The sequence below is a fragment of the Kitasatospora sp. NPDC041988 genome, from assembly GCF_055588525.1.
The window spans coordinates 120,406-164,307 of the sequence record NZ_JBVJCO010000018.1 but is presented as its reverse complement, the minus strand read 5'-3'; the positions used below and the strand labels follow the sequence as shown (position 1 = coordinate 164,307).

The window sequence follows — 43,902 nt, the reverse complement described above, 5'->3', positions numbered from 1 at the left end:
GGGAAGTGATGTTTCTAGGGATTGGCCGCCCCGGGACCGTCCGCGCTGATGCGTGTCCGGTGCTCCCTGCCGAGCGACTAGAGAACACTACGCCCACTCGGCCTCTCAGGCAAAGCCCGGCCCGGACAAGAACCCGAGCAGGTCGAACGCCCCCGGTGAGGGCAGCGCCCTGCGGTGGAGGTCGGCGAGCATGCCGGCCACCGCGGTGGTGACGGGCGCGGTGCGGGTGCGCTGCTCGGCCCAGCGCCAGTCGCCGTCGGGATTGACCTCCAGGAAGACCGGCACGCCGGCGCTGATCAGGAAGTCGAACGCGCCGTAGCGGAGCGACATCGCGGCGGCCAGGGCCTTGGTGGCGGCGACCACCGCCGGCGGCGGCTCCACGGGGTGGATCTCGACCCGGTCGGGTGCGAGCCAGGGGTCGGCGGGTGAGTCCTTGCCGACCTGGAACGTGTGGAGCTGCCCGGCCACGTAGTACACGCGCAGCTCGGCCTCGTGCTCGACGTACTCCTGAACGATCACCGGCGGGCCGGGACGCGGCCCGGCGGACAGGGACAGGCTGTCCCGCTCGACGATCGCGGGGAAGACGCCGTTCAGCCGGCCCGGCGCGGACTCGACGAAGTGGTGGTGGGCTGCCTTGATGACCAGCCGTGGGCAGTCGAACTCGTCGCGGGCGCGGTGCGGGTCGGTGGCCAGCATCGTGCGCGGCACGGCGACCCCGTGACGCCGGGCGAGCCGGAGCTGGGAGAGCAGCCCGGGCCGGCCCGGGTGGATGGCCGTCCCGGAGATCGTCGCGAGCTGACCGGCCGCGGCCTGCCAGGACTCCCGTAGGAACAGGGCGTGCGCCGCGGCCTGCGTGCTCTCGATCGCGGATACGGAGAAGTGCCTGATCCAGGTCACGGTTGGGGTCAGCCAGCGGCCGTTCAGACAGGCGGCCCGTCCGTCCGGGGCGACGACCAGGTCGGCGGCGACGAGTTCGTCGGCGTTCAACCGCTCCGATCGGACTCCCTCGCCGCCGAGCAGGTTCTGCACCGCGTCCAGGTCGCTGTCGCACGTGCGGCTGAGCAGCAGCACGGACGGCACGGGCCGGGGCCGGACGTCGACGACCCGGGCGGGTTGCGAGAGCTGCGCGAGAAAGGCCTCGTGACCGTCAGCCATCGCCGTCAGCCACCCCCGTCAACCGGCGCTTCGGCCATCCCCGTCAACCGGGGTCCGTCAGCCATGGCCGTCAGCCATCGCTGCCGGCCGGCCCGTCGGCCGGCAGCTCGCCGGCCAGAAGCTCGTCTGCCATCACCAGGAGCTTGGTCACCGTCGCGCCCACTTGCTCGGAGGCCAGGGGCAGCCGCTCCGCCACCCGTTCCAGCAGGGGCAGGTCGAGCTGCGGGCCCCGGTCCTTCGCGGTGCGGGTGCCGAGGTCGGCGTCGCGGGAGCGGAGCCGGAGGAGCAGCTCCAGCACCGTCGCCATCTCCGTCGCGAGCAGCCCGAGGGAGGCCATGTCGCCGAGATCGCAGCGCTGCCGGCTGTCCCGGTCCAGTACTTCGAGCACACCGACGCAATCGCCCTCGCAGATCAGCGGGGCGGCCATGATGCTGCGCGGCACGTACCCGGTGGACTCCGCCGCTCCTCGGGCGAAGCGGGGGCTGTCCGACACGTCGTCGATCACCAGGGGCTGGCCGGAGACCATCGCCCAGCCGGCGATCCCGGTACCGCTCGGGAACCTGGTCCCCAGCAGATGGTGCTCGCCCTCGCCCGCGACCGCCTCGAAGACCAGATCGCCGTTCGCCCGGTCCACCAGGAGTACGGAGGCGGCGGCCGCGCCGAAGACGCTGCGGGCGACCTCCACGATCGACTGGAGCAGTCTGCGCTGCGGGAGGTCGGCACTTTCCAGCGGGTCAGTCGACACGCGCACCTCCATCGGGTACGGCTACGTTCTCGGCGGCCAGGTAGAGGACGGACTTGAGCTGGAACGGGGTGAGCGAGCGGTGCTTGCCGAGGATGAGCGCGCAGATGCCCGTGATGTGCGGGGTCGCGAAGCTGTTGCCGGTGCTGAGCAGCTGCCGGCCGCCCGGCCCGGCCACCGGCACGCGGACGCCCCGGGCATAGAACTCGACCGGCGGTGACGGGTTGTAGTAGTAGGTCATCGGGTTGGGGCTGTCGTGGCTGGCCACCGAGATGACCGAGGCGAACGGCCACGGGTAGCTGTGCACCGGCATGTTGTGGGCCGAGGCGACGATGACGCAGCGCCGGAAGTAGGCGGAGTCCGACAGGTCGCGCAGGGCGTCGCGGAAGTCGGGCTTCGTCGTCGAGAGGCTCATGTTGATGACGTCGAAGCCCTCCTCGATGGCCCAGGTCAGTCCGGTGAGCAGGGCGGCGCCGCTGCCGTGCCGGCCGCTGGAGAGAACTCGCACCGAGGTGAGTGATGCCGCGGGGGCGATGGACCGGATGACGCTGGCGCAGGCCGTGCCGTGCCCCGCGTCGTCGCCGGGTTCGGTGGGCGTGACGGTGAGGTCGCCGTCTTCGCCCCTGGTCACGTCCATGGCGCGGTCGATCCCGCCGACCAGCGGGTGGTCGGCGTCCACGCCGCTGTCGAGCACGCAGACCCGGACCCCGGAGCCGTCGGCACCGCCCCAGGCCCACTCCGGGGTGACGGGGCCGAGCGGGCTGACGTCGAAGGGCTCCTGCGGCACCACGGAGACGGGCATGCTCCAGGCGGGCACGCCGGGGAAGTGGTCGCGCGGCGGCCTGCGCCAGGGCGGGACGTCAGTCACGGGGAGCACCCGACCCCACACCGGCGCCCGTCGCGCCGGTGCCACCAGTGCCACCTGAGCCGCCGGCAGCACCCGCGGGACCGGCATCACCGGAATCACCGGCCGGACCGGAATCACCGGCGCCGAGCCACGCGCGGACCCGCCCGGCCGGCAGCGTGGCGCCCTTGGCCTCGAACCTCCGCAACGCCTCGGCCCCTTCCGCCATCGCCCGTCCGGTCAGCCCGGCCGCTCTGAGCACGATCGCCAGGTCGAAGAGCGTCTCCCCGGTGAGGCACAGGTCGTCGGACCCGGCGACCAGGGACCGCGCCGCCATGGCTTCGGCGACCGCCTCCTCGTGGCGCCCCCGGGCGGACGCGATCCGGCCGCGCAGGGCGGCCGAGCCCAGCCGGGCCCGCAGGCTCGCTGCGTCGCCCTCCCGGTCGATCCGGTCCAGCGCCGACGCGGCGGCGGCCGCCCGGCCCTGGGCGAAGAGCTCCCTGGCGATCGCGACCTCGGTGCTGCGGGAGTCCGGGGCGTGCTCCGTGGTGCGCAGCACGCCCAGGCTCTGGCGGTACCGGGCCTCGGCCACGTCGTGGGCGCCGGCCAGCGACTCCACGAAGCCGGAGGCGTCCAGCACCACCGCGTCGGCCAGGTCGAGGTGCACGTCGCGGGAGTACGTCAGCGCGTCGGCGAGGGTGTGTCGCGCACCGTCGAGGTCGCCGCCGAGCGCCTCCAGGTGCGCCCGGGTCACCAGCACCGGGATGAGCAGGGTCCGGCTGGCGGCGAACCGGTGCGAGAGCATGGCGCACAGCTCCAGTCCGGTGGCCACGCTGGTCGGCGCCCACTGCGCCAACTCGCAGACGGCGCAGAGCAGTCGGTCCTCCTCGTAGCGGTCGTTCATGGCCCGCGCCCGCGCCAGTGCGAGCCGGAACGAGGCTTCTGCGGACGCCGCGCGTTCCATGGCGAGCTCCAGGTGGGCCTGGAGCTCGTGCAGCCGGCACCGGCTGAGGTCGTCCTCGGGGTCGCGCTCCAGCTCCTCCGCGATCGCCGCCGCGTCCCCCGCCACGGATTCCGGCGGGGCAAGGCCGAGCCGGAGCGTGACGATCGCGCGCTGGATCGCGCAGGTGGCGGCGTTGCGGCGGTCGCCCGGCAGCGCGGCCTCGGCGGCGGCGAGCGCGCCGCGGCACCGCTGCTCGTCCTGGAGCCAGAGCCCGGCATCGCAGACGTGCAGCGCGAGCGCGGTGTGGCGGGGGTCCCCGGAGGGCAGCAACTCCCGGCCGCGCTCCAGCAGTTGGACGGCCGCGGGAAGGTCCTTGCGGGCCAGGGCGTTCATGCCCTCCGTGATCAGGGTGTCCGCCGCCGGACCGGACAACGAGGGCAGTTGCCGGTCCCCCGGCCGCAGCTGCCTGCGCAGCCGGCAGGTGGCCTCGACGTGGTAGACCACGGCCATCGTGTCCTGCGGCTGCTCGCGGGAGAACCGTTCGGCCAGGAAGTCGTGCCAGCGCTCGCGGCGCGTCTTCGGGGTGAACTCGTAGGCCGTGTCGCGCAGCAGGGCCTGGGCGAAGCGGACGGTGCCGGCCGGGCCCCGCTCTAGGACGCGCCTGCGGGCCAGCCTGGCCATCGCGTCGTCGGCCGCGGCGGAGCCGATGCCGTCCGCCTCGGCCATCACGCGTAACAGGTCCCGGGTGAACTCGCGCCCGATCACCGCGGCGAGCTCCAGCAGGCTGCGTTCGGTTCCGGGGAGCTGGTCCAGGCGGGCGCCCAGCATCGCCTGGATCGTGGGCGGGATCTGGATGCCGGGGGCGGTCTCGGCGAAGACGTCCATGAGCTGCTCGGCGAAGAGCGGATTGCCGTCGCACAGCGTGGCGACCCGGCTGTTCACGTCCTGGTAGTCCTGCGGGTACACGTCGCCCTGCAGCGCCAACTGGCCGACCAGCGCCAGGGTCTGATCGTCCGTCATCGGGACGAGTTCCAGTGTCGTCGCGCACGGCTTCCCGCCGCCCCAGGCGCTGCGGATGTCCAGCAGTTCGGGTCGGGCGACGCAGAGCAGCAGCACGGGGACGTCCTGCAGCCAGGTCGCGACCTCGTCGATGAGGTCCAGCAGGGTCTCCTCCGACCAGTGCAGGTCGTCCCAGACCATGACCACGGATCGCGACCGGCCGAGGACCTCCAGGAGGTGCCGCACGGCCCACGCGATGTCCTCGACCCCGGCCTGACCGGCGCCCCCGTCCTGGTCCACGACCGTGGCGAGGGTGTGCACCACGAGGACGGCCCCTGCCTGGTCCGAGCCTGTCTGACCGGGACCCGCCGGATCGGCGCCCGTCGGACCGGCACCCGTCGGACCGGCGCCGTCCGCCAGGAGCCGGGTGAGCGCCGGCCAGCCGCCGGGGAACGAGCCCAGCATCTCGGCCAGCGGCCGGTAGGTGATCCCCCGGCCGTACGCCGAGCAGCGTCCGGAGAGTACGGTCACCTCGCCGGCCGGCAGGGTGGCCAGGAACTCCCGCACCAGACGCGACTTGCCGATGCCGGGCACGCCGACCACCGTGGCCAGGCACACCTGCCGCCGCTGACGGGCCCGTCGGAAGCTTCGCTCCAGCTCCTCCAGCTCGTCGACCCGGCCGATGAAGGGGGTGACCGGCCCGGGGTTCTCGGTGACCAGTACCGGTTCGGTGACCCGCCAGGCCGGCACGGGGCGGGCCTTGCCCTTCAGCCGCAGCGGTGCGACCGGCTCGATGCCCACCTGCCACCGCACCACGGCGGCGGTGTCCGCGCAGAGCAGCACCTCGCCCGGCTGGGCGGCCGTCTGCAGTCTGGCCGCCGTGTTGACCGCGTCCCCGACGACCCGGAAGTCGTCCCCCGGCCTGGTGATCACCACGACGTCACCCGTGCAGATGCCGGCCCGCGCCTCCAGCTCCACCTGGTACTCGGCGCTGAGCTCGGCGGTGAGGCCGGCCAGCGCCGCGAGCGCCCCGGTGGCGGCGCGCACCGCCCGTACCGCGTCGTCCTCGTGGGCCACGGTGGCGCCGAAGACGGCGAGGATGGCGTCGCCGATGAACTTCTCCACCACCCCGCCGTGTTCGGCGATGCAGGCTCCGCAGCTCGCGAAGTACCGGTCCATGACCTGCCGCAGCGGCTCCGGGTCCAGGCGTTCCGCGAGCGCGGTCGAGCCGACGATGTCCAGGAACAGCATGGACACCTTCTTGCGCGTCTCGCGCGGTGCGGCGCCGGCCGCCAGCGGGGCGCCGCAGCCGGCGCAGAACCTGTCCGGTTCGGCTGCCTGCCGTCCGCACGCGGAGCAGTTCACTGGGTGCCCTCCAGGGTGGGTTCGGCCGGCTCCGCCTCGGGCTCGGCAGCCGGCGCGGCGTCCGTGTCGGGGAGGGCGATCCGGGCGTAGACGCCGGCCAGCACGACGACGACTCCGGACGCCGCGAAGATCGTGTCGATCGGCCCGAACCGCAGACCGGCCACCGAACCCGAGAAGTCCCGCAGGCCGCTGCCGGCGAGCCAGCCGGACAGCACCGCGGCCAGCATCGACGCCAGCCGGGTCACCGGGTAGAACACCGCGACCACCCGGCCCCGGAACTCCTGGGGGGTCGCGCCGATCAGCAGCGGGGACATCGCGGTGTTCAGCATGGTGAGCGGGACGGCGAAGACGAAGAGCAGCGCCACGGCGGCGGGGAAGGCCGCCTGCCGGGAGTAGAGGACCAGCAGGGCGCCGCTCACCAGCAGGCCGATCCAGGTGGTCCGCCGGGCGCCGATCCACTGCACCACCCGGCCCGAGGCCAGCGCGCCGGCGATACCGCCGATCCCCATCGCCATCCCCAGGTAGCCGTACAGCTCGGCGGACGCGTGCAGGTTCCTGGTGGCGAAGAAGACGTTCAGGGTACTGAGCGCGCCGATGCCGAACTGGCCGATCACCGCGAGCAGCAGCAGCGCCACCAGGAACCTGTTGCGGCCGAAGAACCGCAGGCCCGCGGTGAAGTCCTTGACCAGGCTGGGGCGTTCGGCAGCCGGCCGGTCCCCGTCGGCGGCCGGTGCCGGACGCACGTCCACCGAGCGGATGGCGATGTACGACACCAGGTAGGAGACCGCGTTGAACAGCAGCGCCCACTGCAGGCCGACCGCGAACAGCAGCGGCGCGGCGAGCGGCGGCCCGATGATCCACGCGGTCTGGCCGGTCGCCTGGGCGATGCCGGCCGCCCGCGCCCGGTCGGCCTCCCCCGTGACGAGCTCGGCGATGACCGAGAACCGGGCCGGCGTGAAGAACTGGCTGGCCGCGTTGAGCACCAGCACCGTCACATAGACCAGGCCGAGCCACACCCCGACCGGGAGGTCGCGGGTCGGCAGGAAGGAGACGGCGGTCAGCACGGCCACCAGCCCGCCGCGGAGCACTTCGGTGAAGAGCATCGTGGCGCGCTTGTCCCAGCGGTCGACGAACACTCCCGCGATCGGGCCGATGAACAGCACGGCAGCGCCGGTCGCCAGCACGACGCCACTGACCGCCTGCGGCGCCCACGGCTCACCCTTGGCCAGCACGGTGGCCACCCAGAGGACCAGGGTGGTGCTGAAGACGGCGTCGCCGACGGACGAGACGGCCTGCCCGAACCAGAGGCGGGTGTAGCTGGGGTTGATGAGGGTCAGCCGCGGTGTCATGAGGCGCGCGCCGAGGAGACGAGGAGCGACATGAGGGCGGTCACCAGGGTCGTGTGGTAGGCCTTCTCGAAGTACCCGCCGTCCGGTTCCGCTGCGGTGGCCGGCGTTGCCGGCGTTCCCACGGGTGCTGCCGGTGCTGCCGGTGCCGCGGTTGCCGCCGTCCCCGCCGCCGTCGCGGGTGCTGTAGCGGGTGCCGCCGTCGCCGCGGACCGTCCGGGGATCGCGCCGTCGGACCGCTGGGCCCGGGCCAGACAGTCGACGGCGGCAAGGCCCGCGGGCGTGCTCAGCGGGTCCAGCCCCAGGCAGACCTGGGTCATGAGGAGTTCCGCGGCCAGATCCCACCAGTCGTGCCGGACGCAGTGCTCCAGCAGCCGGCGGACCAGCTCCGCCGCAGCCGCCGACGCCTCGTCGGACAGCACCGGGCGGCTCCGGCCGAAGTCGCTGAGGTAGAAGGCGGAGTGCGTGACGGCGTACGCCTCCGGGACGGTGACCGGTGCCTCGGTATGCGGCACCTCCGTGTCCGGCGCATCGGTGACCGGCGACGAGCGCTCCCGCGCCGCGCTGTCCCGTACGGCGCGGTCCCGTACGGCACCCGGCAGCGTGACGAGAACGTTCTGCCGGGCCAGCTCCTCGTACGGTTCGAGCGCGTGCCGCACACCCGCCTTGTCCGCGTAGTAGCGGAGTTCCAGTCGCTGGTACGCCGACTTGCCGCGTGGTGAGAGGTCGTCCTCGGTCAGCCGGGCGAGCGCGGCCCGGCACGGCGTCCGGTCGATCCCGTCGGGTGCCAGCGCCGCGTAGACCAGCCTGTACTGGGCGGCGTACCGGGGTTCGGCGGTGAGGAGCTGAGGGAAGTCCGGATGCTGCCAGAGCGTGCGGACCAGGGCCGTCGCCTTGCCCAGCCGGACGTCGTCCCCGGTGCCCAGCCGTGCCCAGCAGTGGCAGAGCAGCGCCAGTTCCAGCGCGGCCTTCGCCTTCCCGTGCGCCGAGGACCGGGCGCGCACGGAGTACGGATCGAAGTGGTCCAGGTTCTGCCCCAGCCAGGCGAGCGTGCCGGCGGAGAGCCGTTCGAGCGCCGACGTTCCGTGGTCCGACGTTTCAGGCTCCGGCGAGCCGAGCGCCGCTGAGTCGAGCTCCGACGTGCCGAGATCCGATGACATGTCTACAGGCGCCCCGTCTCGTCCAGGTAGTCGAGCAGGGCCGCGTCCACGGTGTCGTGGAATTCCGCGCGCATCCGCGCGTCCTCTCCGTGCCGGTAGAGGTCCTCGCACCCGACCCACCGCTCCCGGGTCACCGTGCCGGGCAGGTACCCGCCGGTGACGGTGCCGACCTCCCAGTCGGCCTTGCCCGCGGTCTCCCAGCAGCTCGCCAGCGTCCCGTCCGCGCTCACCACCGCGCCGTAGCGGCCGTCGCCGTAGCCGCAGGTGGAACACGGCCGGTGGGCCTGCGGGCGGGTCACGGTGAAGCCGAGGTCGAGCGCCCGGCGCTGCCACCCGCTGAAGCGGGCCGACAGTTCGCCGGTGTGCAGCAGGTCGTTGCCGTAGCCGACGCCCACGTCGCCCACCTGGGCGAAGTACAGGGTGCACCGGGCGGGGTCGAGCACCGCGGCGAGCCGGCCGATCAGCGCGTCGACCCCCAGATAGGTCTCCTGGGAGACGTTCACCCGCAGGATCCACCGGATCGGGGAGGCCTCGGAGGCCCGGACGATGTTGCGGACGATCGTGTCGAAAGTCCCGCTCCCCTCCGACCGCCGGACCCTGATCCGGTCGTGGTCGGGGCGGTCGCCGTCGAAGGTGACCTGGACGGAGCCGAGCCCGAGGTCGGCCAGCCGGCCGGCCAGCTTCGGGGTGAGCAGCGTGGCGTTGGAGATCATCCAGGCGGACGCCAACCCGTGCTCCGCCGCCCGTTCCAGCAGTTCCAGGCAGCCTCGCGGGTTGAGCAGGGGTTCTCCGCCGAACAGCAGGATCCTGAGCTTCTCCAGGCCGGCGGCGGTCATCTGCCGCCCGGTGAAGTCGAGGATCGAGGTGATGGTCCGGGAGGACAGGCGCGTTCTGGTGATCCGCGGCGGTCGGCTGCCGCCGTCCGGGTCCTGGCTGGTGTTCTGGAAGCAGTAGCCGCAGCCCAGGTTGCAGTGGGTGCTGGTCAGGACCGTCAGCGCATAGGTGCGCGGCGGCGCGGTGGTGAGCATTCCGATCTCGTGGAGCCGGCGTTCGGTGCCCGGCCGTAGCGCTCCGTCGGCGGTCAGCTGCCCGGCGCGCAGGCGGGCCACTCCGCCGCCCGGGCCGAGGAACCACCAGTTCCGCTCGCCCCGCAAGATGCGCACGCCGCTGACGCGGCCGGCCTGTGCGGGGTCGGCCTCTGCCCGGGGCCGGTCGGCCAGTGCCTGTACCTGTGCCTGAGCCTGCTCGGCATGTGTCGGGGGCCGGTCGGCCTGTGCCTGGGTCATCGCGCCCCCCGCATCGCCGGCGAGCGGTCCTCGGCAGTTGCCCCGCTGGCTGACGTTCGGTCAGTTCGCTTGTGAAGGACGATCAGTGAGGTCAACGCCGTCACCAGGGTCGCCTGGTAGGCCTTCCGGAAGAACTCCACCGTGGTCGCGGCCGTGTCGGCCCGCTGGTCGGCGGACCGCCCGGGGATCGCGCCGCCCGGCGACTGGACCTCGGCGAGCATCCGCAGGCCGGCCGCCCCCGAGGGCGTGTGGAGCGGATCGATGCCGAGGCAGTACTGCGCGAGCACGAGCTTTGCGGTGAGGTCCCAGTCCCCGCGCTGCACACAGTGGTCGGCGAGCCGGCACACCGTGCGGCGGGCCCGCTCCAGGGCGCCGCCGGTCAGGCCGGGGTCACGGAAGCCGAAGTCGCTGAGGTAGAAGACGGTGTGGGTCACGTTGCACACGTCCAGGTCGGCCACCGACCGGCCGTCGCCGTGCCGGGCCAGCAGACTGGCCTCGTACAGCTCGCGATAGGAGTGCAACTGGTGCCCGACGCCCGCGAGATCGGCGTAGTACCTGGTCTCCAGGTGGAGGTACGGCGACTTCCCGCGCGGCGTCAGGAAGCCGTCGGCCGCCACCTGGGCGAGCCCGGCCCGCCACGGGCCGTCGGCGCGCCCGGCGGGGGCCAGCGCGCCGTACATCAGCTGGAACGGCCGGGCATAGCGCGGGTCGACGGTGAGCAGGTGCGGATAGTCCCGGCGCTGCCAGGCGCGGTCGACGGTCGCGGCCACCTCGCCGAGGCCGGGGTCGGCCGGCGCGACCTTCGCCCAGTAGCGGCGAAGCAGGGCGAGTTGCAGCAGGGCCTTCACCCGCGGGGTCACCGGCAGCTCGTCGCGACCTGACGGAGAGTCAAGATAATCCGAATGAAGCCTTATCCACTGCAGCGCGCCCGCCGACAGTCTCTCCACTCCCGCCGCGTCCGGGCCGGCTGATCGAGTACCCATGGCTCTCCCTAGAGGTTGCGGACCGCTGAGCCGCCCGCTCGATGACATCGGCCGCGCGGGCCGCGCTGTCCACCGCGGCGAGCCGGCCGCCGAGTTCGCGGGCGCGATCCTGCAACTTGTCGTCCTGCCATGCCGATTCGAGCAGCGCGGACGGGTCCGGCAGCGCTGCTCTCGGGATGTGCACGGCCACGCCGGCCCGCAGGCAGGCTCCGGAGAGCAGTGGCTGCTCGGAGCCGTTTGGCGAGACCCCGAGGGGTCGGCCGCGCAGCAGCGCGGCGAGCACCGGGGCGGAGGTGCCGCTGGTCAGCACCAGTCCGGCCCGGTCGATGAGCGGGCCCAGCCACGGCTTGCGCACGAGCAGGATGTCGGCGCCGGGATCGGGCTGCGGCTCCGTCGACCGCCCCTGCTCGACCACGGCCTGGAACGGGCCGTCGGTGAAGGTGGCGTTGAGGCGGGGCCACGGGGTGCCGCCGCCGAAGAAGCGGCCCAGATGCACGTAGACGACGGGCTTGCCGGACCGGTCCAGGTGGGCCCCGACCGCCGCGAGCTCGCCCTGGTCGGCCGCGGGCTCCCAGGCCAGCGGCCCGACCTGGTGCACCCGCTCGGGCAGTACCGCGCCCGGGTACTCCAGCTCAGGGTCGCCGCGGAGCAGCAGCGCCTCGCCCAGCAGCGGGCTGTCCGGACACCGGGACGACCACCGGGACGGCCTCCGCGCCAGGCCGGCCTGCTCCCGGACGGTCGCGTACAGCTCCAGGGACTCGTGGGTGCGGCTCGCCCTGGTCCGGCCCAGCTGCGGTTCGCCCTCACCCCCGGCCCGGTAGTCCCAGAGGTGCACCGACAGTCCGATCACCGCCACCGGAATGTCCAGCGCCTCGGCGGCGAGCAGGGCGCCGTTGCACAGCACCGAGGTGACCAGCAGGTCGGCCCGGGCCTCTTTGGCGGCGCGCACGGTCGCCCGGTACTGCGCCAAGCCGGTCGCGCCCCACCAGGTGGCGGAGAAGGCCCGCCGCCCGCCGAAGTCCTCCGCCGCCGCGAACGGCAGGCCGGCCTCGGCTGCGACGGGCTCGGCGGTGGACCGGCCGAGCACGCCGACCCGGTGGCCCCGGCGCCGCAGCTCACGCCCGGCCGCGATCGCCGGGTAGAGGTAGCCGCCGTCACTGAGCGGGCAGAGCAGGATGTTCACGGTGCCTCCGGGCCGGGGCGGTCGGGCGTGGAGCGGGCCACCCGGCTCCGGCGGTTCGCGCCGCCGGCCGGGTGGCCCGCTCAGTCCTCACGGCTCGACGTGTCGAGTCAGAGGGCCGAGCTGTTGTTGATGATGCAGCCGGACTCGGAGTCGACCGCTTCCTCGCCCTGCCCGTGCGCGACGACGTCGACGTCCTCGTCCTCGGCCTCGGTCGGCTCCGGGTTGATGTCCTCGGGCATGCTGTCCTCCTCTGCAGTGGCGGCGTCCACTACGCCGGTCCGAGAGAAAAGGTAGGGATCGTCGGTATGACGGCGACTGGTCAGCGGTTTGATATCGGTATGACGACCAGTCAGCGGTCCGACACCGGAACCTCAGTGGTTCGATACCGATACCGATACCGGCACCGGGACAGTCAGCGGCAGTGACACCGGCACCGGCGTAGGCACCGGCACCGGCACAGGCACAGGCATCGACCGCGGTGGCAGCGGTGGCGGCGGCGTCGACACCCGGTCAATCGCGCGGGCCGCCATCTCCCGCGCGAAGGCGTAGGGCAGCGCCGGCATCTCGTAGCGCACGGTGTGCGCCAGCCCCTCCACGTTCGGGACGGTGAGGAGGCTCGCCTCCAGCAGGCTCTCCAGCACCCGCACCGCCGTACCCGGATCCGCCCCCAGCACCGCAGCGGCCTGTTCCAGCGTGAACACCGGCTCCGCGAGCAGACCGAGCCGCAGCACCGCCGAGTGCTCGGCCTCGGGCAGGTCCCCGATCGACTCCGCCAGCCGGGCGCGCACCGCCGGATCGCCCCCGCACAACTCGTCCAGCAGCGCCCGGGTGCCCGCCATCCGCGCGCCGTACTCCCGCAGGGGCACATGGCGCAGGAACGCCAGCCGGTCGGCCACCAGCCGGACCCCCAGCGGCAGCAGTCCGGCCGCGCCGACGATCCGCCCCGCCGACTCGCGGTCCGCGTCGACCCGCTCCCGGCCGATCACCCGGCCCAGGAACTCCACCGCCTCCTCCGCGGCGAAGGACGACAGCCAGACCCGGTCCGCGCCCTCCAGCCCGATCAGCCTCGGCCGTGCCGTCACCACGACCGCGCTCTCCCCGGCCTCCGGCAGCAGCGGCCGGACCTCACACTCCCGCCGGGCGTCATCGACGACGACCAGTGCCCGGCGTCTGGAAAGCCAGAGCTGCCAGGCCCACCGCGGGTCCGGCGGGCCCGGCAGCTCCGGCCCGCCGGGCGAGGCCGCGGCCAGCAGCTGGCGCACCACGTCCTCCAGCGGCCGGAGTCTCCCGTCCTCGCCCCGGAGCCGCACGAACAGGCGGCCGTCCGGGAACTGCTCGCCGAGCCGGTGCGCGACATGGACGGCGAGCGCGGTCTTGCCCGCTCCGAGCGGCCCGGTCACCACGGCCAGCCGGTTGCCGCCCCGGATCAGCGCGTCCGTCAGGCGCCGGGCGGCCGCCGCCCGCCCGGTGAAGGTCGGCGGATCCCCGGGCAGCAGGTTCGGCGGCGCCTCCCGACGCGGCCGGGGAGCCGCCGCCCGCGGCTCGCCGGGCACCTGCTCGCACAGCAGCGACCCGTAGAACCGCGCCAGCGCCGGGCTCGGGGGCAGTCCGAGCTCGTGCGCCAACGACTGCCGCAGCTCGTCGTAGACGGCCAGCGCCTCGGAACGCCGCCCCGCCCGGCACAGCGCCGTCATCTGCAGCATGCGCAACCGCTCCCGGAACGGATGCAGCTGGGCGACCTCGGTGACGCGCTCGACCACCGCCGGCCCGCCACCGGCCGCGATCTCCGCCTCCAGCCAGTCCTCGAAGACCCCGAGGAACCGCCGGTCCAGCCGTTGCGCAGCGGCGCCGATCAACGGCACGTCCCGGAACCCGTCCAACGCCGAACCGCGCCACAGCTCCAGGGCCCCGGTCAGCGCACCGGCCCGCGCCCGCTGCTCGAAGCAGAGCGAGTCCAGCTCGCCGGCCGCCGCGTGGAGCACGTACCCGCCGCTCTGGTGGCTGATCCGGCTGAGCCCCGAACCCGACTCCACGCCGACCAGCCGGCGCAGCGCCGACACGTACACCTGGATGTTCTTGCGGGCCGTCCGCGGCGGCGCGTCGTCCCACAGCGCCTCGACCAGGGAGTCGAACGAAACCCGCGAATTCGCATGGCACAGCAGCGCGACCAGGAGAACCTGCTGTTTCCGCGATCCCGGGTCCACCGGACTACCGTTCTCCAGCACCCGCAAAGGGCCGAGAATTCCGAAACCGACGGCCATCTCAGGCCAACTTGATGACGGCGGAATGCCCTTCTACCTCGGCGTCCGAAACCGCATCAAGCCGCTGTTTGACAGAGTTGAGGACGGCCACCTCGTCCTCGGTGAGCTGGGAAAGAACGTCCCGCTGTTCCACCGTCAGCAGGTCGACCGGGTTTCCCGCCTGCCGAAGCGCAGCGAGGGCGTCAAAGGTCATAATCCCCTCCTGTGTCGTGTGCCAGAACATCATCGTCCGCGACCCCGGCAACGTCCATGAGACCTTTGGGCCAGAATTCCCCATCGCCCGGAGCCGACGCGGCAATCAGCGCGAACAGTCCCGCCTGCAACCTTGACCGGAGCCCCAGCTTCGCCAGAATGGCAGTGACGAACCGCTTGACCGTGCGTTCGCTGATCTGCATTTCCCGGGCTATCGACCGGTTGTCGTACCCAAGGCCCAACAGCTGGAGGACGACCCACTCCCGAGGAGTGAGCGTCCGGCCGAGCGGCAGCGCCGCCGCCAACGGCCCCGGCAGCCCGGACCGCCGGTACGCCCCACACGCCGGGCACACCGGAGCGAACGACCCGCCACCCCCCATCAACGCACCCGCACCTCAGGACACGACAGCGGCAACCTTCCTCCACCGAACACCAACGGGATCCCCCCTCGGGCCACACGACCACGCTGCCCTCATGCTGACGCCACTCCCCCACCCCGGCAAGAGGGCGGACCAGCCCAACCACCGCCAACATCGCGCCCGCCCAACGGGTTTGTGACACACCGGCCCATCGCCCCCACGCCCCGCCGGCACCGATCGCTCCGGCCCCGACCGCCGAGCCCTCGTGCCGAGCAGACCGCATCGCCCGCGCCGCCGCCGGTGAACTCCCCCGGATCGACGTAGTAGGGCTCGACCTCGCCCTCGGCCCAGTCCTGTTCCGGGGCACCCCTCAAGGTTCCCCACGGGAGGGGATGCCCAGGCGCCGAGAGCGGCGGCGAGGCGGTGGTGGGACGCGGCCACCACCAGGCCCGGCCGTCGTGCTCCCGATCAACGCGGGCGTTCATCGTTTGTCTACCGGCTTCGTCCATGATCGGTTGCACAGGGCGCCCCCACACGTTCACGGGCGCTGACGCAGGAGAGAGGTACACGGGGACATGAAGGCGACGAAGGTGCTGCGGCACATGGCCATCGGTATGGCGACCGGCGCGCTGGCGCTAGCGGGGACGCTGGCGGGGGCGGGGAGCGCGCAGGCGGCGTACAACCCGGCCACCCACACCATCTGGGACGACGAGCCGCTCTACCAGGGCTGGCACGTCGACTCGAAGAGCGGCCGGCTGATCATGCAGGCCGACGGCAACCTGGTCATCTACCAGACCGACGCCTTCAACGCGACGACGGTGTCCTGGCACAGCAACACCGTCGGCTGCGGCTACAAGGCCGTCATGCAGAGCGACGGGAACCTCGTCGTCTACTCCGCCAACGGCGGCGTCTGCTGGGCCCTCGGCACGAACGGGCACCCGCACGCCAGGCTGACGGTCAACGACAAGGGCGGCGTCCTCGTCTACTGGGGCACCGACCGGGTCCCCCACACCGGCGACCCCTCCTTCGTCACCCTGTCGTCCGACCTGTACGCCCCCAGGCCGTAGCCCTCCACCGTGGCCGGCCGTGCGCCGGGGCTCACCCGCGGGCGAGCCACTCGACCAGGTCGGCCACCGACCACTGCGGCCGGGACGCGAGCCGGGTGGCCGCCGTCCGCAGCAGAACGGGCAGGTGGCCGCAGAGGCCGGCCACCTCGGCCACCGCGTCCGGCTCCCGGCGGATCCGGTCGGCGCCCGCGATCCGGGCCAGCAGTTCGTAGGCGTCGTGCGGCTCCAGCGGTCCCACCGCCAGCCGCACGGCGTCACCGGGCAGCGTCCCCGGCTCCGCCCCCGCCACCACCGCCGCGCAGCCCGGTGTCCCGGGCAGCAGCGACGCGGGATCGGCCACAGCGTCGAGCACGACCAGCACCCGCCGCCCGGCGAGCGCGGCCCGGTAGCGCGCGGACAGCTCGTCCGGACCGGCGTCCGCCGCCGGCCACTCCCCGAGCGCCCGCAGGAACCCCGCCAGCGCCGCACCGGTGTCGTCGCCGCTCGCGTACAACTGCCCGTCCGGGAAAGCGTCCTGAACGGCGTGCGCGACGTGCACCGCCAGCGCCGACGTCCCGCTGCCCACCGGGCCCGACAGCCCCAGGACGGGCGCCCCGGGCTCCCGCAGCACCCGCTCCGCCTCCCGCACCGGTGCGGCCCGGCCGACCAGGTCCGGGATAGCCGGCGGCAGTTGGCACGGCATCGGCAGCCGCCGCGGCGCCGCCGGCACCTCACCGCGCCGGATCCGGTCGGCCAACTCCACCACCGCGGGCGCCGGTTCCAGCCCCAGTTCCCGGTCCAACCGCTCGCACAGCGCCCGGTAGGCCGCCAGGGCCTCCGCCGTACGCCCGCAGCGGTGCAGCGCCAGCAGGCGCAACCGCTGCACCTCCTCGTCGTGCGGGTGCTCGGCCGCCGACGCGTCCAACGCGGGCAGCGCCTCGGCGTGCCGGCCGAGCGCCAGGTCCAGGTCGTGCAGCGCCTTCACCGCCGCGAACCGCCCCGCCGCCAGCCGCCCCCGGGCGCGCTCGGCGAAGACGCCCGGTACGCCGTCCAGCGCGCACCGCCCCTCCCACGCGCCGAGCGCCTCCGCCAGCCGGGCGCGCGCCCACGCCGGGTCCCGCTGACGCAATGCGGTCGCCTCCGCCACCCCGTCCTCGTAGCGGAAGAGGTCGACGGCGCCGCGCTGCACCCCCAGCCGGTAGCCGCCCGCCGCCGCCACCAGCAGCCCGGGCTCGTCCAGGGCGCGGCGCAGCCGGTGCGCGTGGGTGCCGATCTGGCCCACCGGGTCCTTCGGCCAGCGGGCGTCGTCCTCGCCCCACAGGCCCTCGACCAGCCGCTCCGTGGGCACCAACTGGCCCGGGGCGAGCAGCAGGGCGGCGAGCACGGCCCGCTGCTGCGGCCGGCCGAGGTCGACCTCACGGCCGTCGCGCCGGGCCCGCAGCAGACCCAGCACGCGGAATTCGAACCCCATGCCCCACCCCTTGAAGCCATGAGTCCGGTGCACAATCTGTGCGAAAGCATAGGTGACCGGGGTATGGGGGCGTCACTGGCCATACGGACATGGCGAGATCCCGGCACCCGACGAGTCTCGGAGGACGGGAGATGGCTGACATGGGGGGATCCGGCCTGCGGTTCGGACTGCTGGGGCCGCTGCGCGCCTGCTACGGGGAGCGGGAACTGGAGCTGGGCCGGCCGCAGCAGCGGGCCGTGCTCGCCGTCCTGCTGGGCGCCGCCGGGCGGACGGTGGCGACCTCGGTCCTGGTCGAGGGCGTGTGGGGCGGAGCCGCGCCGGCCGACCCGCGCAAGGCCGTCCAGCTGGCCGTCTCCCGGTTGCGCGCCGCGTTCCGGCCGTACGCCGGGGACGATCCGCAGCGGATGCCGCTGGTGCGGGTCGGCGACGGGTACGCCCTGCGGGTCCCGGAGGCCGAGGTGGACGCGGCCGCGTGGGAAGCGCTGCTGGCCGAGGCCGGACGGCTGCGGGAGGCGGACGCACCGCCGCAGGAGGTACGGGAGGTGCTGCGGCGCGCCCAGCGGCTGTGGGCCGGCGAACCGCTGGCCGGGCTGCCCGGGCCGCACGCCGAGGCCGTGCGGGCCCGCCTGGCCGAGCAGCGGATCTCGGCCAAGGAGGCGCAGCTCGAACTGGACGCCGAGCTCGGCGACCGCACCGACCTGACGGCGGAGGCCGCCGCGCTGGCCCTGGAGCACCCTGGCCGGGCCCGGCTCACCGCCGTCCTGATGCGCGCCCTCTACCAGGCGGGCCGCAAGACCGAGGCGCTCGCGGTGTTCGAGGACGCCCGCGCCTCGCTCCCTCCCGGTGAGCACGGCCCGGCCACGCTGCAGCTGCGCATCCTGCGCGAGGACGCCACCCTGCTGCCCGCCACCGCCGCGACCGCCGAGCCAGCCGCCGACACCTGGCAGGCGCCCGACCAACTCCCCTCCGGGCTACCCGACTTCACCGGACGCGCCGAGGAGGTCGAGGCCCTCGTCGACCGCCTCGCCACCGCCGGCGGGCGGGCCGTCGTGATCTCCGCCCTGGACGGCATGGGCGGCGTCGGCAAGACCACCCTCGCCGTGCACGTGGCCCGGCAGATCCGCGGGCGCTTCCCCGACGGGCAGCTCTTCGCCGACCTGCGCGGCGCCGACCGCACCCCGCCCGACCCGGGCACCGTGCTCGCCGGCTTCCTGCGCGCCCTCGGCGTGGCCCCCGCCGAGATCCCGCCGGACATCCGGGAGCGCAGCGCGCTCTACCGCTCGGCGCTGGCCGGGCGGCGCGTCCTGGTCGTCCTCGACAACGCCGCCGCCCACGACCACGTCGAACCGCTGCTGCCCGGCTCGGCCGGCTGCGCCGTCCTCATCACCAGCCGCCACCGGCTGGCCGGCCTCGCCGGGGCCCACCAGCTGCGCCTGGACACCCTGCCGCCCGAGCAGGCGCTGGAACTGCTCACCCGCATCGTCGGCGCCGAGCGCGCCGCCGCCGAACCCCGGGCCGCCGAGGAGATCGTCCGGGCCTGCGGGCTGCTGCCGCTCGCCGTCCGCATCGTCGCCTCCCGGCTCGCCGCCGACCCCTCGCTCACCCTGGCCGCCCTCGCCGAAGGGCTGCGCCAGGAGCACCGGCTGGCCGAACTCAGCGACGGCGAACGGACCGTGGAAGCCAGCTTCGCGCTCTCCTACCACCGCCTCGACGCCGAACTCGCCCGCGCCTTCCGGCTGCTCGCCCTGCCCGACGCGCCCGACATCCCGCTGCCCTGCGCCGCCGCCCTGCTCGACCGCCCCGAGGCCGGGACCGCCGAGCTGCTCGAAACCCTCGTCGACCTCAACCTGCTGCACTCCCCCCGGTTCGGCCGCTACGGCTTCCACGACCTCGTCCGCGCCTACGCCCGCGGCCGGCTCGCCGCCGAGGACGGCGCCGCCGAACGCACCGCCGCCGCCGACCGGCTCACCGACTTCTGCCTCGCCACCGCCCGCAACGCCGACCTCGCCGCCCGCAAGGCCGACCCGGTCGAACTCAGCCTGCTCGGCGTCCCCGTCCGCTCCCCGGGCCGGGCCTTCGCCGACGGCGCCGAGGCGGTGCGCTGGATGCGCGAGCAGGCCGAGGTGCACGCCGCCGCCATCGCCCTGAGCTGCGCCGATCCGGACCTGCCGCTCGACCGGGCCGCCGAACTCGCCGACCGGATGGGCGCGGTGCTCTCCGAGCGCACCCAGACCACCGTCATCGTCGACCTCGCCGAGCACCTGGCCCGGGAGGCCGCCGCGCGCGGCGACCACGGCCCGCTCGCCCTCGCCCGGTACCTGCGCGGCGCCAATCTCTGGCACGTCAACCGCTACGCCGAGTCGGAGGCGGAGATCCGCCGGGCCGTCGAGCTCTGCTCGTCCGCAGCCGGCTCCTCGGCACCCGGGTCGTCGGCACCCGGGTCGTCCGCAGCCGACTCGTCCGCAGCCGACTCCGCCCCGACCCGCTCCGCCGCGCCGACCGAACGCGTACTCGCCAAGGCCCTGCTCACCCTCGGCGGCAACGCCCGCATCCACGGCCGCTACGCCGAGGCCGCCGAGCACGCCGGCCGCGCCGCGGAGCTGTTCCACCGCCTCGGCGCCGAACGCTCCGAGGGCAGCGCGCTCGGCGAGTTCGCGTTCAGCTGCGCCCAGACCGGCCGGCTCGCCGAGGCCCGGGACGCGGCCGAGCGCGGCGCCCTGCTGATGAGCGGCTCCGGGCCGGTCTCCGCCGCGACCGGCCGCTACTACCTCGCCCGGGTACTGCGGCTGTGCGGTGACCCGGAGGCGGCGCTCGCCCACGCCGCCGGAGCCCGCGAGGAGTTCGCCGCCCTCCAGGTCACCGTGTTCGAGGCCGCGGCCGGCGACCTTGCCGCCCGCATCCACGCCGAGGCCTGCCGCTGGCTGCTCGCCGTCGACGCCGCCGAGGCGGTCCTCCCCCTCGCCCGCCGCACCAGCGCCGCCCTGGAGGCCGCCCTGCTGCGCACCCTCGGCACCGCACTCACCGGCCTCGGCCGCCCGCGCCAGGCCCGGGCCTGTCTGGCGGACGGGCTGGAGGTGTACGAGCGGCTGGGCCTCGGCGAGGACGCGGCGCAGGTCAGGGAGCTGCTGGCGGCCCTGGAGTAAGGCGCGGGAGCAGGGCACGGGAGCAGCACGTGCGGGAGCAGGGCACGGGAACAGGGCACGGGAACAGGGCACGCTACGCGCGTTGACCGCTTGTCTACCGCGGTCCGGGACCGTCTTTCTCGTCAGGCCCCGGACCGCAGCGGTGCGGCCGGGGCGACACCACCGACGAGAGGCGCGACATGCCCACGCTCCCGCAGCACGGCCAGACCTGGACGCTCAAGTCCGCCAACGGAACGGTCGCCGACGTCCGCTCCAGCCAGACCGCCGCCGGCACCGCCGTCCAGTCCTGGGGCTCCAACGGCACCACCGCCCAGGGCTGGACCTTCTGGGCCAAGGAGGGCGGCTCCTTCCTCCTGGAGACCCAGCTGACCGTGGGCCGGCACGCCCCCGGTCAGGCCATGGTCGTGGACTACAACTACTCCACCGGCCAGGCCTGGCTCTACAACGAGCACAACCAGCCCAACCAGCACTGGTGCTTCGAGGTCCTCGACAACGACTGGTTCCGGATCCGGACCACGCGTACCGACGAGGGCGAGCGCTTCCTCACCGCGGCCGCCCCCGGCTCGCCGCTCACCCTCACCGCGAAGGACGACGCCAACCCGGCGCAGCGCTGGCAGCTCGTCCCGGCCGGGGGCGTCAGCGGCGGCGGTCAGCAGCAGCGGCCCCAGGAGCAGCCACAGCCGCAGCCCCAGCCCGGCGGCGGTGACTACCGCACCGAGATGCTGAACGCCGTCAACGCCGAGCGCGGCCGCGTCGGCGCCCCGGCGCTGCGCCTGGACGACCGCCTCAGCGCCGCCGCCCAGCGCCACGCCAACGACATGGCCTCGCACGACCTCACCCAGCACGACGGCACCGACGGCAGTTCCCCCTGGGACCGCATCCGCGACGCCGGCTTCACCTCGCGCGCCTCGGCCGAGAACGTCACCCCGGGCAACAGCGTGCCGGAGGCCATGCGGATGTGGATGAACAGCCCGCACCACCGGGACAACATCCTCAGCCCCGCCTACAACCAGATCGGCATCGGCTACGCGCCCCGCCAGCGCGGCAACTGGGGCCGCTACGTGCAGACCTTCGGCCAGGCCTGAGACCCCCTCCACCAGCAACAAGGAGTCAACACCCATGACCTCGAACGCTGCGGACCTGATCCGCGTCGCCCGAGACCAGGTCGGCTACCACGAGGGGCGCGGCGGCGGCCACTGGAACAACATCCAGCGGTACTCGCCCGCCGTCCCCGGTCTGGAGTGGTCCCAGGGCCAGGCCTGGTGCGCCACCTTCGTCGCCTGGTGCGCCCAGGAGTCCGGCAACGCCGGGCTCTTCCCGGTGAGCGCCTCCTGCGCGGAGGGCGTTGCCTGGTTCAAGGAGCGCAACCGCTTCACCGAGTACCCGGTGCTGGGCGGCCAGGTCTTCTTCGGCCCCGGCGGCGGCAGCCACACCGGCCTCTGCATCGCCTACACCGCCTCCACCATCACCACCGTCGAGGGCAACACCAACGACGGCGGCAGCGCCGAGGGCGACGGCGTGTACCTGAAGACCCGTGAGCGCCGCTCGGACTGGGTCTACGGGTACGGCGTCCCGGACTTCGCCGAGGGCGTTGTGCTCGCCGACCCGGCGTGGAAGGACCGGCCCGGGGCGCTCTGGTTCGGGCTCGAGGCGTCCGACGCCGACCGGCCGAGCGGCGGTGCCCGGGCCGATGGATCCGGCGGCTCCGGCGGCTCGGGCGACGGCTACGAGCCCTTCCCCGGCGCCGACTTCTTCCACGACGGACAGAAGAGCGACGTCATCACCCGGATGGGCGAGCGCCTCGTCGCCGAGGGCTGCTCCGCCTACGCCGAGGGCCCCGGCCCGGAGTGGTCCGACGCCGACCGCGAGTCCGTCCGCAACTGGCAGCACAAGCTCGGCGACTCCGGCGCGGACGCCGACGGCATCCCCGGCCCCAAGCAGTGGGCCGCGCTGGAGGTCCCGCGCGGATGACCCCGAGCGCTTCCACCACACCACACACCACAAGGAGAACCCAGATGAGCACGCTCACCCGTACCCGCCGGCTCCTCGCCTCGCTCGGCGCCGTCGCGGCCATCGCGGGGGCGGCCGTGGTCACCGCCCCGACCGCCCACGCCGCCGCCGGCTGCGACCTGGCACCCGCCCTGCATACCCCCGAGAAGGTCTACAACGGCGCCACCGGCGTCCTCGACCTGCCCTCCGACAACGAGGCCAACGGCCAGTGGATCGGCGTCTACACGCCCAACAACCAGTCCACCGCCCAGACCTGGTCGTTCTGGAAGTACTGCGACGGCACCACCGCCATCTCGCACGGCGGCGAGGGCAAGGTCGTCGACCTCGACACCAGCTCGGGCACCGTCCGGCTCTGGGACACCCCTGACGGCTGGGAAGGCCTCAACCACCCGGCCGGAAGCGGGATACCGGCCAACCAGAAGTGGCGCCTGACCGACGACGACCGCGGCTGGTACCTGATCCGCAACACGGCCACCGGCCAGTGCCTCACGTCCAAGGGCGTCGCCCAGCCCACCTCGGTGACCTCCTGCAACACCGGCGACCCGGCCCAGCGCTGGCTGCTCCGCTGAGCCACCTGACCCGCACACCCGGGCCCCGTCGCGCTCCCCTCAGGGGTGGAGCGCGACGGGGCCCGGAACGTGTGGGTCAGGTGAGGCCGTGGGTGCCGCAGCACCGTGCGCGAAGTCGGGATCGCGGTTACGTTGACGGGATCTGCCGCCAACCCGTCAGAGGTGGACGATGAAACCGAGGGTCCTGGTCAACGAGGTGAAGGGCGAGGGACCGCCGGTCGTCCTGGTGCCCGGCGGGCTCACCGGATGGGTGTCGTGGACACCGCTCGCGGACACCCTGTCAGCGACACGGAGGACCATCAGGGTGCAGCCGATCCACAACGAGCTCGGCTCCGCCGGCGAGCGCGGGGACGCCGGATACACCGCGGCGGTCGAGCGTGAATCGCTGCTCATGACCGTGGACGCCCTCGGGGTCGAGACGGCCGACTTCACGGGGTGGTCCGGCGGTGGGCGAGCCCTCATCGAATTCACGCTGGCCCATCCGGAGCGGGTGAGGACGCTGACGCTCGTGGAGCCCGCGGCGTACTGGATCCTCGACCGCCTCGGCGAGTCCGACCCCGAGGTCGCCCGCTTGAACCGGTTCCTGCATGCGCTGGCCGGACAGGACGTGAGCGAGGAAGACCTGGCCGAGTTCCTCGAACTCGCCGGACTCGCGCCCTCGAAGGACCGGGCCCGCGACCACCCCGCCTGGCCGCGCTGGGCCCCGCACCGGATGGCCCTGTCCTGGAGCCCGGAGCAGGCCGACCGGCCCGACCGCGACGTCGCCGAACTCGCCGGGATCCACTGCCCTGTCCTCCTGGTCCACGGCTCCGCGACCACCGACTGGCTCAAGCGGGTCACCGCCGTCCTCGACGAACGACTGCCCGATACCCGGGTCCTCGAACTGCCCGGCGACCATGCCTGCCACCTCGAGAACCCGGACGCATTCCTCGCCGCGTTGGAGCGACACCTGGCCCAGTGAGCCGACGTCGAACACCGCGCGGAGCCGAGGAAACGACGAACACCACCGCGAACGGCCCCTGACCTGCGGCCGGCTCGACACAGCGGGCGGCGCCCGCATCCGGAGCCCGGCCCGCCCACGATGTGGATGCCGCGGCTCGGCATCGGCCTTCACGCCAAGGCCGCTGTCGATGACTGGAACCCTGTCCGTCCAGGCATACCGTCGATACGCCGCCGGCGGGTCCGGCTGCAACTCCCCCACGAGCACAACCGGACCCCCCGACTGGTGGCCGGGCCCGGACGCGACTCCCCCCACGGAGCTGCAACTGGGCCCGCATCCTGTTCACCGGCGACACGCAGCGTACATGCCATCTCCACGCAGCGCTACCGCATGCCGATGCCAGTGCGATTCCGGGGCGCACCGGGGCACCGCCGGGAGGAGGCCTTGGCGGCGATCACCGCGTCGTCGCGGGTCGACTGCCGGTCGAGGTACCGGCGGTGCGCCGGCGGCCGGCTTCAGCACATCGACGGGGCGTTCGGCGACGATACCGTCCAGGCCGGCGCAGGGTCCTCGGCCGATGACGTAGACGGGCCGGCCTGCCGGCGGAACCGGACTGAGGGATGATGGTGGAACCCTTGCCGTTCGGCCGCCCGTTACCGGGCAGCCGGGGCGGCCTCCCATCTCCCAGCCGGGCGACAGAGCGGAGGTCAGCGGATGGACACCGCTGACGAGCGCAACGAGGCACCGACCCCGGTGCATCTCGGCCCGTCCGTGCCAGGTGGACTGCTGGACCTGCTGGGAGTGGCGGCGATCGTCCTCGACCATGACGGACGGATCACGTTGTGGAGCCCGCAGGCACGGGAACTGTTCGGCTGGACCTCCGAGGAGGCGCTGGGCCGGCCCGCGGCGAAACTTCTGGTCCCCGAGGAGCACGTGGGCCTTGTGCTGGAACTGTTCGCCACCGTGATGGCCAGTGGCGAGAGCTGGGCCGGAGTGTTCCCCGTCCGGCACAAGGACGGCTCGACGCGCCTGGTGGAGTTCCGCAACATGCGGCTGCGGGACAAGGACGGCGCCCGCTACGCGCTCGGCATCGCAGCCGACGAAGCCGTCGTACGCGGTGTGGAGCGCGACCTGGCGCTGTCCGCCCGGCTGGTCGCCCAGTCCCCCATCGGCCTGGCGGTACTGGACACCGACCTGCGCTACCTCCTGGTCAACCCGGCCCTCGAACGCATCAACGGCCTGCCCGCCCCGCAGCACCTCGGACGCAGCGTCCCCGAGATGCTGCCGTTCCTGGACACCGACGCCATCGAGGCCGCGATGCGCCACGTCCTGACCGGCGGACTACCCCTGCTCGACCAGTTCACCACCGGCCGCACTCCCGCCGACCCGGACAGCGAGCACGCCTGGCTGGTCTCGTACTACCGGCTGGAGGACCCGGGCGGGCGGGTGCTCGGCGTCGCACTGTCGGTGGTGGACGTCACCGAGCAGCACCGGGCGGACCGCCAGGCCGTCCAAGCCCGCCGCCGGCTCGCCACGATCGCCCGCGCCTCCACCCGGATCGGGACCACGCTCGATCTGGCGACCACCGCCCACGAGCTCGCCGACACCGTCGTCCCCGATCTCGCCGACATCGCCGCCGTGGACGTTCTCGACGCCGTTCTCGGTGCCCGCGCCGCCCACGGCCCCCCGAGCGGCCCGGCGCTCTTCCGCGCGCTCGCCGTCCAGAGCGCCTACCCCACCGACGCCGCCGGCGCCGCCGACCCGGTGGGTGAGCTCACCCGGTACGAGGCCGACCGGATGGTCACCCGCTGCGTGGCTACGGCCCGGCCGGTCCACATTCCCCATGTGCGCTCCGACCACCTCGCCCGCATCGCGCGGGACGAAGCGGCCGCCGCCATCCTCGCCCGCACCGGCGTCCACTCGTATCTGGCCGTGCCGCTGATAGCCCGCGGCGAGGTCCTGGGCGCACTCGACCTCAAACGGGCCCGCAACCCGCTGCCCTTCGACGCCGACGACGTCCTCCTCGCCGAGGAACTGGCCGCCCGCGCGGCCGTCTGCATCGACAACGCCCGCTGGTACCAGGCCCAGCTCCAAGCCGCCACCACCCTTCAACGCCATCTGCTTCCCCGCACTCCGCCCAGCGCGCCCGGCCTGAACGTCGCCTGCCGCTACCAGCCCGCCGGCACCCCCGGTCATGCGGGCGGCGACTGGTTCGACGTCATCCCCCTCCCCGAAGGCCGCACCGCCCTGGTCGTCGGCGACGTCATGGGCCACGGCATCACCGCCGCCGCCACCATGGGACAACTGCGCACCGCCGCCCGCACCCTGGCCCGCCTCGGACTCGAACCCGCCGACATCCTGCGCCAGCTCGACCAACTCACCGACGACCTCGAGGAGACCATCGCCACCTGCGTCTGCGCCGTGTACGACCCGGGTGACGGACTGTCCCTCGTCGCCCTCGCCGGGCACCTGCCGCCCGTCCTCGACCGGGCGGGCCACCGCCCCGTCCTGCTCGACCTGCCCACCGGCGCTCCGCTGGGCACCGGAGGGCTGGTCCCCTTCACCACCACCCGCCTCCACCTGGCGGCCGGAAACCGTCTGGTCCTCTACACCGACGGCCTCGTGGAACGACGCGACCAGGCACTCGACAGACGCCTCGACACTCTCATCGACATCCTCGCCGGCCCAAGGACAGACCTCGAAACCACCTGCGACCACCTCCTCGCCGCCCTCACCTCGTCCACCGGCAGCGACGACGACGTCGCCCTCGTCATCGCCGAGGTCGAAACGTGACGGCCAGGGCAGCCGGTCCGCGCGGCGGCGGCTCAGCCCAGCCCAGACATCCCGCCGGCGTTCGGCGATCGAGAACACGCGGGGGTCGACGGGGCCGATACCCGTTCCAACCCTCACCCGTGGCTTCGGACCGGTGACTTGGCGCGACGGACCGGGCGATCCGGGCCCATCGGCTCAGGATGGTGTGGGTCGGCGTGCCTTCCCAAGGCGGTCCGAGGAGGGCACGCTGGAAGGGAGGCCGCTCCGGTGATCCCGGGAGCGGACTCGGGACAGCGGCCTCGCAGAACCGACGCCCTCGGGTGGCGGGAGGGAAGCGAGATGACCGAACAAGCCGCTACCACGGATATACGCTGGCATATCGCCGGTGATTGGTTCGACACGTGCAACTGCACCATCCCCTGCCCCTGCACGTTCGCCCAGCCGCCTACCTTCGGCGACTGCGAGGGGATCATGGCCTGGCACGTACGTGAGGGCAACTTCGGCGACGTGCGGCTCGACGGCCTCAACGCCCTGATGGTCGGCTCCTTCGTCGGCAACCCGTGGGCCGGCGAGCACACCGACCCGCGCGCCGCCGTCTTCTTCGACGAGCGCGCCGACGAACAGCAGCGGGCCGCACTGGGGGCGATCTTCGGCGGACAGGCCGGCGGATGGCCCGCACAGTTCGTCGAGATGTTCCACCCCGAGATGCGGGGCATGGAGTTCGCGCCCATCGAGGTGACCGTCGATGAGGACCTCGCCACCTGGAGTGCGGAAATCCCCGGCCGGGTCAGGGCGGCCGCGGAAGCCCTGACCGGGCCCACGACGCCCGAAGGCGCACGGGTACAGGTCCACAACGCTCCGGGCTCAGAGGTCGGGCCGGGCCGGATCGCCACCTGGGGACGGGCCACCACCCACCGGGCGAACGTGTTCGGCTTCACCTGGGACCGCACCGGAACGTCCAGCAAGCACTTCCCGTTCGACTGGAGCGGCCCGAACTGAGCGGCACCCCCCGCTCCGACGCTTCGAGGTGGTTTCCACGGCGCCCGCCGCTCGCGACGGTGAGCGCTACATCATGTCGCTCGGGGTGAGCCCCGGCAGCAACCAGCTCTGGAACGGCGCCAGCACGGCCAGCACCAGGAACGCCACCCCCGTCACCCGGGCCAGCAGCGGACCGCGCCGCCACAGCTTCTCCAGGAAGACCACCACCGCGATCCCCGCCATCGCCGCCACGTTCATCACTCCGAGCGGCACCAGCACCACCATCAGCGCCCAGCAGCAGCCCAGGCAGTACCCGCCGTGGTGCAAGCCGACCCGCAGGTCCCGCACCGGCGGCCGGTAGCCCGCGTAGTGCATGAGCTGGGCCATCGGGCTGCGGCAGTGCCGCAGGCACACGTACTTCAGCGGACCCAGCTGGTACAGCCCCGCCAGGGCGAAGGCCGCCGCGCCGATCCACTTCCCGGCCTCCGGGTCCCGCTCCACCAGGCGGCCGGTGAGCGCGAGACCGCCGTACGCCAACAGCCCGAAGGCCGTCCACACCAGCAGGTAGCCGCCCAGGAACTCCGAGGTGCGCAGCGCCCGCGTGGTACCGCTCGACTGCCGGGCGATCCCGCGCGCCCAGGTCACCGCCACCGGTGCCACCGAGGGCAGCATCATCGCCGCCATCATGGCCAGCCACAGCAGCAGGAACAGCGGCAGCGCCATCCCCATCGTGCCCGGCTCGATCCCCATGTCCCGGGCCTGCCCGACCGTGAACACCCAGGCCAGTGTCGCGATCACCACGATCAGGGACCACGCCACCGCCAGATCCCTGACGGGCATCAGCACCCCGGTACGCAGCGGCTGCTTCTCCACGGTGACGGTACGCATGCTTCTCTCCCGATCGGCCCTTCCAGGACAGCACAGATGCGCCGACGGCAAAACCCGGTGGCTGCCCCGGACGAAGGTGCGCAGCGCACCGCCGAAGCCGGCCCCCCTGGATCGGCCTGCAAGACCTCAGGCGCACCCCGGCCAGGCGTGAGGCGCCGGGGCGAGCAGGCCGGGCCCCGCTCACACCGCGACGCCGTATCCCGACGGCAGGCCCGTCGTCCCCGGCTCGGCGCCCGCCGCGGGCAGGTGCCGCACGGCCGGGGTGAGGCCCGGGCCGGCGCCCGCCTGCCACTCGCGCGGGGAGACGCCGTAGGCGGCGCGGAACGCCCGGCTGAAGTGACTGGCGCTCACGAAGCCCCAGCGGCCGGCGACCGTCGCCGTGCTCGGCCGGCCCGGCCCCGGACGGGCCAGGTCCCGGCGGGACATGTCCAGCCGCTGGCGCTGGATCCAGCGGGCCACCGTCACCCCCTCGAAGCGGAAGAGCTTGTGGAGGTACCGCACTGACACGTGGTGGGCCGCCGCGATCCGCTCGGGCGAGAGGTCCGGGTCGCCCAGGTGGCGCAGGATGTGGTCCTTCACCCGGGCCAGGGTGGCGAGCGCCGCCTCGGGCGCCTCCGGGACGGACCGGCCGCGGCGCTCGTGGGCGAGCACCGCGAGCAGGTCGAGCGCGGTGGCGGCGAGCCAGGAGGCCAGCTGCGGCTCCATCGAACCGGCCGACCCGGAGAGGCACTCCAGGTAGGCGGCGACCAGCCGGGCGGTGCCGTCGCCGGTGTCGAAGGCCGTCGCGGTCAGCGCCCGCAGGTCCTCCTCTGAGACGCCCCCGGCCGACCGCGGCCAGTGGAAGGCCGTGAAGAGGAAGGGCTCCGGAAGCTCCTTGGTGAACGGCCTCCCGGCGTCGGAGATCGCGAAGGTGCCCGGGCGCAGCTCCACCCGGTGGCCGTCCTGGACCAGCCGGGCGGTACCGCGGTGCTGGAGCGCCAGGGTGAGGTGGTCCTCGCCGCCGCGGGCGATCAGCTCCGCGCTGCGCTCGACCCGCTGCGGACCGGCCTGCACCAGGGAGACCTGGGTGGCGCCCAGGCCGTGGCTGGTGATCGTCGCGGGGGCGGGCGCGCTGTCGAGCAGCGTCACGTCCAGCGGGATGAAGGTGCGGGATACGGCCTCGTGCCAGTACGCGGCGCGGTCGGCGGGTGGCACCAGGGCGGTGTCGAGAACAACGGACATCGGTACTCCTCGAACAGCTGTCGACCGGATCGGCCGGACCGGCCGGACCGGTGTCGCGGTGTCGGGTGGGCACGGACCCTCGTCGGGGCGGTGGGACGGGGTCACCAGGAACGGCCGTGCAGGGCGACGTGCACGGTGTCGACGGCCTGGATCAGCGCGGCCCGGGCGGTGCTCGTGGGGCGGTTCGCGCCGATCAGGAGGAAGCCGTGGACGGCCCCCTGGTAGCGCATCGCCACCACCGGGACCCCGGCCGCGCGGAGCCTGGCCGCGTAGGCCTCGCCCTCGTCCCGCAGCACGTCGGCCTCGGCGGTGACCACGAGGGCCGGCGGCAGCCCGGCGAGCTGCTCCAGCGAGGCCCGCAGCGGCGCGGCGGTGGGCTCGCTCCGTCGGTCCGCCTCGGGCAGGTAGTCGTCCCAGAACCGGCGCATGTGGTCGCGGTGCAGGAAGTAGCCCGCCGCGAACCGCCGGTAGGAGGGAGTGTCGAAGTCGGCGTCGGTGACCGGGCACAACAGCACCTGGTGGGCCAGCGGCACGTCGCCGCGCTCCCGGGCCAGCAGGGTCACCGCCGCCACCAGGTTGGCCCCGGCGGAGTCGCCGACGGCGGCCATCCGCCGTCCCGCCAGTCCGATCTCGTGGCCGTGCGCGTGGATCCAGCGGGCCACGGCGTAGCACTGCTCGACGGCCACCGGGTAGCGGGCCGCGGGCGCCCGGGCGTAGTCCACGTAGACCACGGCGGCGTCGGTGCCCAGGGCGAACTCCCGGATCAGCCGGGCGTAGCAGGCGGCGTCGCCGAGCGACCAGCCGAGGCCGGGAAGGAACAGCACGACGGGGCTGGGCTCGGCGGCGCCGACAGGTCTGGTCACCTGGACGTGCACCCGTCCGGTCGGTCCGCAGGGCAGGGCGAGCCACTCCGTCGTGGTGCCGTACGGGTCGTCCTGGTCCCCGTACGGCTCGTCGGCCGGCCCGCCGTGCGACCCGTCGGTCGGAGGACTGTCCGGGGCGAGGAAGGAGAGGTCCGGCGGTTCCGTCGCGGACCGGCCGGCTCGGGCGTCCAGGAACTCCTGGAGCGCCCGGTCGAGCACCGGGCGCCGGTCGGGCAGGGGGGTGGGGTCGGACAACTCTTGCTCCTGGCTTCGGTCGACGGGCACGGTGGCTCCGTGTGTGCCCCGGCCGTGGTGGCCTGTTCGTGCCCTTCGGCGGGCGGCCGGCTCCTCAGCCGGTTTCGTCGTGCGGGCGTGCGCGCCACTCGCGCGGCGAGACGCCGTACGCGGCGCGGAAGGTCCGGCTGAAGTGCGCCGGGTTGACGAAGCCCCACCGCTGGGCGACGGCCGAGACCGTGGGCACGGTGCGGCCCCGCCGGGCCAGCTCGCGTGCGCAGGCGTCCAGGCGGAGCTGCTGGACGAGGCGGCTCACCGTCACGCCCTCGCCCTCGAAGAGCCGGTGCAGGTAGCGCACGGAGATGTGGTGGGCCTGGGCGATCCGCTCGGGCGACAGGTCCGGGTCGCCCAGGTGACGGTCAACGTACTCGCGCACCCGGTGGACCAGGTGCGCGTTCCGGGCGCCTGGCTCGTCGGCCGTCCGGGTCGGCGCCAGCTGGGCGATCAGCGTGCTGAACAGGTCGGCGACGCTGCCGGCCAGCCGGTCCCCGACCGGGGCGGGGTAGGAGTGCGCGGAGGCGGCGAGGACGCCCAGGAAGGGCAGCAGCACCGGTCCGCACCCCTCCGTGGGGCCGACGGCCGTCGCCGAGGCGTGCCGCAGCTCTCGCTCCGGCACCCCGAGCAGCCGGCGCGGCACGTGGAACAGGTGGGTGCGGAACCGCTGCGGGTAGTCCACCGCGTACGGACGCGCCGTGTCGTATAGAAACAGCCCGCCCGGCGGCACCTCCGCGCGGCGCCCGTCCTGCTCCAGGACGGCCCGGCCGGACACCTGCAGGCCGACCCCGACCTGCGGCTCGCTCCGCGGCGTGCGCGCGATCAGCGCCGCCGTGCGGGACAGCCGGGCCGCGTCCGCCTCCAGGGTCGAGATCCGCACGTACCCGAGGCGGTGCGATTCCAGGAGTCCGTCGAAGGGCCGCCCGGTGTGCGGGTGCACCTCCAGCGGCACCAGCGACCGCGACACCGCTCCGCTCCAGAAGGCCGCCTTGTCACCGTCCGCGACCGACGCCGTCGTCACCCGCAATCCCATCTGACCGTCCTTCCGCCGGAGTCCTGCGCACTCTCAGCGTGGACCGCCCGCGCGGCGGGCCGGTAGGTCATCTGACTGTCGTGTTCGGGTGATACGTCACGAAGGTCGGCGAGCTGACCGGGGCCGACCGGCCCGCCGGGTGTTCCCGCAGGTCAGCCGCCATCCAGGGCGTGGGCGAGCGCCGCCCGCGTGGTGATCCCGAGCTTCGGGAAGATCTTGTAGAGGTGGGCCCCGACCGTGCGGGGCGACAGCTGGAGCTGCCGGCCGATCTCCTTGTTGGTCAGACCGGTCGCGGCCAGCCGGGCGATGCGCAGCTCCTGGCCGGTCAGCCCGGACGGGTCGGTGGCCGGTCCGTCCTGCGGCAGGGCCACCGAGTCGCCTGCGGCCCGCAGCTCCTGCTCGCACTGCGCCGCCCAGGGCGTGGCCCGCAGCCGGAGGAACACGTGGTGGGCCGCGCGCAGCGTCTCCCTGGCCCCGGGCCGGTGGCGACGGCGCAGCCACGCGCCGTGGGCGAGCCGCAGCCGCGCGAGGTCGAACACCCACTGCTCGGCGCCCGGCACCTCGTACGCGGCGCGGTAGGCGGCGTCGGCCTCGTCGTCGTCCGCGGCCAGAGCGGTGGCGGCCGCACACAGGAAGGCGTGCCGGCCGGAGAACTCCGCCGAGCGCGACGCGGCTCCGGCCACGAGGTGGGCCCGGGCCTCCTCGTGCCGGCCGGTGTGCACGGCGGCCGTGACCAGGTCGAGGACCAGGGCGTGGTGCCAGGGCGGGCCGCCGGCCAGGCGCCCGGGCGGGGTGAGCTCGCAGAAGTGGGCGTACGCCTCCTCGTAGCGCCGGTGGGCGAGCGCGACCAGGCCGCGCAGGTGGGTCAGGCGGTCGAGGACGTAGCGCATCCGGGCGCGCGTGGCGGTCGGCCGGACGGTCCGCTCGATCTCCTGGAGCCCGGCCTCGTCGCCCCGGCCGGCCAGGAAGTGGGCGTAGTACTGGCGGAACATCAGCCCGTTGGTGTGGTACCCGAGCTCGTCCGCCATCTCGGCCTCGCGCAGACAGACGGCGGCGCGGTCCCAGTGGCCGAGCAGGTAGTCCTGGTGGGCCTTGGCCTTGGCCACCGAACCCTGGGTGGCGTAGCCGTGCCCTCCGGCGAAGCGCTGCCACAGGTCGCCCATCGGACAGTCCAGCGCCGAGGCGGTCCACAGCAGGAGCCAGGCCGCGCCGGCCTCCTGCTCCTCGGTCATGCCTTCGGCCGTCGTCCGCAGGGCTGCGGCCGTGTCCGGGCCCGGGTCGGTCCAGGCCCGCAGGCAGAGCCGGCCCGCCTCGGAGACGTTCTCCCGGTGCCGTTCCAGGGCGCGCCAGGCCCAGGGGTCGTCCGTGTACGTCGCGGCCAGGAGGAGTTTGAAGTACACCTGCTCGACCAGTCCGCCGAAGGTGTCGGCGCCCGGCGCGGTCAGGGCGTCGAGGGCGGCGGGCAGCAGCGCGGCGGAGGACTCGAAGTCGACGTGGTGGCTCTGGTCGGCGTAGACCACCGCGTACGAGAACAGCGGGGCGATGTCCGGCGGGACGGTGCCGGCCTTCAGTTCCTCCACCAGGGCCGCGGTGTGGCGCAGCTGCCCGCCGCGGGCGGACATCACCGCGGCCCGGGTGAGCCTGCGGACGCGGTCGCAGGAGCTGGGGCTGAGGGCGGCGGCGCGTTCCAGCAGGAGCGCGCCCTCCGCCTCGCCACCCCGGTGGGCGAGGTCCTGGCCGGCCTCCTGGAGGCGGTGCGCGAGGCCCTCGTCGGGCAGCAGCGCGGCGGCAGCCTCGTGGACCAACCGCCGGGGGTCCTCCGGTGCCAGGGCGCCGGACAGTGCGCGGTGGGCCTCCCGGAGCGCGGTGTCGGAGGCGGCGGAGACGACGGCGGTGCGGACCAGGGGGTGCCGGAACACGAGCTGCCCGGCCGGGTCGAGCCGGGCCAGGCCCTCCGCCTCGATCCGTTCCAGGATCTCCCGCGCGTTCTCGTCCGCGAGGGCGCGGAGCCACTCGGCGCTGCCGGAGTCCGGGCCGGCGGCCAGGGCGCCGAGCAGCAGCAGGCGGCCGACCTCCGGCGTCACCGTTCCGAGCCGTTCGGCGAACATCCGCTCCAGCTTCCGCCCCAGGGGCAGCCGCTCGGGCAGCGGAGCGGCTCCCCGCTGCTGGGCGTCCGCCAGTTGGCGCGGCAGCTCGACCAGCGCCAGCGGGTTCCCGGCCGCCTCGGCCAGGACACGCTCCTTGGCCGGCGCCGCGAGTTCGGGGAAGCGGGTGCCCAGTAGCTGGGCCGCGTCCTCCCGTGGCAGGGCCGGGACGTCGACGGCCTCGGCCGACCACCGCTGGGCGACCGGTCCGTCCGGGCGGGTGGCCCCGACGATCACCACCGGCAGCTCGGCGCACCGCCGGTGCAGGAAGGCGAAGACGGTCGTGCTCGACGAGTCGATCCAGTGCAGGTCGTCCAGGACCAGCAGCACGGGGGCGGTCCGCACCGCCTGTTCCAGCAGGGCCAGGGTGGCGGCGCCGACGGCGAAGCCGGTCGGGGTCCCGGAGCGGACGCCGAACGCGGTCTCCAGGACCTCCCGCTGGTGCGCGGACAGCGCGTCGGAACGCTGGAGCAGCGACCAGAACGCCTGGTGGAGGGCTCCGAACGCGAGGTCCGTCTCCACCTCCGTGCCGACCGCGCGCAGGACGGTGAACCCACGCTCGCGCGCCGCGCGCTCCACCCAGGCCACGAGTGTGCTCTTGCCGACACCGGCGTCGCCGCGCAGCAGGACGGTGGACCCGCTCGCGCCGTCCACGGCCTGGACCAGCGCCGCGGTCAGCAGCTCGGTCTGCCGCTGCCGGCCGATCAGGGCCGGAAACCGTCTGTCCTCCGCCACTGGTTCGTCTCCCTCGGGAAGGCCGGTCCGCTCGCCGGGCACCCAAGGCTACCGCCGCGGAATCCACCGTTCCCACCAGCGGAAACGACCCCGGACCCCGGGGCCCGGCCGGCCCCTACGGCGTGTCACTCGCGGTAGAGCAGGACGGAGGCACCCGCCAGGACCGCGCTGGCCACCAGAGCCCAGGCGATCTGTCCGTGCAGGACCAGCAGCGCGCCGGGGCCCGCGCCGGCGAGCATGGTGACGACGGAGAGGACCTTGCGGCGCTGACGGGGGGCGGTGCCGCCGGCGGGGCGGGAGTCGGCGGCCAGGCCGGTCAGGGTGAGGGTCAGCACGGTGGTGGTGAGGTCCGGTATGCCCAGGCTCCGCACGGTGGCGTTGCGGATGCCCATCGCCAGGGCGAGCAGGGCGATCACCGCGTACTGCGCGGCCCCCTCGGGACTGTGGACGAAGAGGACGGCGGCGGCCGCGGCGTGCAGCGCGGCCTCCAGGGCGAAGGCCGCGCGCAGCCGCGCGGGGCGCCGGGTCGCGGTCTGCCGGGTCGCGATCCGGCCGGCCACTCCCGCGCCGAGGAGGAAGGCGGCGAGGGAGGTCAGCGAGCCGACCACGGAGAAGCCGGGCGCTCCGGCGAGGGCGAATGCGATGACGACGACGTTGCCGGTCATGTTCGCGGTGAAGACGTGGCCGAGGCCGAGGTAGCTGATGGCGTCGATCAGGCCGCTGACCAGGGTGAGGCCGAACAGGGCCAGGGCCAGTGGGTGGCGGTCGTGGATCTGCGGTCCGGACGGTTGCGGCGGCGATGGGGTGGTCACGACGGCTCCTCGTGCGAGCAAAGGGGGATGCGGGTGGGGCACCGCCTGATCCAGGCGGTGCCCCGTGACGGAACTGACGGGCGTGTCAGAAGAAGCAGGGGTCCATCGGCACCTGGGGCTGCCCGGGCAGGGCGAGGCCGCGGGCCGCGCGCCAGGCGTGCTGCTCGCCGGAGGCCGCGGCGGCCTCCAGGACACCTTCGGCCTGGTGCACGCCGGCCAGGCCGGGGGCGGGGGTGGCGTGGTAGCCGCCGAAGCGGGTGACCGGGCTCCAGGACGGCGACACCGCGGGCAGCTCGGGCGCGAGGCCCTGGTGCTCCTGGGTCGCGTGGACGATGCGTCCGCCGACGACGGTCAGCACGGACTCGATGTGCGGGATGTCGGCTTCGGGCACGGTGAAGTAGTCGGCACTGAGCAGCGCCAGGTCCGCGTAACTTCCCACCGTCAGACGCCCCTTGACCTCCTCCTCGCCGGTGAGCCGGGCGCCGCCCAGGGTGTAGAGCTCCAGGGCCTGGGCGCGGTCGAGCCGGTTGTGCTCGGCCGCCAGGCGCCGGCCGCTGACGGCGCGGCCGGAGACCAGCCAGTGCAGGGCGACCCAGGGGTTGTAGGAGGAGACCCGGGTGGCGTCGGTACCCGCCGCGACGGTGAGGCCGCGGTCCAGCATCGCGCGCAGCGGCGGCGCCTCGGCGGCGGCGGGGGCGCCGTAGCGGGAGACGAAGGCCTCGCCCTGGAAGGAGAGGCGGTTCTGCACGGAGACGGCGCCGCCCAGGGCGGCGATGCGGTCAAGGCTGTCCGGGCTGACGGTCTCGGCGTGGTCGAAGAGCCAGCGGTTGCCCTGAGGGAAGAGGCCCTCGGCGGCGAGCTTCTCGAAGACGGCGAGGTCCCGGCGGATGGTCTCGTCGTAGGTGGCGTGCAGGCGGAAGCCCCAGCCGTTCTCCGTCAGCAGCCGGACGGCCTTCTCGAACTCACTCTCATAGGAGCCCAGTTGCGGCCTGGGCTCGGTGAAGTTCTCGAAGTCCGCGGCGGCCCAGGTGAGGTTCTCCCCCGCACCGTTGAGGCGCAGCCACTCGTCGCCCTCCCCGGGGCGGACGGTGTTCACCCAGCGGGTGAGGTCGTCCAGCTCCTGCCCCGCGGTCTGCGGGAAGAGGTGGTAGGCGATGCGCAGGCTCAGCTCGCCGCGGCGGGCAAGCTCCATGACGGTGCCGTAGTTCTCGGGGAAGCTCTGGAAGCCACCGGCGGCGTCGATCGCGGAGGTGAGGCCGAAGCGGTTGAGCTCGCGCAGGAAGTGCCGGGTGGAGCCGATCCGGTCGGCCTCGTCCAGGGTCGGCGCCTTGGCCAGGGTGGAGTAGAGCAGCAGGGCGCCCGGAGCGGCGATCAGCAGGCCGGTCGGTTCGCCGTCGTGGCCTCGCACGATCTGGCCGCCGGTCGGGTCGGGGGTGTCGCGGGTGAAGCCGGCGGCGCGCAGGGCGGCCTTGTTGAGCAGGGCCGACTGGTAGAGGTGCAGCACGAAGACGGGGGTGTCGGGCGCCGCGGCGTTGAGCTCCGCCAGGGTGGGCAGGCGCCGCTCGGCGAACTGGTCGGCGGACCAACCGCCGACCACCCGCACCCACTGGCCGGGCGGGGTGCGCTCGGCCTGCAGCCGGAGCATCGCCAGGGCCTCGCGCAGCGTCGGGACGCCGTCCCAGCGCAGCTCCAGCACGTAGTTGAGGCCGCCGCGGATGACGTGCAGGTGCGCGTCGTTGAGTCCGGGCACGGCCCGGCGGCCGAGCGCGTCCACCACCCGGGTGCCGGGGCCGACCAGCGGGACGACGTCCGCGTCGTCGCCGACCGCCTGGATCAGTCCGTCGCGCACGGCCACGGCGGTGGCCTGCGGGCGGCGCGGATCGTTGGTGAATACCTTGGCGTTGCGCACGACCAGGTCGGCGGGCTGCTCGGGAGTGCCGGGACGGACCCCGGCAACGGGCATGGTGGACAAGGGAAGTCCCTTCGTTCGGTGGTCTTTCGGCGCGGGGCCGCCCATCGAACCTAGGCAGCCGACGGCGGGCGAGGGTCTCCGCAGCGCATCGCCAGTTGCCCGGCAGTGCACTTCGGCGGCCGGCGAGCCCGGTTCGGCCGGTGGTGCGTTGTGGGAACAGCCCCGGGCGCACAGCGAGCAGAACCTTCCGCCCATCCCGGCCTAATGTCGTTGACGTGACGCCGAGCCGATCCGGCCAGTGTCTGACGCAGTGTCAATTCCCTGCATTCCCCATCCCCTGCATACCCGAGGAATGAGAAGAATCATGGTCGACTTCGCCAACGTCCACGCCGCCCCGAGCCCGGACCTGCTCACCCCGGACAACGCGATGATGCTGTTCGTTGACCACCAGCCGCAGATGTTCTTCGGCACCGGCAGCGGCGACCGCACCGCCATCATCAACGCCACCGTCGGCCTGGCCAAGGCCGCGAAGATCTTCGACGTGCCGACCGTGCTGTCCACCGTCGCCGCCGAGTCCTTCTCCGGCCCGATCCTGCCGCAGTTGCAGGCCGTCTTCCCCGACCAGGAGGTCATCGACCGGACCAGCATGAACGCCTGGGAGGACGAGGCCCTGGTCGAGGCCGTCAAGGCCACCGGCCGCAAGAAGATCATCCTGTCCGGCCTGTGGACCGAGGTCTGCCTCGTCCTGCCGGCGCTCTCCGCGCTGGACCAGGGCTACGAGGTCTACGTCGTCGCCGACGCCTCCGGTGGCGTCAGCCCGCTGGCCCACGAGCACGCCCTGCAGCGCATGACCGCCGCCGGCGCCATCCCCGTCACCTGGATCCAGGTCCTCCTGGAGCTCCAGCGCGACTGGGCCCGCACCGAGACCTACGTCGCCGTGACGGACCTCGTCAAGGAGCACGGCGGCGCCTACGGCATGGGCATCGTCTACGCCCAGTCGATGATCAACCCGCACGCTGCCGGCTGACGGTGTCGGAGATGAACACGGGTCTACTCCTGCTGCGTCTGGTCGCCGGCCTGCTGATCGCGGGCCACGGCGTCCAGAAGGTCAGCTTCCACCTCGGTGGCGGCGGGCTGCAGGGCGGCAGCGCCGAGTTCCGGGGCGACGGCTTCCGCGGCGGCAAGCTCACCGCGATAACCGCCGGCGGCTCCCAGATCGGGGCCGGGCTGATGCTGGCCGCCGGTCTGCTCACCCCGCTGGCCGGCGCGGGTGTGATGGGCGTGATGACCGTCGCCCTGACGGTCAAGTGGCCCCACGGGCTGTGGGTTCAGCACGACGGGTACGAGTTCCCGTTCGTCCTGATCGTCATCGGCGCGGCACTGACCGCGACCGGCCCCGGAGAGTGGTCGGTCGACGGGGCCCTCGGCCTGGCGCACTGGCCGCTGTGGTGGCTGCCCGCGGCCGTGGTCGCCGGTGTGGGCGGCGGCCTGGTCACCCGGTTCGCCCTGCACCGCAGCTGAGGCGGCCGGGACCAGACGGGCCCGGGCCCCTGGATGGGAGACCACTCAGGGGCCCGGGCCCGTTCGGCACGAAGAACACGAAGTACCGAGAGCAAGGAGCGAGTTGATGACGGCGACGACGACGGAAGCGAAGCGCGTACCCGAACCCGGCCCGACGGCGGCGGGGACGGGGACACCCGCGACACCCGCGACCTCGGACCAGGCGCACGACCCCGGCGCCGGGCCGGACCTGCACGCCATGACCCGGATCGCCCTGCGGCCCATCGCCTCGCCGATGCCCCTGGGCTTCTTCACGGTGGCCATCTCCTCCGCCGTGACCAGCAGCCTGCAGCTCGGCCTGATCGACGGTGCGCACCGGCAGGCCGTGGCGCTCACGGTCTTCTCCGCCTTCGTGCTCCAACTGCTGGTCAGCGTTCTGGCGTTCGGCGCCCGTGACGTCATCGCGGCGACGCTGATGGGCGGGTTCGCCGGCGCCTGGCTGGCCAACGGCCTGGTCACGGCGACGGGCTCCCAGGGCGGGGCGCAGGTGCTGGGCGTGATGAACCTGGTGTTCACGGTCTTCGCCGCCCTGATGGCCTCGGTGGCGAGGCCGAAGAAGGTGCTGTGGCTGCTCCTGATGATCGCCGTACCGCGCTATTTCGTAGCCGGCCTCCACGGCGTCTCGGGCGCGGCCTGGCTGGGCCACGCCGCCGGCGCACTCGGCATGCTCCTCGCGGCCGTGGCGATGTACGCGGCCTACGCCCTGATGCTGGAGGAGCTCCGGGGCAGGGAGGTCCTGTGGATCGGGCGCAGCGGTCCCGTCCGGGACGCCATGCACGCGGGGCTGGCCGGCCAACTGAACCGGCTGGAACAGCAGGCGGGGGTGCGCCGCACCCTGTAGCCGGCGCCCTGTCCCACCGATCGGCCCCGCCACGAACGTGACGCGATTCGGCTGTGCTCTACCGGTCCTCGGTACGAGCACAGCCGAATCGCGTTTCACCTCCGGCCCGAGGCGGGAGCCCCCGACCCGCGACCGCCTCAGCGACCCCCGACCAGTCGGCTCAATTCGGCGTCCCAGTCGATCAGTTCGGCCTCACCACCGCGGGGCACGAGGGCGAAGCTCCGCTCGCGCAGCCAGCTGTTCACCGGCTCGACCGGGACGTCGATCGAGGCGGTGCCGTCGTCCTTGCGGAGCGTGATCCGCAGCCGCCGGCGACCGTGGCAGCGGCACGGCGGCGATATCCGCACGTCGCCCATCCCGGCCGGCCGGTGCAGGCCCTTCCAGAGCAGGTCGCGGGAGAACTCCCAGGTGCCGACCTCCGGGTCGGAGCCGGGGAACTCCATGACCACCGAGAACGGCTCGTCGCCGCGGTACACGAAGCGCACCGGAAGATCGATGAACTTACCCTCCCCCAGATGGAGTTGGGCGTCCACGGCGAGCGCGGCGGAGTCCGCGCCCGCCCCGGGGCCCTGGTCGGGGAGCGGATGGCGTCCGGGCACGGTACCTCCAAGGACGGTGAGGGAAACGGAAAGTGCCGGGCCCGCCGACGAACGGGCCCGGCACTGAGCGGAGCCGGGCCTGCCGACGAAACAGGCCCGGCCCGCGGTCACTCCCCGTACTCGGGGGTGACGACCAGGTGCTCGGCGAGGAACCAGACCTGGGTCTCGCCGGTGCGGATGATCTGGGACACCAGGAGGTCCTGGGTACCGTCGTCACCGAGCTCCGCCGTACGGGTGGCGGCGTCGCGGACGTCGGCGAGCACGGTCTCGTGCGCGTCGAGGAGGCGCGAGAGCATCGACTGCGCGCCCTCGATGCCGTCCGGCGGGCGCGGCACGCCCGTGATCTGGGCAGCGTGGCGGGGGTCGCCCACTGCGACGCCGCCGAGGCTCTGCACCCGTTCGGCGAGCGCGTCGACCAGCTCCAGCTGCTCCTGGGCGTGCTTGTCGAAGAGCAGGTGCAGCTGGTAGGCGGTCGGCCCGCGCATGCCCCAGTGGTACTTCTTGTACAGCGCGTACAGGAACTGGGTGTCCGCGAGGACGCGGTTGAGCCGCTGGCACGAGTACTGCCGGGCGTCATGGGAGAGCGCGATCGGCAGCTGGGTGACGGTGCCGAACTCCTGGATCTCGGGACCGTGCTGGTGGAGGCGAGGCTGGCTGGTCATGGTGCTCCTGGGACTAGGCGGTGGCGGGGACGGTCAGTTGGCGATGGACCGGACGGCCTCGCGGATCACGTCGGCGACGCGCTCGGGCTCGGAGAGCATGACCAGGTGCGAGGAGTCCACCTCGACCGTGGTCGCCCCGGCACGCCGGTAGCCGAACCGCTGGACATCGGGGTTGAGGGTCCGGTCGGCAGCGGCGACGATTCCCCAGGACGGCTTGCTCTTCCACGCGGCGGTGGGCGCGGCCTCGCCGAACGCGGCGGCGGCCAGTGGCCGTTGGGAGACGGCGAGGACCCGGGCGAGGCCGGGGTCGACGTCGGCCGCGAAGATCGCCGGAAGGCGGTCGGCGTCCACCGAGACGTCGGTGCCCTCGCCACTCCCGTCCTCCAGCGGGAAGGGGGTGTACACCAGGGCGGAGGCGAGCTCGGAGTCGGGGAAGCCGCCCTGCAGCTCGCCCAGGCTCTCGCCCTCCTCCAGCGCGTAACCCGCCAGGTACACCAGCGCCTTGACGTTCTCCTCGGCGCCCGCCACGGTGATCACGGCGCCGCCGTAGGAGTGGCCGACCAGCACGACCGGCCCGGGAATCCGCCGGACCACCGACGCGATGTACGCGGAGTCCCCGGTCAGGCTGCGGTTGGGGACGGCCGGCGCCACCACCTTCAGTCCGTCGGCCAGCAGGCCGGGGATGACCCGGGCGAAGCTGGAGGCATCGGCGAAGGCGCCGTGCACCAGTACGACGGTGGGCGTGTCGTTCGTCGTCATGAAGGGGTCCTTACTGGGGCCTCGTCGAGGCCTCCGGATCATTGGCATCTGTGGGCCTCAGGCTAGGAACGCGCGAGCCCGGGGCCTGTTCCGACGGCGCACTGCCTGCGGTCGGTCCGCGCACCGTATGCAGGAGTCGGGGCCCCGTCGCCGGTGCGCACGACCTCAGCGCTCTCGGACGATTCGGGGTGCTCTCTGAGGCAACCGGCCGGCGGCGGCCGACCCTAGCCTGTGTCCCGTCGCAGCCACCCGCTGCCGTAGGGAAAGGAAAACCCATGCCGTACATCACCGTTGGCCAGGAGAACTCCACCTCCATCGACCTCTACTACGAGGACCACGGCTCCGGGCAGCCGGTCGTCCTCATCCACGGCTTCCCGCTGAACGGCGCCTCCTGGGAGCGTCAGAGCGCAGCCCTGCTGGAAGCCGGCTACCGGGTCATCACCTACGACCGCCGCGGCTTCGGTCAGTCCTCGCAGCCGACCACCGGCTACGACTACGACACCTTCACCGCGGACCTCCACACCGTGCTGGAGACCCTCGACGTCCGGGACGCCGTGCTGGTCGGTTTCTCGATGGGCACCGGCGAGGCCGCCCGGTACGTGGCGACCTACGGCTCCGAGCGGATCGCCAAGGTCGCCTTCCTGGCCTCGCTGGAGCCCTTCCTGCTGAAGACCGACGACAACCCGGACGGCGCCGCCCCGAAGGAGTTCTTCGACGGCATCGTCGCGGCGGTGAAGGCCGACCGGTTCGCCTTCTACACCGACTTCTTCAGGGACTTCTACAACCTGGACGAGAACCTCGGCACCCGGATCAGCGAGGAGGCCGTCCGCAACAGCTGGAACGTCGCCGCGAGCGGCGGAGCCTTCGCCGCCTCGGCCGCGCCGACCACCTGGTACACCGACTTCCGCGCCGATGTCGCCCGCATCGACGTGCCCGCCCTGATCCTGCACGGCACCGGCGACCGCACCCTGCCCATCGAGAACACCGCCCGCGTCTTCCACCGGGCCCTGCCCTCCGCCGACTACGTCGAGATCGAGGGCGCCCCGCACGGCCTGCTCTGGACCCACGCCGAGGAGGTCAACGCCGCCCTGCTGGCCTTCCTCGCGAAGTAGGCCCGGTTGGCCGCGACACCCCCGACCGCGGCCGGCCGTCCAACCGGCACCGCCGTCGCCGCCCTGGTCCCGGACGGCGCCGGCGGTACCGGCCACCCACCCGCGTCCGGCGTCCCGTCCACCGGGGACGCCGGACGCGTGCCACGACCAGGAGTTCCCCCGTGAAGCTCCGGTCAGCCCGCCGTATGATCCCGCTGGTGGCGGCGCTCGCCGCGCTGACGGCGGTCCCGGCCGGCGCGGCAGCCCAGAGCACGTACCAGGGCCCACACCAGAGCACGACCACCAGCACGTCCCAGGGCGCCGCGGCCGAACGGCCGGGCAGCCACCGGCAGTTCGCCGTCGGCCCGCAGTACGACTCCACCCACGTCTACGTCGAGCCCGGCACCGAGCAGGCCTTCGTGGCCAGTTGGACGTCCACCTTCGCCGGCACTCACCGGCTACGGCGTGCCGGACCTCGGCGCCACCCTGGAACGGGCGAAGGCCGCCGGCGCCTCGGTGCTGTCGGGACCGGTCCGCGCGGGCGGCCGGGACAGCGCCATGGTGCGGTTCCCCGGCGGCTACATCGCGGAGATCCACACCGACCGCTGACCGGCGGGACGCAGTCGTCGACGGGGGGGCGGGGGGGGGAGGGGGGGGGCCCCCCCCCCCCCCCCCCTCGGCCCGCCACCCCGCGGGTCCCCAGCCGTTCCCCCCCCCCTCCCGCCCCCTTCCCCCGACCCCAGGGGA

General features: G+C 73.7%; 37 protein-coding genes. 13 read left to right on the top strand and 24 right to left on the bottom strand.

Annotation, left to right across the window (positions count from 1 at the left end):
* Nucleotides 1–105 precede the first annotated feature (105 nt).
* The 13 genes from ACZ6NC_RS19960 to ACZ6NC_RS19900 all read right to left on the bottom strand — a co-directional run bounded on the left by ACZ6NC_RS19960 (nt 106) and on the right by ACZ6NC_RS19900 (nt 14,839).
* Nucleotides 106–1,155, bottom strand: coding sequence for an ATP-grasp domain-containing protein (locus ACZ6NC_RS19960; RefSeq protein WP_465734484.1), 1,050 nt, complete (start codon nt 1,153–1,155; stop codon nt 106–108).
* Nucleotides 1,156–1,225: 70 nt separating this feature from the next.
* Complete coding sequence (locus ACZ6NC_RS19955) at nt 1,226–1,900, bottom strand: GAF domain-containing protein (RefSeq protein WP_465734482.1); 675 nt, start codon at nt 1,898–1,900, stop codon at nt 1,226–1,228.
* Nucleotides 1,890–2,765 (bottom strand): S8 family serine peptidase, encoded by an 876-nt coding sequence (locus ACZ6NC_RS19950; protein WP_465734480.1) that lies wholly within the window; start codon nt 2,763–2,765, stop codon nt 1,890–1,892. The genes ACZ6NC_RS19955 and ACZ6NC_RS19950 overlap by 11 nt, the downstream gene beginning before the upstream one ends.
* Nucleotides 2,758–6,048, bottom strand: coding sequence for an AAA family ATPase (locus ACZ6NC_RS19945; protein ID WP_465734478.1), 3,291 nt, complete (start codon nt 6,046–6,048; stop codon nt 2,758–2,760). The genes ACZ6NC_RS19950 and ACZ6NC_RS19945 overlap by 8 nt, the downstream gene beginning before the upstream one ends.
* Nucleotides 6,045–7,397, bottom strand: coding sequence for an MFS transporter (locus tag ACZ6NC_RS19940; protein WP_465734476.1), 1,353 nt, complete (start codon nt 7,395–7,397; stop codon nt 6,045–6,047). The genes ACZ6NC_RS19945 and ACZ6NC_RS19940 overlap by 4 nt, the downstream gene beginning before the upstream one ends.
* Nucleotides 7,394–8,554: a DUF6895 family protein gene (locus ACZ6NC_RS19935; RefSeq protein ID WP_465734474.1), complete on the bottom strand. Its 1,161-nt coding sequence runs from the start codon at nt 8,552–8,554 to the stop codon at nt 7,394–7,396. Before ACZ6NC_RS19935 ends, ACZ6NC_RS19940 begins: the two co-directional genes overlap by 4 nt.
* Before the next feature lie 2 nt (nt 8,555–8,556).
* Nucleotides 8,557–9,840, bottom strand: a complete 1,284-nt coding sequence (locus ACZ6NC_RS19930; protein ID WP_465734472.1) for a radical SAM protein — start codon at nt 9,838–9,840, stop codon at nt 8,557–8,559.
* Nucleotides 9,837–10,823 carry a DUF6895 family protein gene (locus ACZ6NC_RS19925; RefSeq protein WP_465734470.1) on the bottom strand — a complete coding sequence of 329 codons (987 nt, stop codon included), beginning with the start codon at nt 10,821–10,823 and terminating at the stop codon, nt 9,837–9,839. Before ACZ6NC_RS19925 ends, ACZ6NC_RS19930 begins: the two co-directional genes overlap by 4 nt.
* Nucleotides 10,729–12,006 carry a glycosyltransferase gene (locus tag ACZ6NC_RS19920; protein WP_465734469.1) on the bottom strand — a complete coding sequence of 426 codons (1,278 nt, stop codon included), beginning with the start codon at nt 12,004–12,006 and terminating at the stop codon, nt 10,729–10,731. The genes ACZ6NC_RS19925 and ACZ6NC_RS19920 overlap by 95 nt, the downstream gene beginning before the upstream one ends.
* A 107-nt stretch (nt 12,007–12,113) precedes the next feature.
* A complete protein-coding gene (locus ACZ6NC_RS19915; protein WP_465734467.1) occupies nt 12,114–12,245 on the bottom strand; it encodes a hypothetical protein in 132 nt (43 codons plus the stop codon).
* A 132-nt stretch (nt 12,246–12,377) separates the two neighbouring features.
* Nucleotides 12,378–14,210, bottom strand: a complete 1,833-nt coding sequence (locus ACZ6NC_RS19910; RefSeq protein WP_465734465.1) for an AfsR/SARP family transcriptional regulator — start codon at nt 14,208–14,210, stop codon at nt 12,378–12,380.
* A 58-nt stretch (nt 14,211–14,268) separates the two neighbouring features.
* Nucleotides 14,269–14,460 carry an aroma-sacti cluster domain-containing protein gene (locus ACZ6NC_RS19905; RefSeq protein WP_465734463.1) on the bottom strand — a complete coding sequence of 64 codons (192 nt, stop codon included), beginning with the start codon at nt 14,458–14,460 and terminating at the stop codon, nt 14,269–14,271.
* The gene (locus ACZ6NC_RS19900) at nt 14,450–14,839 is read right to left on the bottom strand and encodes a helix-turn-helix domain-containing protein (RefSeq protein WP_465734506.1); all 390 of its coding nucleotides are present in this window, start codon (nt 14,837–14,839) and stop codon (nt 14,450–14,452) included. Before ACZ6NC_RS19900 ends, ACZ6NC_RS19905 begins: the two co-directional genes overlap by 11 nt.
* Before the next feature lie 554 nt (nt 14,840–15,393).
* On the opposite strand from ACZ6NC_RS19900, the gene ACZ6NC_RS19895 reads away from it, so the two are divergent.
* Nucleotides 15,394–15,885 (top strand): hypothetical protein, encoded by a 492-nt coding sequence (locus ACZ6NC_RS19895; protein WP_465734461.1) that lies wholly within the window; start codon nt 15,394–15,396, stop codon nt 15,883–15,885.
* 31 nt (nt 15,886–15,916) lie between these two features.
* Here the strand turns inward: ACZ6NC_RS19895 and ACZ6NC_RS19890 are convergent, their stop codons facing one another.
* A complete protein-coding gene (locus ACZ6NC_RS19890) occupies nt 15,917–17,335 on the bottom strand; it encodes an AfsR/SARP family transcriptional regulator (protein ID WP_465734459.1) in 1,419 nt (472 codons plus the stop codon).
* A gap of 131 nt (nt 17,336–17,466) precedes the next feature.
* Between ACZ6NC_RS19890 and ACZ6NC_RS19885 the strand changes: the two genes are divergently transcribed.
* From ACZ6NC_RS19885 to ACZ6NC_RS19855, 7 genes are all read left to right on the top strand, one after another.
* A complete protein-coding gene (locus tag ACZ6NC_RS19885; RefSeq protein WP_465734457.1) occupies nt 17,467–20,478 on the top strand; it encodes an AfsR/SARP family transcriptional regulator in 3,012 nt (1,003 codons plus the stop codon).
* A gap of 179 nt (nt 20,479–20,657) precedes the next feature.
* The gene (locus ACZ6NC_RS19880; RefSeq protein WP_465734455.1) at nt 20,658–21,563 is read left to right on the top strand and encodes a CAP domain-containing protein; all 906 of its coding nucleotides are present in this window, start codon (nt 20,658–20,660) and stop codon (nt 21,561–21,563) included.
* A gap of 34 nt (nt 21,564–21,597) precedes the next feature.
* Complete coding sequence (locus tag ACZ6NC_RS19875) at nt 21,598–22,449, top strand: peptidoglycan-binding protein (RefSeq protein ID WP_465734453.1); 852 nt, start codon at nt 21,598–21,600, stop codon at nt 22,447–22,449.
* A gap of 44 nt (nt 22,450–22,493) precedes the next feature.
* A complete protein-coding gene (locus ACZ6NC_RS19870) occupies nt 22,494–23,057 on the top strand; it encodes an RICIN domain-containing protein (RefSeq protein WP_465734451.1) in 564 nt (187 codons plus the stop codon).
* 169 nt (nt 23,058–23,226) lie between these two features.
* A complete protein-coding gene (locus tag ACZ6NC_RS19865; RefSeq protein ID WP_465734449.1) occupies nt 23,227–24,018 on the top strand; it encodes an alpha/beta fold hydrolase in 792 nt (263 codons plus the stop codon).
* A gap of 693 nt (nt 24,019–24,711) precedes the next feature.
* Nucleotides 24,712–26,790, top strand: a complete 2,079-nt coding sequence (locus tag ACZ6NC_RS19860; protein WP_465734447.1) for a SpoIIE family protein phosphatase — start codon at nt 24,712–24,714, stop codon at nt 26,788–26,790.
* A 318-nt stretch (nt 26,791–27,108) separates the two neighbouring features.
* A complete protein-coding gene (locus tag ACZ6NC_RS19855; protein ID WP_465734445.1) occupies nt 27,109–27,768 on the top strand; it encodes a DUF1326 domain-containing protein in 660 nt (219 codons plus the stop codon).
* A gap of 66 nt (nt 27,769–27,834) precedes the next feature.
* Here ACZ6NC_RS19855 and ACZ6NC_RS19850 read toward each other — a convergent pair whose 3' ends face one another.
* From ACZ6NC_RS19850 to ACZ6NC_RS19820, 7 genes are all read right to left on the bottom strand, one after another.
* On the bottom strand, nt 27,835–28,635 hold the full coding sequence (locus ACZ6NC_RS19850) for a DUF2182 domain-containing protein (RefSeq protein ID WP_465734443.1): 801 nt from the start codon (nt 28,633–28,635) through the stop codon (nt 27,835–27,837).
* 180 nt (nt 28,636–28,815) lie between these two features.
* The gene (locus ACZ6NC_RS19845; protein ID WP_465734441.1) at nt 28,816–29,856 is read right to left on the bottom strand and encodes an AraC-like ligand-binding domain-containing protein; all 1,041 of its coding nucleotides are present in this window, start codon (nt 29,854–29,856) and stop codon (nt 28,816–28,818) included.
* Between the two features lie 101 nt (nt 29,857–29,957).
* Nucleotides 29,958–30,974 (bottom strand): alpha/beta hydrolase, encoded by a 1,017-nt coding sequence (locus ACZ6NC_RS19840; RefSeq protein ID WP_465734439.1) that lies wholly within the window; start codon nt 30,972–30,974, stop codon nt 29,958–29,960.
* A gap of 94 nt (nt 30,975–31,068) precedes the next feature.
* Entirely contained in the window at nt 31,069–32,040 is a 972-nt protein-coding gene (locus ACZ6NC_RS19835) for an AraC-like ligand-binding domain-containing protein (protein ID WP_465734437.1), read from the bottom strand.
* Between the two features lie 152 nt (nt 32,041–32,192).
* Entirely contained in the window at nt 32,193–34,919 is a 2,727-nt protein-coding gene (locus ACZ6NC_RS19830) for an AAA family ATPase (RefSeq protein ID WP_465734435.1), read from the bottom strand.
* Nucleotides 34,920–35,044: 125 nt separating this feature from the next.
* Entirely contained in the window at nt 35,045–35,731 is a 687-nt protein-coding gene (locus ACZ6NC_RS19825) for a YoaK family protein (protein ID WP_465734433.1), read from the bottom strand.
* 85 nt (nt 35,732–35,816) lie between these two features.
* Nucleotides 35,817–37,694, bottom strand: coding sequence for an amidohydrolase (locus ACZ6NC_RS19820; RefSeq protein WP_465734504.1), 1,878 nt, complete (start codon nt 37,692–37,694; stop codon nt 35,817–35,819).
* 313 nt (nt 37,695–38,007) lie between these two features.
* Here ACZ6NC_RS19820 and ACZ6NC_RS19815 point away from each other — a divergent pair, with 313 nt between their 5' ends.
* The 3 genes from ACZ6NC_RS19815 (at nt 38,008) to ACZ6NC_RS19805 (ending at nt 40,044) form a co-directional block, all read left to right on the top strand.
* Nucleotides 38,008–38,670: a hydrolase gene (locus tag ACZ6NC_RS19815; RefSeq protein ID WP_465734502.1), complete on the top strand. Its 663-nt coding sequence runs from the start codon at nt 38,008–38,010 to the stop codon at nt 38,668–38,670.
* An 11-nt stretch (nt 38,671–38,681) separates the two neighbouring features.
* A complete protein-coding gene (locus ACZ6NC_RS19810; protein WP_465734431.1) occupies nt 38,682–39,164 on the top strand; it encodes a DoxX family protein in 483 nt (160 codons plus the stop codon).
* A 106-nt stretch (nt 39,165–39,270) separates the two neighbouring features.
* A complete protein-coding gene (locus tag ACZ6NC_RS19805; RefSeq protein WP_465734429.1) occupies nt 39,271–40,044 on the top strand; it encodes a GPR1/FUN34/YaaH family transporter in 774 nt (257 codons plus the stop codon).
* 137 nt (nt 40,045–40,181) lie between these two features.
* Here the strand turns inward: ACZ6NC_RS19805 and ACZ6NC_RS19800 are convergent, their stop codons facing one another.
* The 3 genes from ACZ6NC_RS19800 to ACZ6NC_RS19790 form a co-directional block, all read right to left on the bottom strand.
* On the bottom strand, nt 40,182–40,643 hold the full coding sequence (locus ACZ6NC_RS19800; RefSeq protein ID WP_465734428.1) for an SsgA family sporulation/cell division regulator: 462 nt from the start codon (nt 40,641–40,643) through the stop codon (nt 40,182–40,184).
* A 107-nt stretch (nt 40,644–40,750) separates the two neighbouring features.
* On the bottom strand, nt 40,751–41,305 hold the full coding sequence (locus tag ACZ6NC_RS19795) for a Dps family protein (RefSeq protein WP_465734426.1): 555 nt from the start codon (nt 41,303–41,305) through the stop codon (nt 40,751–40,753).
* 33 nt (nt 41,306–41,338) lie between these two features.
* On the bottom strand, nt 41,339–42,064 hold the full coding sequence (locus ACZ6NC_RS19790; RefSeq protein WP_465734424.1) for an alpha/beta fold hydrolase: 726 nt from the start codon (nt 42,062–42,064) through the stop codon (nt 41,339–41,341).
* A gap of 275 nt (nt 42,065–42,339) precedes the next feature.
* Between ACZ6NC_RS19790 and ACZ6NC_RS19785 the strand changes: the two genes are divergently transcribed.
* Nucleotides 42,340–43,176, top strand: a complete 837-nt coding sequence (locus ACZ6NC_RS19785; RefSeq protein ID WP_465734422.1) for an alpha/beta fold hydrolase — start codon at nt 42,340–42,342, stop codon at nt 43,174–43,176.
* Between the two features lie 444 nt (nt 43,177–43,620).
* Nucleotides 43,621–43,764, top strand: coding sequence for a VOC family protein (locus ACZ6NC_RS19780; protein WP_465734420.1), 144 nt, complete (start codon nt 43,621–43,623; stop codon nt 43,762–43,764).
* Nucleotides 43,765–43,902 lie beyond the last annotated feature (138 nt).

Coding starts and splice junctions, on each gene's coding strand:
- ACZ6NC_RS19960 (WP_465734484.1), bottom strand. CDS start 1,155: ATGGCTGACGGTCACGAGGCCTTTCTCGCGCAGCTCTCGCAACCCGCC.
- ACZ6NC_RS19940 (WP_465734476.1), bottom strand. CDS start 7,397: ATGACACCGCGGCTGACCCTCATCAACCCCAGCTACACCCGCCTCTGG.
- ACZ6NC_RS19935 (WP_465734474.1), bottom strand. CDS start 8,554: ATGTCATCGGATCTCGGCACGTCGGAGCTCGACTCAGCGGCGCTCGGC.
- ACZ6NC_RS19930 (WP_465734472.1), bottom strand. CDS start 9,840: ATGACCCAGGCACAGGCCGACCGGCCCCCGACACATGCCGAGCAGGCT.
- ACZ6NC_RS19925 (WP_465734470.1), bottom strand. CDS start 10,823: ATGGGTACTCGATCAGCCGGCCCGGACGCGGCGGGAGTGGAGAGACTG.
- ACZ6NC_RS19915 (WP_465734467.1), bottom strand. CDS start 12,245: ATGCCCGAGGACATCAACCCGGAGCCGACCGAGGCCGAGGACGAGGAC.
- ACZ6NC_RS19905 (WP_465734463.1), bottom strand. CDS start 14,460: ATGACCTTTGACGCCCTCGCTGCGCTTCGGCAGGCGGGAAACCCGGTC.
- ACZ6NC_RS19900 (WP_465734506.1), bottom strand. CDS start 14,839: ATGGGGGGTGGCGGGTCGTTCGCTCCGGTGTGCCCGGCGTGTGGGGCG.
- ACZ6NC_RS19895 (WP_465734461.1), top strand. CDS start 15,394: ATGAAGGCGACGAAGGTGCTGCGGCACATGGCCATCGGTATGGCGACC.
- ACZ6NC_RS19890 (WP_465734459.1), bottom strand. CDS start 17,335: ATGGGGTTCGAATTCCGCGTGCTGGGTCTGCTGCGGGCCCGGCGCGAC.
- ACZ6NC_RS19885 (WP_465734457.1), top strand. CDS start 17,467: ATGGCTGACATGGGGGGATCCGGCCTGCGGTTCGGACTGCTGGGGCCG.
- ACZ6NC_RS19880 (WP_465734455.1), top strand. CDS start 20,658: ATGCCCACGCTCCCGCAGCACGGCCAGACCTGGACGCTCAAGTCCGCC.
- ACZ6NC_RS19875 (WP_465734453.1), top strand. CDS start 21,598: ATGACCTCGAACGCTGCGGACCTGATCCGCGTCGCCCGAGACCAGGTC.
- ACZ6NC_RS19870 (WP_465734451.1), top strand. CDS start 22,494: ATGAGCACGCTCACCCGTACCCGCCGGCTCCTCGCCTCGCTCGGCGCC.
- ACZ6NC_RS19865 (WP_465734449.1), top strand. CDS start 23,227: ATGAAACCGAGGGTCCTGGTCAACGAGGTGAAGGGCGAGGGACCGCCG.
- ACZ6NC_RS19860 (WP_465734447.1), top strand. CDS start 24,712: ATGGACACCGCTGACGAGCGCAACGAGGCACCGACCCCGGTGCATCTC.
- ACZ6NC_RS19855 (WP_465734445.1), top strand. CDS start 27,109: ATGACCGAACAAGCCGCTACCACGGATATACGCTGGCATATCGCCGGT.
- ACZ6NC_RS19850 (WP_465734443.1), bottom strand. CDS start 28,635: ATGCGTACCGTCACCGTGGAGAAGCAGCCGCTGCGTACCGGGGTGCTG.
- ACZ6NC_RS19845 (WP_465734441.1), bottom strand. CDS start 29,856: ATGTCCGTTGTTCTCGACACCGCCCTGGTGCCACCCGCCGACCGCGCC.
- ACZ6NC_RS19835 (WP_465734437.1), bottom strand. CDS start 32,040: ATGGGATTGCGGGTGACGACGGCGTCGGTCGCGGACGGTGACAAGGCG.
- ACZ6NC_RS19820 (WP_465734504.1), bottom strand. CDS start 37,694: ATGCCCGTTGCCGGGGTCCGTCCCGGCACTCCCGAGCAGCCCGCCGAC.
- ACZ6NC_RS19815 (WP_465734502.1), top strand. CDS start 38,008: ATGGTCGACTTCGCCAACGTCCACGCCGCCCCGAGCCCGGACCTGCTC.
- ACZ6NC_RS19810 (WP_465734431.1), top strand. CDS start 38,682: ATGAACACGGGTCTACTCCTGCTGCGTCTGGTCGCCGGCCTGCTGATC.
- ACZ6NC_RS19805 (WP_465734429.1), top strand. CDS start 39,271: ATGACGGCGACGACGACGGAAGCGAAGCGCGTACCCGAACCCGGCCCG.
- ACZ6NC_RS19795 (WP_465734426.1), bottom strand. CDS start 41,305: ATGACCAGCCAGCCTCGCCTCCACCAGCACGGTCCCGAGATCCAGGAG.
- ACZ6NC_RS19790 (WP_465734424.1), bottom strand. CDS start 42,064: ATGACGACGAACGACACGCCCACCGTCGTACTGGTGCACGGCGCCTTC.
- ACZ6NC_RS19785 (WP_465734422.1), top strand. CDS start 42,340: ATGCCGTACATCACCGTTGGCCAGGAGAACTCCACCTCCATCGACCTC.